Below are 57,671 nucleotides of genomic sequence, written 5' to 3'. Positions count from 1 at the left end.
TCTGCAGCACGGTCTTGAGCTTTCCGCCCTTAGAGGCCGGGACAACCTTTCCATTCCGCAGCATCCACATGCGCCAGAAGGTGATGCCGAGCTCGCGCACCACAATCACGGCGGTGACCCACACTGGCAGCGTGGAGGCAATGTTCAATGTGACAAGAGCCGTGATCATCAGCGCCTTGTCCGCAATCGGGTCGGCGATTTTACCGAAGTCCGTCACCAATCCCCTCGCGCGGGCGATGTCGCCGTCGAGCTTATCGGTGGCCATGAGCAGGGCGAACAGACCGAAGGCCCACCACCAGTGGTGGGCGAGGACGAGCCAGGCGAAGACAGGGACGAAAACAATGCGTAGCGACGTCAGAACATTAGGCAGGTTCCAGTTCGACGGCGGCGGTGGCGTCGGCTGCGTCGCGGCGGGATTGGGAGAGCTCACGACAACCACACTACCTGTGCCCCACGCGCGACCAGACACGCGGCGTGGGCCAGGTGGCAGGCGGTAACAACCGCCTGCGGCGCCACCTGCTGGGCTACTTCTGCTGGCCGTTTCCGCGCGATACCTCGAGGTGCTCCGTGTCGCGCGAGCCGGTGGCAGTGTGGTCTCCGCGGCCCGAGGTTGCTGGGTCGTCGATCCACTCGAGGTGGTTTCCGTGGTTGTCGACTTTGCGGCGGTTACCGTGGTCGTCGTAGTCGATGTGCCACTTCATCCCCTCGGGGTTTCGACGCCCTGCTGCGATGTCGATACGGTCCTTCACCAGCGAAGCTATGACAGTAACCGTGAGAACGCCCAGGATGACCAGCAGGGACGTAACGGTACCGACTTCGGGCACTGCCACGTTCTCGCCACCATTGATAAACGACAGGTTGTTCTCGTGCAGCGCGTGCAGCAGGAGCTTGACACCAATGAATCCGAGGATGATCGCGAGGCCGTAGGAAAGGTAGACGAGGCGGTCAAGCAGCCCGTCGAGGAGGAAGTACATCTGGCGCAGGCCGAGCAGTGCAAAGGCGTTAGTGGTGAACACGATGAACGGCTCGGTCGTAATGCCGTAGATCGCCGGAATCGAGTCGAGGGCGAACATGACGTCGACGAACCCGATGGCCAACAGAGCCACGAATAGCGGAGTCACTGCCTTCTTGCCAGCATGGGTCGCCGAGAACAGCTTGTCACCGTGGTAGGACTTCGTCACCGGGAAGACGCGGCGGAGGGTCTTGACAATGAGCATGTTGTTCGGGTCAGACTCCTCCTGGTCCGTCGCCTCATCGTAGGCGAGCTTGAGCGCGGTCCAGATAAGGAAGAGGGCGAAGAGGTAGAACACGTCCGACCACGCGGCGATGACGGCAGCGCCCATCAAGATGAAGATCAGACGCAAGATAAGCGCGATGGCGATTCCGAGCAGCAGCACTTTCTGCTGGTATTTCCGGGGGATCTTGAACGAGCCCATGATGAGAGCGAAGACGAAAAGGTTGTCCACGCTCAGCGCCTTCTCAGTGACGTAACCGGTGTAGTACTGAATCGCGTGCTCACTGTCCCAGAACCACCAGATCACACCGCCGAACAGCAGCGCGATAGCGACATAGAACGCGGTCCAGAACCCCGACTCTTTCAAGGTCGGCTCATGCGCGTCCTTGACATGGCCGAAGAAGTCGAAAACGAAGAAGCCGACGATAACCGCCGACGTAATGAGCCACACTGATGTGGGCACGCCCATATGTTCCATGACAAGAACCTCCGGTCAAATAAGCAACAATAACTGACCGGAGGTCTCCCCCACCCGGTGTCTCCCGGGCCGTCCCGACCGGGGCCCGCATTCCTGCGGGCGCCGTGCTGACGATCGTGGGCGATTGCGGGGTACTCCCCTCCAATGCGTCGACAACTCTACCCCATCGCTGCACTGTGGCCGAACCTTGGCTGAACCCTGGCCAAACCCGGTGGGATCCAGTGGGACTCGAGTGCAGGGTGTCTAGAATGCCCCGCCCGTCGCGTTGTAGCTCGCCTGTACAACGCGGGTCGAGTCGTCGCCACCGTCGTTGCCAGCATCGGTGTCTCCGCCATCGATGTCCGCATCCTTGGGCGCTTCTGCGGGGTCCGCGCCCTTGATCATCCAGATGATGGTCTCGAGCTCGTCCGGCTTGACCAGCACGTCGCGGGCCTTGGATCCCTCCGACGGCCCGACCACGCCGCGCGACTCCATGAGGTCCATGAGGCGACCGGCCTTGGCAAATCCGATGCGCAGCTTGCGCTGCAGCATCGATGTCGATCCCAGCTGCGAGGTCACCACGAGCTCGACAGCCTCGAGCAGGTCGTCCATGTCCTTTCCGATGTCGTCATCGATGACCTTGGCCTCGGCGGCCTTGTCTTCGGTCACTCCTTCGATGTAGTGCGGCTCGTCCTGGGACTTGGCGGCCTCGACAACGGCCTGGACCTCGTCGTCCGTCACGAACGCGCCCTGGAGGCGCTGCGGCTTTCCTGCACCCTGTGGGATGAACAAGCCGTCGCCCATACCGATGAGCTTCTCTGCACCACCCTGGTCGAGAATGACGCGGGAGTCTGTCAGCGAGGATGTCGCGAAGGCGAGACGGGAGGGCACGTTGGTCTTGATCAGACCGGTGACCACGTCGACAGACGGACGCTGCGTGGCCAAAACCAAGTGGATGCCTGCGGCACGCGCCTTCTGGGTGATGCGCACGATGGACTCCTCGATCTCCTTCGGAGCCGTCATCATGAGATCGGCGAGCTCGTCGACCACGCAGATGATGAACGGGTACGGGCGCATCTCTCGCTCGGAGCCGGGAGGCGCCTGGAGCTCACCGGAGCGGACCTTCTTGTTGAAGTCCTTGATGTGGCGCACGCGCGCGGACTTCATGTCCATATAGCGCTGCTCCATCTCCTCAACAAGCCACTGCAGCGCAGCCGTCGCCTTCTTCGGTTGGGTGATGATCGGCGTGATCAGGTGCGGGATGCCCTCGTACGGGGTCAGCTCCACCATCTTCGGGTCGATCAGGATCAGCCGCACGTCCTCCGGCGTCGCGCGCGTGAGCAGCGACACCAGCAAGGAATTCACGAATGCCGACTTACCGGAGCCGGTCGAACCCGCAACGAGCAGGTGCGGCATCTTCTGCACGCTCGAGGCGATGAAGTCACCCTCGATGTCCTTGCCCAAACCAATGAGCATGGGATCGCTTTCGGCGGCCACCTTCGGCGCGTCTAGCACGTCGCGCAGGCGAACCATCTCTCGGTCGAGGTTCGGTACTTCGATACCGACGGCAGACTTGCCCGGAATCGGGGTGAGCAGACGCACGTTGTCGGTCGCTGCCGCATACGCCAAGTTCGACTGCAGGTTGGTGATCTTGGAGACCTTGACACCGGGGCCAAGCTCAACCTCGTAGCGGGTCACTGTCGGCCCGCGCGAGAACCCGGTGACCCGGGCATCGACACGGAACTCCTCGAAGACATCCGTGATCGCCTCGATCATTCTGTCATTGGCTTCGGTCCGCGTCTTCGGCGCTGTGCCGGGGATGAGCAGATCGGTCGAGGGGATGTCGTAGTTCGCGGCCGAACTGCGCCGCGCCGGAACCGGTGCGGCCTGAGGTTCATCCTTTTCCAGCTCAGATTTCGGCGTCGAGGCTGGAATGGCCGCGGCGTCGATTCCGCTCCGGGCGACGATCGCCTGGCGCATCGACTCGCGCGACTGGGCGACGGCGTCTTCGGCGGGCTCGCGGCCAGCGACGGAATCTGGAGTGTCAACGCTGTCGTCCGTGTCCTCGGCAGCGGAATCGCGGCGAAGGACGCGGGTGGACTCCACACCCGGCACTCCGGCGGGAGTGGCGGGGGCAGCGTTGACACGCGACAGCACGCGCGTGCCGTGGTCGCTGACCGGTTCGTGCGGTGGCGTAGCCGCCTCAGCTTCGGAGTCGACATCGTCGATCTCGTCGGCCAAGTCGAACACCTCGTACACGGGGGGTGCAGGGCGCGCTTGTCGACGCCCCACCGACCGCGTCCGCTCCCCTTCCGCGGGTTCCTCAGCCGGGTAGTTGTCCAGCGGCGTCCTGCGCCGCAGCTGATCGGTGGCCTCGGTCCGCACGAGGGCGTCGTCGCGCTCGGCGGCGTCACGGGTCTCGCGCACGCGCGACACACTCGGGCGTCGCGAGCCCGGGCGGCGCTGCCTGCCCTGGGCGATGTCGTCCAGCTGGGCGGAGACGTCTGAGTAGGGGTCGTCGCTCTCGTCCGGATCCGTCGTATCCCTATTGGCGAGCATGGTTGACACCAAGCCCCGCAGGTAGTCGTAGGCTTCACGGACCGTGATTCCCGTGGTACGTAGTGCTCCGTAGATGATCACCAGCGTCAGCAGCGGCACCGCGACGTAGGAGGAAAAACCGGCGGCAAGGCTTCCGCCAAGGACGGCGCCGATGAAGCCGCCCGCGATCTTGCGCGCTTCCCAGCCTGCCGGGTTGCCAGCCAGAACGTGGACAAGCCCGAGCATGCCCACCGCGATGATCGCGATTCCGACGCTAACCCGCGTGCGCACCGCAGGATCGTGGCGCACGTCCAGCATGAGCGCAACAGCGACTGCGACGAGCATGACAGGAAGAATCAGTGCGCCGGCTCCGATGACCCAGTACGCTGCGTCGGCAATAACGCGTCCGATGGGCCCGGCGATGTCGAGCCACACGGACGCCCCGATGACGGCGGCGAGACCGATGATGGCCAGCCCCAGCAGATCGACGTGCGCCCCACGCCCGCGCTCCCCGCTGCGAGTTGCGCCCTCCTCCGAATCGTGCTCAGCTTCGTCGTCGGCGTGACGGGTACGGCCGCTCGCGCGCCGTGTCAAACTGTCGGTCCGTTCGTTCCAGGCGCGCCGGGTTCTTCCGGATCGGGAGCTGATGGTGTCTTCCTCCTCGAAGAAGTCGTCTATATTGCCGTCGCTGTCTAGGGCCTCATCGCGACGTCCCTCTCGGGTGCTGCCGAGACGAGCCGATACGTTGCGCACGGATCGAGCCGCGCCCCGAAAGACGGAGCCGACCGAACTACCAACAGCCTGGTACGCCGACCCCACACGCTCCCCGCTCGATTCCGCGGCCACCATCGATGAGGTGGGCGGATGCGTCATCGACGTCGGGCCACCGTGTCGTGCCGCAGTGGGCCGCGATGAGCGCGATCCACCACGCGGCCCAGATGCTGGGCGGCCCACGCTGCGGCGAGGGGAGTTTTTGACAGACATGGTTGTAACACTAGTACCTTGTGCCCCCTAGCCCCCATGTGCCACACCGTCTCCGGCGCGCTAGATGCCGAGCGCGTCCGAGACCTTCGCAACGTAGTCGTCGCGCCCCTCGACACGCACGTCGACGGCGTCACGGCCGCTCACCCACAACAGCAGCTCCCCCGGTTCCCCGAAGACGCGTACGACATCGTCGCCACGCGAGGCCACAGCGTGCTTCTCCCCCAGCGTCACGGGCGGCAATGCCGGCGGAGTGAGGATCACTGGAATCCCAACCCCACGCAGGGCGAGCCTGCCGAACATGCGGGCCGCACCGAGCAGTTGCTTATCGACGACCCCACTGAACCCACGCGGGCGAGCAACCCCATCGCCGCGGCGCACATCCTCGTGATGGATGAAGTTCTCCGCGGTATTCAACTGCTTGTCCACGACGCGCAGCGGCATGGGCGGCCCAGCAGCCCAAGCGCGGACGATGTCGTCGAACGGTCGCTGCTGCTGTGTCGTCTCTCTCTCCAACAGCCCACGGGCGGGGCCGAGGAACATACCGAGCGCCGCGTGTGGGCGGTGCTCCCGAATAAACAGGTGCGTGGCGAGATCGCGCGTTGTCCACCCCTCACACAGCGTGGGTGCATCGGGGCCGAGGTTGAGGAGCAGCTGCGCCAGGAGCTGGCGCTCAGTACGGGCAAAAGACATGGACCCCAGCATAGCGCTGGGGTCCATGTCCCTTGTGGCTGATAAACAGCCCGTCGTGGCTTAGAGGGATTCCCTGGAGGTCTCAACCTCGACGTCGTCAAGCGGGGCGTTATCCGCCGCCATCGGGATCACCGTCGGCAGGATGACCGGCTCGCGCTTGTACTTCTGGTTGATCGAGCGCGACAGCTTGCGGCGCAGCTGCTGAACCATGCGGAACGGATCGTTCTCGCCTTCGGCAGCCAAATCACCCATGACAGATTCCACGCCGGAGACGAGCTTCTTGTTGAAGTCTCGATCGTCGTCGGAGAAACCGGTCGTCGACACGCGCGGCACCTCGAGCAAACGGCCGGTGCGGTCATCGATCACGCAGGTAATCGAAACGACACCGCCGGACGCCAGGCTGGTGCGGTCCGCCAAGACGTCCGGATCGACCTCGCCCATGGTCTCGCCATCGACATAGAGTTGGCCCACCTGGTACTGGCCGACGACGTTGATCTTGCCGTTGACCATGTCAACCACAACACCGTTCTGCGCCAGAGCGACATTCGACGGGTGCACACCAGTCGAGATTGCGAGCTCCTTGTTGGCGCGCATGTGGCGCCACTCGCCGTGCACCGGCATTGCGTTCTTCGGACGTGCGGCGTTGTACAGAGACAACAGCTCACCGGCATAACCGTGGCCCGAGGCGTGAACGTGCGCGTCGGAGTTGGTGATGACCTCAGCGCCGATCTGTGCGAGGTTGTTGATGACAGCGAAGACTGCCTCCTCGTTGCCCGGGATGAGCGAGGAAGACAGGATGATCATGTCGCCGTCGCGAATCGTGATCTGGCGGTGCTCGCGTCGCGACATGCGCGACAGCGCCGCCATCGGCTCGCCCTGGGTACCGGTGGTGATAAGCACGACCTTGTGCGGGGCCATCTTCGCGGCTTCCTCGATGGGAACGATCGTGCCCTTGGGCGCCTTGAGCAGGCTCATCTTCTCCGCGATCTCCATGTTGCGGAGCATGGAGCGACCGTTGAAGGCCACCTTGCGTCCGCTGGCGACAGCGGCGTTGACCGCCATCTGCACGCGAGCGACGTTCGAGGCGAAAGAGGCGATGACGACGCGCTGCTTCGCGCGCGACACCAGGCGAGTCAAAGTCTCCTCAATTCCAGCCTCGGAGCTCGAAATGCCCGGAATTGTGGCGTTGGTGGAGTCACACATGAACAGGTCGATGCCCTCGTCGCCGAAGCGCGACAGCGCCGGCAAATCGGTCGGCTTGCCGTCGTACGGGGTTTGGTCGACCTTGACGTCGCCGGTCATCACAACGTGGCCGGCACCCGTCTTGATGGACACGCCGAGGCACTCTGGAATGGAGTGGTTAACATGCCAGAAGCGCAGGCGGAACGCACCGAGAGTGACCTCGGAATCCTTGTTAACCTCGTTGAGCTTCGGACGCTGGCGGTGCTCCTGCGTCTTCGCGGCGATAAGCGCGTTGGTGAAACGCGAGCCGTAGATCGGGATGTCCGGGCGCAGCTTGAGCAGCCACGGGATCGCACCGATGTGGTCCTCGTGACCGTGAGTGACGATCAAGGCCTCGACCTTGTCCAGGCGCTTCTCAATCGGGCCGAAGTCCGGCAGGACCAAGTCCACGCCCGGCTCGCCGGAGTTCGGGAACAACACACCACAGTCCACGATGAGCAGGCGTCCGTTGTACTCGAACACCGTCATGTTGCGGCCGACCTCGGAGATGCCGCCGAGGGCGTAGATGCGCAGGCCGTTGTTCGGCGCCTTGGGCGGCGCCGGCAGGCGCTTGGTCAGGTCAGCACCCTGCATAGACTTCATCGGGTTGCGGCGGTTGCCGCCCCCACCGTTGGAACCGTTGCCCCCACGGCCGCCTCCGCGGCCGCGGCGGGAGCGAGTCCGGTTCCCGCCGTTGTCGTTCGAGTCGTGGTCACGGCGGTTGCCACCGCTGCGGTTACCCGAGTTGCCCTCGCTGCGGTCGCTCTTGTTGCGGCCGCGAGAAGTGTCCTCACCGCCGTTGGCGGGCTCGTTCGCGGGAGCCTGGAAGACCGGCTGCTGGTCTGACGGCTCCGGCGGGCCCGCCTTGCGCGTCACCTTGCGTGTCCGGTTTCGGGGTTCATTCATACTTAAAGGACTCCAGCCTTTTCCATGTCACGGCGCAGATCCTCCATCTGCTCAGGCGTCGCGGGGGCGACGGGCAGACGCGGATCTCCGACCTCAATGCCCTGCAGGCGCAGGGCTGCCTTCGAAAATGTCGCACCACCAAGCAGTGCCTGCTGTCGAGCCAGCACGGCGATGGTGTTGGCGTTGATTTCCCGCGCACGGGCGAGGTCGCCTTCCTCGAAACTTGTAATCATTTCACGCATCAACTTCGGCGCGGCGTGGCCCACAACGGAGACGACTCCGGTGGCGCCGACGGAAAGCCACGGCAGGTTGAGCGGATCGTCACCAGAATACCAGGCCAGGCCTGTTTCCTGAATTAGGGGGGCTGCCTCAGCGAAATTACCCTTCGCGTCCTTCATCGCCTGAATGTTGGGAATGGTCGCGAGCTCACGGATAGTGTCGGCCTCGACAGGGATGGCGGAGCGGCCAGGGATGTCGTAGAGACAAATGGGAAGATCGGTTGCCTCGGCGACGGCGCGGTAGTGCGCGACGAGTCCAGCCTGGGACGGCTTGGAGTAGTAGGGGGTGACCACTAGAAGGGCGTCCGCACCCGCTTCGGTAGCTGCGACAGTCAACTCAATCGCGGTGCGCGTGTTATTCGTGCCGGTACCGGCGACGAGGGTCACGCCATCGCCTACCTCGTCGCGCACAGCCTTCAGCAGCGCGATCTTCTCCTCGGGCGAGGTGGTGGGAGACTCCCCTGTTGTACCAGCCAGGACTAGGGAGTCGACTCCGTTTTCCACCAGGTGGGCGGCCAGTTTTCGCCCGGCCTTCAGGTCGAGCTCCCCGTCAGTGTCGAACGGGGTGACCATGGCGACGGATACAGTGCCGAACACGTCGGCTCCTCGGTTCGCTTTCAATGAAGTGCCCATAGCCACATAGATTACCCCGAAGGCTACGCAGGTGTGCCACCAGCACGCCGCGCTGAGCCGCCCCTCTTTGTTCTCTCCCCAGTGTTAGAGCTCGGTGTTAGAGAATGTACGGGCTGGTCGCCATGGCGGTGCCGTCGGCGAGGTCGCTGATGAGGAAGTCGTCGAAAAGCGCGGGCGCCGTTGTACGCAGCAGCTTCAGACACTCAACGGCGAGCGTGCGGATCTCCACATCGGCGTGTTCGGAGGCGCGGGCGGCAACGAACTCGCGCCACGCGCGGTAGTTGCCGGTGACCACAAAGCGGGTCTCCGTCGCGTTCGGGAGGATGGCGCGGGCAGCCTGGCGGGCCTTCTTTTGGCGCAGCAGCGAATTCTGTTCCTCGCCGAGGTCGTCGTTGAGGGCGTCGAGAAGCTCGTTGTAGATGAAGCGCGATTCATCCACGGCGCGCAGGAACATCTCCTTGAGCTCCGCATCCCCCGCAATTGCGGGCGGGACCACGACCTCGCTCGCGTCCGAGTGGACGTAGCGCTGGCTGAGCTGAGAAAACGACAGATGACGGTGTCGCAAAAGCTCGTTGCCCGCCGCACGGGACAGCCCCCGGATATACAGCGTCGCACTCGCGTGCTCGAGCAACGCCTCGTGTCCGACGTCGATGATGTGGTGCAGATAGGCGTCGTTGGCCGCGGTGTGGGGGTTCGGGCGATCGAACGTCTCATAGCAGGCCCGGCCGGCGAACTCGACGAGCGACTCAGCGTCGCTCGCCTGCGGGTCGGGCTCCCAGTCGATGTCGGTCGGCGCAGTGAACTGCGTCGTAGCGACGAGTTCAACCTTGAGCTTGGATTCTACTGCCACGAAGCTACAGCCCCAGGTACTTGTCCAGGCCCACCGTCAGACCCTTGTGGTCTGCCACCTGGCGCACGCCCTGCAGCACTCCCGGAACGAAGGACTCGCGCCCGTACGAGTCCTGGCGGATGGTCAGGGTCTGGTCGGTCGTGCCGAAGATGACTTCTTCGTGGGCCACCATGCCGCTCATGCGGACCGCGTGGACCTTCACGCCGTCGACATCGGCGCCGCGTGCTCCGTCCTTGGACTGCTCGGTGGCATCCGGCATTGCACCCATTCCCGCCTCGCGGCGGGCCTGGGCGATGCCCTCGGCGGTCTTTAGCGCTGTGCCCGACGGTGCATCGAGCTTGTTCGGGTGGTGGTATTCCACGACCTCGGCGGAGTCGAAGTACTTGGCCGCCTGGCGAGCAAACGCCATGGTGAGCACAGCAGAGATAGCGAAGCTCGGGGCGATGAGCACGCCGACGTTTTCGTTGGCACGCAGCCACTCACGCACCTGCTCATAGCGCTGCTCATCGAAACCGGTGGTGCCCACCACGCAGTGGATGCCGTGGTTGATGCAGTACTCCAGGTTGCCCATCACCGCGTTAGGAGTGGTGAAGTCGACGATGACCTCAGCTCCGTTGGCCGTCAACTGGTCAAGTGAATCACCTTCGCCAATCGACGCCACGAGTTCCATGTCGTCCGCTGCGTTAACTCCCGCGACGACTGCCGATCCCACGCGACCACCTGCCCCGAGCACGCCTACCTTGATTGCCATTGTCGGACCCCTCTCTCCGCGCATTCCGCGGATCGTAACGTTTCTGTGGTTGTCTCGTCTTTCGGCTACTGTATCGCTTCCCCCGACAGCAGGTTGCATCACAATCGGCTCACGGATAGCTCACGGAACCATGTCTGGAACCACCAACCTGGCGATCAGCCCCGACACTGCAGTTATGGTTGAGACATGAGACTTTCCACCCGAGTCCTGCCCCTGATCGCCGCTGTCGCCGTCGGAACAACGGCTGTGGCCGGGTGCGCGGGCACGCCTGACAGGCAGGCCACCTCCACCACCACCATGACCAGCACCGCCGCGCCGACCACGGCGGCTTCTCCGACTGCCCCCACCAATTCTGCCGACGCGACCACCACGGTGCCCCGCGTGGCAGCCACCTCGGACGAGGTGCACGAGACCGCCCCCTACTCCATGGAGCGTGTCCAGAACTGGCCCGCCGAGGCGACGGAATTAGTCGTAAGCGATGTCCGCGTCGGCTCGCACGACGGGTTCGACCGGGTGGTTGTGGAGTACAGCGGCACAGGCACGCCGGGATTTACCGCCGGCTACGTGGATCAGGCCAGACAGCAAGCCTCTGGCTACCCTCTCGAGGTCGCAGGTCCCGCACATTTGGAAGTGATGATTCACGGCACCCCGATGGGCATGCTGAGCCCGCGAGAGGAGCTGATCCAGGTTGGCCCGATGAACCTTGCTTCCGGCGCGATTCAGGGCGTCACCCACGGCGGGGTCTTCGAGGCGGACACACAGTACGTCATCGGCTTGGACAAGAAGCGCCCCTTCCGCGTCTATACGTTGAGCAACCCGGCTCGCGTCGTCATCGATATCCAGCAGTAGTAACGAGCCGCGGCAGCAAACGCCCACCGCAGGTCGGAAGAACCTGCGGTGGGCGTTTGTGGTCGCTACGTGTGCCTGAGAGGCTGAGGGTAAGCGTCGCCTAGCTTTCGTCGTCCGTGGGGACCAGGGAGATCTTGCCGCGGTTGTCGATGTCGGCGATCTCAACCTCGATCTTGTCACCGACGTTGACGACATCCTCCACGCGCTCAATGCGCTTGTTGCCGCCGAGCTTGGAGATGTGAATCAGGCCGTCGGTGCCCGGCATGATCGACACGAACGCGCCGAATGCCACAGCCTTGACCACGGTGCCAAGGTAATGCTCGCCCACCTTCGGCATCTGCGGGTTGGCGATGCCGTTGATGCGCTCAATCGCCGCGTCGGCAGAGTCACCGCTGATTGCGGAGACGTAGATGGTGCCGTCGTCCTCGATGGAGATGTCGGCGCCAGTCTCATCCGTGATCTGGTTGATGGTCTTGCCCTTCGGGCCAATGACCTCGCCGATCTTGGACACGGGGACCTTGACCGTGGTGATCTTCGGCGCCAGCGGGCTCATCTCGTCCGGCCCGTCGATGACCTCGGCCATCGTGTCGAGGATCGCCTCGCGGGCGTCGCGCGCCTGTTCGAGCGCTTGCGTGAGCACCTTGGACGGGATGCCATCGAGCTTGGTGTCGAGCTGCAGGGCAGTGATGAACTCGCGTGTGCCGGCGACCTTGAAGTCCATGTCGCCGAAGGCGTCCTCTGCGCCGAGAATGTCGGTCAGCGCGACGTACTCGGTCTCACCGTCAACCTCGCCCGAGACGAGACCCATGGCGATGCCAGCCACGGGAGCGACCAGCGGGACGCCGGCGTTGTACAGGGACAGCGTGGAGGCACAGACCGAGCCCATCGACGTCGAGCCGTTGGAGCCGAGGGCCTCGGAGACCTGGCGGATCGTGTACGGGAAGTCTTCCTTGGACGGAATCACCGGCACGAGTGCGCGCTCAGCGAGGGCACCGTGACCGATCTCGCGGCGTTTCGGCGAGCCCACCCGGCCCGTCTCGCCCGTTGAGTACGGCGGGAAGTTGTAGTGGTGGATGTAGTGCTTCGACTTCTCCGGGGAGAGCGAATCGAGCGTCTGCTCCATCTTGAGCATGTCGAGCGTGGTCACACCGAGGATCTGGGTCTCGCCGCGCTCGAACAGCGCGGAACCGTGCGCACGCGGGATGAGTTCGACCTCGACCTCGAGATCGCGGATGTCGGTGGTGCCGCGGCCGTCGATACGGAAACCGTCGGTAAGAATCTTCTCACGCACGATCGACTTCATCAGGGCGTTGTATGCGGCGCGAATTTCCTTCGATGCGGCAGCGAGCTCAGCCTTGTCGTCGTCGTCGATGTCGAACGCATCGAGGAGGTCTTCTTCGATCTCCACCATGTACGCGTTGGTGGCATCGTCGCGTTCCTGCTTGGCCTTGATGGTCAACAGGTTCTTGAGCTTCTTCGCGGCCTTCTTCTCCACGGCCTTGTACACCTTGTCGGTGTAGGGCGGGAAGAGCTGGAACTCCTGGGTTTCCTTCGCGGCCTTCTCCGCCAGCGCAGCCTGCGCTTCGCACAGGGTGCGGATGTACGGCTTCGCGGCCTCGAGGCCCTCGGAAACGGTGGCCTCGGTCGGCGCCGGTGCGCCAGCCTCAATTTGCTTGACGACGTTCACGCCGGCGCCAGCCTCGACCATCATGATCGCGACATCGCTCTCGGTTGTGCGTCCACGCTTGCGCTCGACGATGCGGCCGGCGACGACCATCTCGAACACACAGTTGTTGTGCTGCTCCTGGTTCGGGAAAGCGACCCACTGGCCCTTCGGGTGGGCGTCGTCGACGATGAGCGCCATGCGCACACCACCGACGGGGCCGGACACCGGCAGGCCGGAAAGCTGAGTGGCGGCGGAGGCGCCGTTGATGGCGACAACGTCGTAGTACTCCTGCGGGTCCATCGACATGACGGTGATGACCACCTGGACCTCGTTGCGCAGGCCCTTGACAAAGGTCGGGCGCAGGGGGCGGTCGATCAGGCGGCAGGCGAGGATCGCCTGGGTGGACGGGCGGCCTTCGCGGCGGAAGAACGAACCCGGGATGCGCCCGGCGGCGTACATCCGCTCCTCGACGTCGACGGTGAGCGGGAAGAAGTCCAATCCTTCGCGCGGCTGGTTGCTGGCCGTGGTGGTGGCGAGCATCATCGTGTCGTCGTCGAGGAACGTGGTGACCGATCCGCCGGCCTGGCGGGCCAGCTGGCCTGTCTCGAACCGGATGGTGCGGGTGCCGAAGTCGCCGTTGTCCATGACAGCGACGGCCTCAGTGGTGCCGAAGTCGTTGTCGACGAAGACATCGTGGGAATTTTTGGGGGTGAAAGTGCTCAAAAGAAATGCGCTCCTTGCTGTGTGGCGATCATCGATGCCGCCTCTGTTTCTACGTTTCGCATGTGTGCACAAGCATCGTACCAGCTCTTCTTCGCGTTTGCCCATGTCGCGGGAGTCCTCGCTTTTCGACGCCTCCCCGTTGGCATCCCGGATCACGACCACATGCGCCTCGGGAGTTCACCGACCGCAGCACGCAAAAACGCCGCCCACCTGCGGTGGACGGCGATGAGTGCGGTGCTCGCGAGCGACTAGCGGCGCAGGCCGAGGCGTGCGATCAGGTCGCGGTAGCGCTCGACGTTGTTCTCGCGCAGGTACTTCAGCAGACCGCGGCGGCGACCAACGAGCAGCAGCAGGCCACGACGGGAGTGGTGGTCGTGCTTGTGCATCTTCAGGTGCTCGGTCAGGGTGTTGATGCGCTCGGTCAGCAGCGCAACCTGAGCCTCGGGGGAACCGGTGTCGGTCTCGTGGAGGCCAAAGCTCTTGAGGATCTCGGTCTTCTTCTCAGTGGTCAGTGCCATGAGTTTCTCCTTGTATTTCAGTCCGCATGTCATTGCGTCTCAACGAGGACCAAACTGCTGCGAACCACAGTCATCTTCACGGTCTCGAGACGAGGCACAACAGTACCCGACTGCGGGCGACTTCCAAAAACCGTGCGCGGATTCAGCGCTGGGTATCCCTCGCCGCTACCGCCGTGACTCGGCGCATGAACACACTATGGAAGTGGGTCGCGTCCACCGCCACCGCCGCTCGCGTCGTACGGGAGTCGTCGTTGAGTCTGGTTTCGTCACCGATGGTGCGCCCCCGCGTCGGCTCGTCCAGGTCGACTTTGAGAGCAACGTCCAGGAAGGTGCACAGCCCAGGATCGAGCGCAACCGCCACGGCAAGCGGGTCGTGGAGGCCGCAACCGCCGAGGTGGGGAGAAAGCTGCGCGTAGGCGTCGATGTAGTGATTCGTCGCGGCGGAGAGCGCGTCGCCGCCGCGGGTACCCAGCCGCTGCCACTGCGCGGTTTCGGCGCGGGTGAGCAGGGTCCGCAGCGTCACGTCGAGCCCAACCATGGTGACGTTGGCGGCCCGGCGCAGCACGAGGTTAGCCGCCTCCGGGTCTTGGTGGATATTCGCCTCCGACCACGGCGTGACATTGCCGGGCACCGTTAGCGCCCCGCCCATAAAGACGATCTGAGCGTTTGCGGCAAAGTCCGCTGATGCCTCGACCGCCGCAGCAATCGTGGTCAAGGGACCGGTGGGGACAATAACGAGTTCCGCGCCGTAACGCGCGTGCGAGTCGAGCAGAAACTCCACCGCGCCCAGTGGTTCCGTACCGCGGCGCGCCTCGAGGAGAGTGACCTCGCCGAGGCCGTTGCGCCCGTGAATCAGAGCGGAAACCTCGCTCACCGCGAAGCGGTCGGCGGCTCGCGCGTGGCCGGGCCCACAGTAAACGGGCACGTCAGTGCGGCCGAAGAGTTCCAGCAGAGCCAGCGTGTTGTGCGCGCTCGTGGCAACGTCAACGTTGCCGTACGTTGCCGTAACCCCGATCAGCTCAGCGTCTGGGCTGCCGAGCGCGAAAGCCAAGGCAAGGGCGTCGTCGATACCCGTGTCGAGGTCGAGAATGAGCTTGCGCGCCACCGCCGTCACCCCCTCGGGCGCTCGGCCGCGCTACGCATCGACGCCAAGGATGCGACGGGTGGTGGCGACGTCGCGCGACATGTGGTCAAGCAACTCGTCGACCGAGTCGAACTTCACCATGTCGCGGACCTTGCCCACGAATTCGACCCGGGCTTGCCTGCCATACAGGTTGGCCTCACGGTCAAGGACGAAGGATTCCACGCTACGGCGGTGGTCGCCGAACGTCGGGTTCGTGCCCACCGAAATCGCCGCCGGGTAACGCACGCCGGGCTCCATGTTTCCGTCGATCGCAGCTTCATCAACGACTGTGAACCACCCGGCGTACACGCCGTCCGCAGGCAGCGCATTGATGTCGGCAACGTACTGGTTCGCCGTGGGATAGCCCAGTTCACGGCCGCCGCGGCCCGCGCCGTGCTCAATCGGAGCGGTAACCGCGAAGTTGCGTCCCATGAACTCGCGCGCGGCGTCAATGTCTCCCTGGGAGAGCTGCTCGCGGATGGCGGTGGAGCAGATGCGCACCCCGCCGTCGTCAAGCAAGCCCACCACCGTGACCCCGATTCCGAGCTTGGCCCCGAGCTCCTGCATTGTCGCGGCAGTACCGGCGGCGTCGCGGCCGAAGGTGAAGTTCTCCCCCACGACGACGTGGCGCGCGCGCAAGCGGCCAACGAGCGTGTCCTCGACATAGGAAGCAGGGCTTACCCCCGCCAGCTCGTGGCGAAAATCCACCACGACAAGGTGGTCTACGCCGAGCGCCTCGATCTGCTGCGCCCGCTCCTCCAGACTGAGCAACGCGTCCGGGGCACGATCCGGGGCAAAGACAGCGACCGGGTGGGGATCAAAGGTGAGCACCACACTCGGAATGCCCGCCTGCCTCGCCTCATCGACCGCACGGCCGATGAGAAGCTGGTGGCCCCTGTGCACCCCGTCGAATACGCCGATGGTCACCACCGTTCCGTTCGGCTGCCCGAACGACGCTGGCACCGCGTCCAGACCACGCAAAATATCCACGACCGCCAGACTACGGCATAGTCTTGTCCTTATGACCGATCCCCTCTCCTCCTCCGGAATCGTCGTTGTGGACAAGCCCGCGGGCATGACTAGCCACGACGTCGTCGCGCGCCTGCGACGTATCTTCCGCACACGCAAGGTCGGGCACGCGGGCACACTCGACCCGATGGCCACCGGCGTGCTCGTCGCCGGCATCGAGCGCGGCACCAAGTTGCTGGCGCACCTCGTCGCGGAGGACAAAGTGTATTCCACGACGATCCGCTTAGGTGCTTCCACCTCCACTGACGACGCCGAGGGAGACGTCGTCGATACAGCCGGGGCCGATCAGGTCGCGGCGTTGACCGAGGAGCGGGTGCGGTTAGGCGTCGATAAGCTCACGGGCCCGATCATGCAGGTGCCGTCGAGCGTGTCCGCGATCAAGATCGACGGCAAGCGCGCGCACGAACGCGTCCGCGCCGGCGAGGACGTGGAGATCCCCGCGCGTCCTGTCACCATCCATTCCTTCGACATCCTGGAGATTCGCCAAGAACCTGAGTTTTGGGACATCGACGCGCGCGTGCATTGCTCGACCGGGACGTACATCCGCTCGCTCGCACGCGACCTCGGCGCGGACCTCGGCGTGGGCGGCCACCTCACCGCCCTGCGCCGCGAAACCGTCGGCGACTTCACGCTTGACGACGCCCACCCGCTCACAACACTGGAGGACTCCCCTGCGCTCAGCCTCACTCTCGACGAGGCGCTGAGCCGCGCATGGCCAGTGCTCGAGGTAACCGCCGAGGAATACGACGCGCTGTCGTTGGGCAAATGGCTCGAGCCGCGCGGCCTGAAAGGCGTCCACGCCGCAGTCGGACCAGACGGGCGCGCGGTCGCGCTGGTCAAAGAACAGGGCAAGCGCTTGGCGACGGTATTCGTCGCCCGCCCGTCGACCCTCTAGCGGCCCGACGCTTCACTCCTTAGCGCTTGAACCGTGCCGCCTGGGCCTGCGTCACGAAGGCCGAGGTGAGGATGTAGCCGCCGCGCTCCATCCAGCGCCCCTCGAAAAATGGGATCGGCGTTGGGCGGGCAAGAATGTAGACGATGAACGTCCCATCTTCGCGCAGGTCAACCTCCGCCTCGTGGAAGTCAATAAAACGCCTGGTCATCGGGAACCAGCACTTGTAGGTCGCCTCCTTCGCACAGAAGATCAGGCGGTTCGCCCAGTCCATGCCGCGCTCACGCATGCGCTCCACCGCAACGCGCTCGCGCTCCCTCATGATCTGGCCGATAACGTCGCCGGGCAATGGCTGTGCGGGCTCCGCATCGACCCCGATCGACACGACATGATCTGTCGAGACCGCAACGGCCGCCCGGAACCCCTCGGTGTGGGTTAGTGAGCCCGTGTACCCAGACGGCCACAGCGGCATCCCGCGATCGCCGCGCAAGATGGCCTCTTGGTCGCTGACTCCGAGTTCTTTAAGCGCCTGATGCGCGCACCACCGGGCATCACCGAACTCACCCTTACGCACGTCGAAAGCGCGGCTGACAATTTCTTGCTCCCGCGGGTCGAGGTCACGGTAGTTTGTCAGGTCCCTGTCGTCGTCAGTACGGACGTAGACGAACCGGGCTTGCGGTGGGAAGAGATCGTGGAAGTACCTCATTTTTCCACCTCCATGACCGGGTAGGGCCACGGTTGCGACCAGTTGGCTCCGTTCCACTCGCGCGGGTATCCGAGGGAGACCTCAATGTGCTCGATGCCGTCGACGACGGTGATCCCCGGCATGTGCAGGTGGCCGAAAATCACGGCCTGTGCGTTGTATCGCTGCGGCCATCCGCGGGTGTGCCGGGTACCGCACCACAACGCGACCTCCGACCAGCGCATCCGCATGATCGGTTCCTGTACCAGCGGCCAGTGGTTGATCAGGATCGTGGGGCCGTCGATACGCGAGAGGCGCTTCGTCGTGTACGCCAGCCGGTCCCAGCACCACGCTCTGACATCGACGAACGGGGCGATGGCGACCTCATCGGTCATCATGATGTTCTTCTCGCGCGCGGCGGCAATCGCCTCATCGACTGTCATCCCCGGGCCGCGGAACGAGTAGTCATACAGGGTAAACAGCGGGGCGACCGTCACTCCGCCAAACACCGGGTACGGATCCTCCGGCGTAACTACCCCCAACTCCCGCAAGCCCTGCACCAACGCGGCGTACTTCTCCCGGCCGCGGAAACGGTCCGCCGAGCGAGAGAACAACTCGTGGTTGCCGGGCACCCAAATCACGGTGTCGAACCGCTCCACTAGCTGCGCCATGACGCGCACGATGAGATCGTTTTTCTCTGCGACATCGCCAGCCACAATGAGCCAGTCCGAGGGGTCGGATGGCTGAATCGAGTCGATTCTTGGGCCGTTCGCCTTGACGGCAGCATGCAAGTCAGAGACGGCCCACAACGTGGTGGTCATGACCTCATTGCTACCACACCGCCGCGACACGGCACGCCTGCGGGGGTCGGCCCTGCTGGCAGCACTCACATGGGAGGCTACGAGCTGCCGACACGCGCCCACTTCTGCGAGCGGAACCTCGCGACAACTCCGACAAGGCGCATGAGGACGGACAGGAGGTGGCCTACCCACAAGCCCGCAAGCCCCCAGCCGAACAAAAGCGACGCGACAACCAGCGGCAAAAACCCAAGGACAATGGAGGCCGCAGTGAGGTTGCGCAAAAACGCCGCGTCTCCCGCCCCCAACAAAACACCGTCGAGGGCGAAGACCACTCCCCCCGCTACGATCATGGCGATCAGGAGCCACCACGGCACCGCCAGCGCGGCGAACACGGAGTCATCCGAGGTAAACAGGGCCGCGATACCGGTGCGGAAAACCGCGAAGATGATCGCGAGAACAAGCGAGAACGCGACCGAGAACTTCACCACCTGCAACCCAACGGCGCGGGCTTGCTCCGTCTGCACCCGTCCAAGAGCGGAACCGGTGAGCGTTTGCGCAGCGATCGCCAGCGAATCGAGCACCAACGACAGGAAGTTCCACAGCTGCAGCAGAATCTGGTGCGCGGCAAGAGCCGCCACGCCGAAGCGTCCGGCGGTCGCCGCGGCGGCCAGGAAGGAGATCTGGAAGGACAACGACCGCAGGATGAGGTCGCGGCCGAGCACCAGTTGCTTGGCGATAACGCGCGGTCGCGGCAGCCACGAACCAACGTGGGTGCGCGCCAGGACGAAGAGGAAAAGGCTGGCCGTAATCCCCATCCCGAAGACGTTGGACATGGCGGAACCCACCAACCCGTACCTGGCAACGAGAAACGGCAGCGCCACCGCGCCCGGGATGAGGCCGCACAGTGTGAGCACTAAGGGAAGTCGCGTGTTCTGGATCCCGCGCAGCCATCCGTTTCCCGCCATGATGAGAAGCGTCAGCGGGATGGCCAACGCGGCCACTCGCATCCACTCGGCGGCCGCGTGGGCCGTGGTGGCGTCGTTAGTTAATGCGTAAGCGACGCGAAACCCGAGCACCCACACCGCGGCTGCGAGCAGGAATCCGACGACCACCGCCACCCAGGACGCCTGCACGCCCTCTGCGACGGCCTCGTCGCGCCGTCCGGCGCCGAACAAGCGCGACGCACGCGCGGTTGTCCCGTACGACAGAAAGGTCAGCTGCGTGGTCACCGTGGACTGCACTGCCGTGCCCGCCGCCAACGCCGCGAGCTGTTCGGTGCCGAGCCGGCCAACAACCGCCGTATCGAGGAGAAGGTAGAGCGGGTTTGCGGCGAGCACCCCAAGTGCCGGCAGGGCAAGAGCCAGAATGCGCCGCGTTGATACGTCGGCAGCCATCAGATTGCGCGCAGCAGCCTGTCCACGACGTCGGCCCGCGTGCCAACAGCACTAAATCCCGCAGCCGGGACGTGGCCTCCTCCGCCGAGCCGCTCGGCGATACGCGAAACATCGACGGAGCTCGAGCGCAGGGAGACATTCCAGAACTCCGACTCCACCTGCTTCAGCACGACTCCGATGTCGCTGCCCTGCAGCGTGCGGGCGCGGTCGATCACGGCTTCCACCGTGGTCTGACCCATCGCGGCGAGGTTGTCGACCGTAATGGTCAGCACGCTCACGTTCAATCCTGCGACGTCGAAACACTGGAGGCCGCCGTAGACCTCTCCAAGCACTTGGAGGTCTGTGACACTCATCGAATCCATCAGGTTCATCGCGATGCCACGTGTGTCGAGGTCGTACTCAAGCAACTCGGCGGCCAGGTGGTGCATGCGAGAGGTGCCCCAACGGAAATTGCCGGTGTCAGTGACGAGGCCCGCGTACAGGCATCGCGCGATATCCGTGTCAAGGTCCACGTCCATGTAGCGAAGGACCTCACGGACCATCGTCGTCGTCGACTCCGATCCGAGGATGAGGTTGAAAACGCCGAAACCCGGGTTCGTCGCGTGGTGGTCGATGACGACAACCGAGTCGTGCCGGCGCTGCAACTCATCCTGGAACTCCCCAGTCCTGTCGAGGGACGCGCAGTCCACCGTGACGGTCAGGTCCGTCGCCGGAAGCTCACCGCCGTAGGTGACGTCCTCCACGCCAGGAATCGTGTCCAGGTTGTCCGGGTGAGTCTCTGTCTGGCCCACAAAAGCGTTGGCCGCGATCCCCGCCTTGCGCAGACCGAGCACGAGGCCGCATGCGGACCCAATCGCATCTGCATCGGGGCGCACGTGGGTAACGACGTTGACTGTTCGCGCTGCCCTTAGCCGACGCGCGACCTCGGTGAACTCGGCTACAGCGTCGGGGAACAACAGCGGAAGCGCTGCTGCGCCGCTATTTTCACGGGCGCTCACTACTCATCCATTCCCTTGTACGGATTACCCTCGCCCGCGGGAGTCGCATTCTCGCGCAGGCGCGCGAGCTCCGCGTCCCGCTCGCGAGCACGGTTGAGCAGCTCTTCCATGCGAGCGGACGCCTCGGGGACAGTGTCTTGCTCAAAGGCGAGCGTCGGAGTGAAGCGCACCCCCAGCTCGTCGCCGACGATCTTGCGCAGCTGACCGCGGGCGCGGTTGAGCGCCTCCGCCGCCTGCTCGTAGTCGGGCTCCTCGTCGATCTCTCGGCCCCGCGTCGTGTAATAGACGGTGGCGTCATGCAGGTCGCCGGTCACACGCACGTCGGTAATAGTGACAAGCTCCAGCCGGCGGTCCTTGACCTGGCGTTCGATTGCGCTGGCCACGATCTCCTGGATTCGCTTAGCCAGTCGTTGTGCGCGAGGGTTCTCAGACATCGGACGCTCCTTTCGGGGGCGGTACGGTACCCAGATATCCTACCGCGCTGTCTAGACCCTGCGCCTGCACGGGTCACACACGACGACGCCCCGCCTCCTCCGCCGAGCGTTGCGCTCGAAGCGGTGGGACGCGGGGCGTCGACCGGGAACTGCCGCTTAGGAGCGCGGCACCTCGACCATCTCGTAGACCTGGACGATGTCGTCGACCTGGATGTCCGGGTAAGACAGCACCATGCCGCACTCGTAGCCCTTGTCTACCTCGGTGACGTCGTCCTTCTCGCGGCGCAGCGACTGAATCGTCGCATCCGGGGTGACAACGTTGCCATCGCGCACCAGACGGCACTTCGCGTTGCGGCGAACCTTGCCCTCGGTGACCATGCAACCAGCGATGAGGCCGACAGCCGAAGCCTTGAAGATCTGGCGGATTTCGGCTGCGCCGACCTCCTTCTCCTCGTAGATCGGCTTGAGCATGCCCTTGAGCGCGTTCTCGACGTCATCGATGACCTGGTAGATCACCGAGTAGTAGCGAATCTCCACGCCTTCGCTGTTGGCTTCCTCAGTCGCCTTGCCCTCAGCGCGGACGTTGAACGCCACGATGACGGCGTCGGACGCTGCGGCCAGGCTGACGTTGGTCTGGGTCACCGCGCCGACACCGCGGTCGATGATGTTGACCTCGACCTCGTCGTCGACGTCCAGCTTGAGCAGCGCTTCCTCGAGGGCTTCCACCGAACCGGCGTTGTCGCCCTTGAGGATGAGGTTGAGCTGGCTCGTCTCCTTGAGTGCCTGGTCCAGGTTCTCCAGGGAGACGCGCTTCTTCTTGCGGGCCTGCATGGCAGAACGCATGCGGGCGTCGCGCTGCGCGGCAATCTGGCGTGCCACGCGGTCATCCTCGACCACGAGCAGGTTGTCACCCGGGCCCGGGACACCGTTGAGGCCCTGAACCTGGACCGGACGCGACGGGCCGGCTTCCTCGACGTCCTGGCCCCACTCGTCGACCATGCGGCGGACGCGACCGTAGTTGCCGCCCACAACGATGGAATCACCGACGCGGAGGGTACCGCGCTGGACGATAACGGTCGAGACAGGTCCGCGGCCACGGTCGAGGTGCGACTCAATCGCAACACCCTGAGCATCCATGTCCGGGTTAGCGCGCAGGTCGAGGGCTGCGTCGGCGGTCAACAGGACCGCCTCAAGCAAGTCGTCGATACCCGTGCCTTCCTTGGCGGAGATATTGATGAACATCGTGTCGCCGCCGTACTCCTCGGGCACGAGGCCGTACTCGGTCAGCTGGCCGCGGATCTTGTCCGGCTGCGCGTTCGGCTTATCCACCTTGTTCACCGCAACCACGATGGGCAGCTGCGCCGCCTTAGCGTGGTTGATGGCCTCGACCGTCTGCGGCATGACGCCGTCGTCGGCGGCGACAACCAGGATCGCAAGGTCCGTGGACTTCGCACCACGGGCACGCATGGCGGTGAACGCCTCGTGACCCGGGGTATCCAGGAACGTGATCTGGCGCGGCTCGTCCTCCAGGGTGACGGTGGTCTGGTACGCACCGATGCCCTGGGTGATGCCACCGGCCTCGCCGGAACCAACGTTGGCGCGGCGCACCGAGTCGAGCAGTCGGGTCTTACCGTGGTCGACGTGACCCATGACAGAGACCACCGGCGGGCGGTGCGCAAGGTCGTCATCGTCGCCCTCGTCCTCACCGAATTGCAGGTCGAAGGACTCAAGCAGCTCGCGGTCCTCGTCCTCCGGGGACACGATCTGTACCTCGTAGTTGATCTCGGCACCCAGCAGCTGCAGCGTTTCCTCGGAGACAGACTGCGTTGCGGTCACCATCTCGCCCAAGTTGAACAGCGCCTGAACGAGGTTGGAGGCGTCGGTGCCGATCTTCTCCGCAAAGTCGGTCAGAGTGGCACCCTGACGCAGGCGAACGGTCTTGCCGCCGCCGTCGGGCAGGCGAACGCCGCCGACGACGTTCGGTGCGTGCATCTCCTCGTACTCGTGGCGCTTCTGGCGCTTCGACTTACGTCCGCGACCCGGAGCTCCACCGGGGCGACCGAATGCACCTGCGGTACCGCCGCGACGTCCGCCGCGACCACGGAAGCCACCGCCACCGGGACCGCCAGCACCGGGACCACCCGGGCCGCGTCCGCGTCCGCCACCCTGGCCGCCACCGCGACCGCGGCTGCCTGCGGCAGCCTTTGCGGGCATCTGCGCCGGGTTCGGAGCCATGTCACCGGGGGTTGCACCCGGACGACGGCCGCCGCCGGGACGTGGGCCGGGCCGCTGGCCCTGACCGCCACGCTCGCCGCCCGGACGCGGTGCTCCCGCACCAGCACCGGCTCCACGACCGCGCCCCGGTGCACCACCGGGGGCGCCAGCGCCACCGCGTCCGCCACCCGGTCGGGGTGCCGGGCGCGCTCCGCCAGCGTTGGACGAGAACGGGTTGTTGGCCACGCGCGGGCGTCCGCCGGGTTTCGGCATCGGACGCGGCATGGCACCCGGGGTCGGGCCACCCTCGCTGCTGCCCTGCTTCGGAGCGGGCGCGGCGGGCTTCGCAGCCTGTGCAGGCTTCGGAGCGGCAGGCTTGTTCGGCTTCGGCGCGCCCGGCTTGGGCGACGCTACAGCCTTGTCAGCAGCCTTGTCAGCTGCCTTGTTGGCGTTGCCCGCAGGCGCTGCCTGCGCCGGGGTCGGCGCGGCAGGAGCAGGCTTGTCTGCGCCAGGCTTCCCAGCGCTAGCCGTGGCAGCTCCAGGCTTGGGTGCTCCCGGCTTCGCGGCAGCCTTCGGCTTCGCCGCCGGGCGGGCGGCCCCCGGCTTCGGTGCGCCACTCGGGGCGGCCGCGGCGTCCTTGGAGTCGCCGGCAGCGTCGCCGGAGTCCTCCCCGTAGAACGCCTTCATTTTCTTCACCACGGGGGGTTCGATGGTGGACGATGCGGTTTTGACGAACTCGCCTTGCTCCTTGAGCGTGGCGAGCAGTTCCTTACTTGTTACGCCGAGCTGTTTTGCCAGTTCGTGAACGCGTAGCTTTCCGGGCACGTGTCTCCTCTAGTTGGTTGCTAGGAGCCAGCGAGCCCGGTTAAGGCTACTGACCCCTAGACGTTGGCAGTGACTTTCATCGCTGATGCTGCTTCATGGTTGCGTACTCATCAGTGTTCGGTCTTCCTTCATTCTTTTGGGTCTCCCGCGTGTTCCGCGAGGTACGTCCGTACTTGACCTACATCCGCCGAAGCGGACATGCGGAGGGCGCGCGCGAATGCGCGTCGCTTTTCCGCCAGCTCGAACGCCTCCCACGTGGGGGTTATCCAGGCTCCCCTGCCAGGAAGCGACCGGTTCGGGTCCGGGACTATGCGTCCCGGCTGCTCCGGGTCCTGAACGAGGCGCAGCAGCTGCGAGTCATGGAAAACCGCGCGGGTGGCAATGCACGTGCGGAGTCGGATCTGCCGATCCCGCGTCGCGCACAGTTCCATCCAGGTCCTCTCTGGGCGAAGTGCAGATAGCACTTCTGCCTCGTTTATCACTCACGGCGACCGCACACCTAGGGGCCCGTTGAGACCCCTACGTGGTCAGCGTCAATTAAGCCGTGGTTAACCTTACGCCACTTCGGCGCATTTTTGTACTTCCCCTCAGCAGCGCAAGGACCTGGCTGCGGCAGTCTTACTCCGCCGCGTCCGAGTGGATGTCGATCTTCCAGCCGGTGAGGCGCGCTGCCAAGCGGGCGTTCTGGCCCTCCTTGCCGATGGCAAGGGAGAGCTGGTAGTCGGGCACTGTCACGCGTGCAGTCTGCTCTTCGGCGTCGAGCACCTCGACGCGAACGACCTTGGACGGCGCCAGGGAGTTGCCGACGTACTTGGCCGGATCGTCCGAGTAATCGATGATGTCGATCTTCTCGCCGCCGAGCTCCTCCATGACCGTGCTGACGCGAGCGCCGCGCGGGCCGATGCACGCGCCCTTCGCGTTGACGCCCTTGACCTTGCCCGTGACCGCAACCTTGGAGCGATGGCCTGCTTCGCGGGCGATGGAGACAATCTCCACGGTTCCGTCCGCGACCTCAGGCACCTCCAGCGCGAACAGACCGCGCACAAGTTCCGGGTGGGTACGCGACAGGTTGACCGAGACGTTGCGCTCGCCCTTGTTCACGCCGACGACATACGCCTTGATTCGATCGCCGTGGGAAAGGCGCTCACCCGGAATCTGCTCTGCAGGAAGCAGGATGCCGTCCTGCGGGTCCTGCTCGGTACCGAGCTGGACCACGATGATCCCGCGGGATTCCGCGGACGCGTCGCGCTGGACGATGCCGGAAACAACCGTGCCTTCCAGCTCGGAGTACTCGGTGAACACGCGGCCGGCGTCGCGCTCGCGCAGGCGACGCATGATGCCGTCGCGCACGGCGTGGGAGCCGATGCGGGAGAAGTTGACCGGAGTGACGTCCTTCTCAGCCACGACTTCGCCGTCCTCGTTGAAGGTGGCCAGCATGACCGAGACCTCGCCGGTATCGTCAATGTCAATCCGCGCCTTCTGGTCCGGCTGCACCGGGGTTTCGCGGTGTTCCTGGTACGCGAACAGCAGAGCACCTGCAATGGTGGTCAGCATGTCGTTGACGCTGATTCCGTGCTGCTTCTCGATCGCCTCGAGAGCTCCCAGATCGATATTCACTTGTCTTCCTCTCCATTAGAGGCCACCTCACGGGCCTCTTCAAACGTCATGTTCGCCAGCCGGGACTCAGTCTCCGGCGGGTTGTTGAATTCCACTTCTACCACCGCGTGGGGAAGATCGGAAACCACCTCGATCGTGACCCGAGGATCCTTGGCTCCGGCCTCGACGAGCACGACGTGAGTCTCGGTCTCATTCAAAGCGCCGACGCGCACCGTCCGCCCCCCCATCACGACGAGTCGACCGTGGTTGCGGCGCCAATGGCGCGGCTGAGTCAGCGGCAGGCCCACACCCGGGGTGGTGACCTCGAGGGTGTAGCCGGCCCCGAAGTTGAGTTCACCGGCGTCTTCTTTGGCGTCGAAAAGCTCGCCGATCTCCTGCGACATCACCTCGAGTTCATCCAGCGTCGGCCGCGAATCCGAGTCAAGGGCTACCACAACCTGTGATTTCTTCCCAGCCTTGGTCGTGGACACATTCTCTACGTCCATCCCCCGTGCTCCCGCAAGGGGCCGGATGAGTTCGGTCAGGGTCTCTACTGCGGGAAATGCCATGGTGACCAGCATATCGTGTACGGTTTTCGGCGTGAAGATCGTGCCCCTAGCGATGGTCCCGCTGTGTCTGTTTGTCTCGTCCTGCTCGGTCATGGACGTTCTCGGGCCACGGCCAAACGCCGAGATCGTGGGCCTCGCACGCCAGGCTGAGGCGGATGCACTGTCGCTCGGCGGGGCGTCCGAGGCCGCCGGGCTCCGCTCGAGGCAGGCGGCGGACTTGTGGGCCGAGGTTGCCCGCTTGTGCGGCGTCGACGCCGCGGGAGCCCCGCCGAGCTCCTGTGTTGTCGTGCGGGGGCCGGGTGACGCGATGGGAGCTTCGGAGCCCTCCGACATGTCCGTCGCGCTGCGCGACACCGTGGCCGCCGACATCTCGTCGGTACCCGAGGAGTCCACCGACCTTGTGGTTTCCCAAGCTGTCGATGCTGCGGCCCTTGTCCCCGTCGACCCGCCACAGGCTCGCGTCGACGACTCCGGCGACCTCACCGCCGCGCGTGCGATGCTCGAACAGGAGTACTCCTACGATTACGCCCTCGGCTTGGCTTTGTCGGTCGCGGGTCCGGAGCTTGCAGCGCGCATCGGGAACTTTCGGGAGGCGGGCGCCGACCGGCGGGAGTACCTCTCCCAGCTGCTCGCGCCATCCGGCCCTGTGCCCGTTCCCGCCGCCGGGTACGAATTCACCGATGCGGATCGGGAGGCCACGCCCGAAACCGCGCAGCAGCTTGTTGACGACCTCAACGGGCAGTTGGTGAGTGCGTGGAGACGAACAGCGGCAGACGCCCAGTCGACGAGATGGTCGAGCGCGTCGATATCACTCGCCGCTTCTGCCCAACGGGCGTCGTTGTCATCTATCTGACCTCCAGTTAGGGTGAGGGGAATCTCGCTCTACTGAAAGGTCCTGCTGTGAGCGCCGCTTTCGCCCGCGTCCTGCGCTGGTTTTCCCTCGCCTGTCTGGCCGTGGGAGTATTCCTCATCTCTCTCGGCCCAGTCGAGGCGGAGCAGACGTCCACGGCGATGCTGCCCGACGGGTTCGACTCCACCGACGTCGCCGCCGAACGCGTCCTGGAAGACGACACCTCGCCCGACGCGCTGGTCTTCTTCTCCGGTGTGAACCCTGAGTCGCTGGTCCCGCTGCGGGACAAGGCCACGGAGCTCGGCGGCCCGCTCATTCCGAACGGTGACGTGAGCGCCGCGATCGTTCCGGTTGACACGGACGCAGTGGACCTGGCCGGCAATGTCACAGCCATTCAAGACCTTCGCTCCACAGCGAGCGACGGTCTTCCCCCCGGGGTCACAGCACAGGTGACCGGTCCCGCGGCAATCAACGCCGACCTGTCACAGGTCTTTTCCGGGGCCAACACCACACTGCTCGCCGTGACAGCCCTCATTGTGGCCGTTCTGCTTGTGGTCACGTACCGGTCGCCGGTTCTTTGGGCGTTCCCGCTTCTCGTCATCGGTGTCGCGGACCGCCTCGTCGCCGTCGCCTACACGTGGTTTCTGGATGCCCTGGGCATGGCGTGGAACGAGTCCACCGGGGGCATTCTCTCGGTCCTCGTATTCGGCGCGGGGACCAATTACGCGTTCCTGCTCATCTCCCGCTACCGCGACGAGCTGACGCACCGGGAGGATCGCTTCGAGGCCATGGGTCGCGCCTGGGCGCCAACCGTCACAGCCATCGCCGCCTCTGCTCTCACTGTCGTCGTGGGCGTGCTCTATCTGCTCCTGTCACAGACGCCCACCACGCGCGCGCTCGGTGTTGCAGCTGCGTTCGGGGTGATCGTGGCGCTGTTTTTCGGCGCGGTGGTCCTGCCCGGCATCCTGGTCCTATTCGGGCGATGGGTATTCTGGCCCGCCATGCCGAAGCCCGGTGAGTCACGAAAGCATCGTGTCTTCGACCGCGTGGGCGCCGCCGTCAGGACGAAACCCGCGGCGATTCTCGCTGCCAGCTTGGTCGTCCTCGGGACGATGAGCCTGGGCTCCCTCCAGATTACGACGGGTCTGACCCAAGCTGACCAGTTTCTCGACACCCCCGAGTCCATTCGCGCCGCCGAAGAGCTTTCCGACGCCTTCCCGGAGACTTCCGCCACCCCGGCTATCATTCGCACGCCCGACCGCGTCGCGGCCACCGACGTACTGGAGGAAGCGGGCTTTTCGGTCACCGATTCCGCGGGGCACCTGCGCGTTTCGGGTGGAAGCACGGATGAGATCCGCACCGCCCTCTCAGGTGTGGAGGCGAAAGTCGGCGGGCCCGACGCCGAGCTCGTTGACACGGAAGAGGCCGCGCGGGAGGATCGCACGACAATTTTTCCGCTGGTTCTGCTGCTTGTCCTCCTCAGCCTGATCGTCATACTGCGATCCGTGGTCGCACCACTGGTCATGACCGCCTCCGTCCTTCTGACCAATGTGGCGGCTCTGGGCCTCGGGTGGTGGGTCTCCAGCCAGATTTTCGGCTTCGAGCGCTTCGATTCGGCGACCCCGCTCTACGCGTTTGTGTTCCTCGTTGCGCTCGGCATCGACTACACGATTTTCCTCGTGACGCGCGCCCGCGAAGAAGCGCACCTCCATGGCACGTCAGAGGCGATTCTTCGGTCACTGTCGTCGACAGGCGGCGTCATCACCTCGGCGGGCATTCTCCTGGCGGCGGTGTTCGCCGCTCTCGGCGTCCTGCCACTGGTGGTACTGGCGCAGGTGGGCATCGTCATCTGCCTCGGTGTGCTGCTCGACACCCTCGTCGTGCGCACATTTGTCGTTCCGGCCGCCGTCCAGCTGCTCGGCGAGAGGTTCTGGTGGCCGGCCCGGGGCCGCGACCTCAGCCGATGAGCTCGCGCAGCTTCTGCACAATCTCCCCTGCGGGGACCTCGAGGGTTTCCCCGCCGCGGATACGCAGCTCCACGATGCCGTCGGCGAACGAGCGGCCGAGGATGACCACATACGGCATACCGAGCAGCTCAGCATCCTTGAACTTCACTCCCGGGGAGACCTTGGGGCGGTCGTCGAAAAGCACTTCGAGGCCCGCCGCGTCGAGGTCGCTAACCAGCTGGACTCCGGCCTCCATCGCCGCGGCGTCCTTGTTCGCCACGGCGACGTGGACCTGGTACGGCGCGATCTCAACCGGCCAAACCAGGCCCTTGTCGTCGTGACGCTGCTCCGCCACGACCGCCATCATGCGGGAGACACCGATGCCGTAGGAACCCATCGTGGGCAGGGCGCGTTTGCCGTTCTCGTCGAGAATCTGCACGTCGAGGGCCTCAGTGTACTTGCGGCCGAGCTGGAAGATATGGCCGAGCTCGATGCCGCGGGCGAGCTCCAGGGTGCCGTTGCCGTTGGGGGCAGGGTCGCCGGGGCGGATCTCCGCTGCCTCGATGAAGCCGTCCACCTCGAAGTCCCGGCCGGCGACGAGGCCGAAGACGTGGACCTCGGGGGCGTCGGCCCCGGTGATCCAGGTCGTGCCTGCCACCACGCGCGGATCCGCGTAGACGGTCACGCCGTTGGCGTTGAGAGCGCGCGGGCCGATGTAGCCCTTGACTAGGAAGGGGTTCTTGGCAAAGTCTTCCTCGCTGGCCAGCTCGTACGTTGCGGGCTCGAGCGACGCCTCGAGACGCTTAGCGTCGAGTTCACGGTCGCCCGGGATCAACACAGCAGTCAGCTGCGGGCCGACCGGGTTTCCGTTGTCGTCGACCTGGCGCGGGTCGGTGACCTTGATCATCATGCACTTCAAGGTGTCGGCCGCAGTGACGGGCGACCCGTCGATCGTGATGCCGGCTTCGTTGGCGCGGTCGACGAGGGCCTCGATCGTCTCCGAGTTCGGGGTGGGGTGCTCCACTGCCTCGGGCAGGCCGTCGACGGGGCGCGCCTCGGGAACCGCGGTGGCAACGGCCTCGACGTTGGCTGCGAAGTCACCGGCGGTGGAGATGACGAAGGTGTCCTCACCGTTTTCGGAGTAGGCCAGGAACTCCTCGGAGGCCGAGCCGCCCATCGCACCGGAAGTCGCCTTACAGATCTCGTAGCGGATGCCCACGCGGTCAAAAATGCGCTGGTAGGCGGCGCGGTGGTTCGCGTAGGACTGGGCGAGGCCCTCGTCGGTCATGTCGAAGGAGTAGGAATCCTTCATGACGAACTCGCGCCCGCGCAGGATGCCGGCGCGAGGGCGCGCCTCGTCGCGGTACTTCGTCTGGATCTGGTACAGCGTGACCGGGAAGTCCTTGTACGAGGAGTACAGGTCCTTGACCGCCGCGGTGAACATCTCCTCGTGCGTCGGGCCGAGCAGCATGTCGGCGCCCTTGCGGTCCTTGAGGCGGAACAGGTCGTCGCCGTACTCGGTCCAGCGGTTGGTCACCTCGTAGGGCTCGCGGGGAAGCAGCGCCGGGAAGAGCAGCTCCTGGGCACCCATCCGGTCCATCTCTTCGCGCACGACGCCTTCGATCTTGCGCAGGGTGCGCAGGCCGAGCGGCAGCCAGGAGTACACACCCGGCGCGGCGCGGCGGACATAACCCGCGCGGACGAGGAGCTTGTGGCTCGGCACCTCCGCGTCGGCGGGATCTTCGCGCAACGTGCGCAGGAACAGCTCGGAAAGGCGTGTAATCATGCCGGATAGTCTAGCGCTAGGGTGTGTGCCATGCTCATCCTCCTCCCACCCTCCGAGACGAAGGCGCCAGGCGGCCAGCCCGGCGAGATGTCGGTGTCGTTTCCCGCCCTCGATCCGGTGCGCCGCACCATCACCGACGACCTCGCGGCACTGGGTGTGGACGAGATGATGGCCGCGCTCAAGCTCCCCGCGTCCAAACGCGCGGAGGCAGAGGAGAACCTCTCGCTTCGCGACGCCCCAGTCATGCCCGCCATCTCCCGCTACACGGGCGTGCTTTACGACGCCCTTCGTCCCGACACCCTGCCCTCGGTAGCCGTCGAGAAGCTCGCCATCGGCTCCGCGCTGTTCGGGGTCGTTCGCGCAGGAGACCTGGTCCCGCGCTACCGGCTCTCCGGCGGCTCCAAGCTTCCCGCCCGGGACGGGTCGGTGCCGACGATGCGGGCGCGCTGGGGGGCGTCGATAAGCGAGGTGCTCGCCGGCCAAGGCTTCATCGTCGACATGCGCTCCGGGGCGTACCACACCCTCGGGCCGGTGCCCGGCGCGGTGACGGTGCGGGTCGAGACCGAAGTCGACGGGGCGCGCAAGGTGGTCAGCCACTTCAACAAGCACTACAAGGGAGAGCTGGCGCGCGCCCTGGCGCTCGGACCCGAGTGCGCCTCGGTGGAGGAAGTCGCCGACGCGGCTTTGGCGGCCGGTTTCGTCGTGGAGGTGTCGGGGACTCAGCTGACCCTGGTGGTGTAGAGGGCGGCTGCGACTTCGTCGATGAACTTTGCCGGGTCGGCGAGCAGGTCTCTCGGGCGGTAGCGCATAATCTTGTAGCCCTGGTTCTCGATGCGTTTCTTCCTGTCGTTTTCACGCTTGATCACCTCGGCGGTGTCCGTCACGTACTTACTGTCGCCGTCGATCTCAATAAGCAGCCACCCCTCGATGGCCAGGTCCGCCCGGTAGGTGCCGACCCGCCACTGCGACTGCGGGTCGAAGCCCGCCTCGATAAGCAGCGCGCGGGCCAGGGACTCGAACGGCGACTCCGAGAGCTCAGTTGCGTGGCGGAGACACCGCCGGACCGTCCGCACACCTTTGAACCGGCCCATGCGGCGGACCTCTAGTTCGATGTCCCGAATGTCTTGGCCCGAGCGCAGCAGCCAGTCAAAGGCGATCAGTCCCTCTGCAAAACCGTGGAGGCGGGCGATATCGATGGCGGTCCGGGTCAGCCGGGTAGCCCGGTAGCCGTCCGCTTCGTACGTCTCGGTTGGGCATAAGTTGAGGTGGTACGTCCGGTACCCGGGGTTGTTGCGCACGCTCGGGCCGATTCCCGACCCTGGCATGGCCAGTTCCACCTTCTCGTCCGTCAGTGCCACCACCCACATTCCACCCACGCGCGCGGCCGACCTGCCAATTAGCGCCGTCTTTGTGTTATTCCTTCCAGCCGCGCAGGCGAGCAGGAACCGCCGGTCGTGGCGCGGCAGTGTCTCCCACTGGTGGGTCGGGTAGTACAGCTGCGGTGACAGCTGGGTGTGTGCCTGGGCTCCTATGTGCCGGGCGCGGTCGTAGGTGAGCTGGCGGGTGTCGATGATCCTGGCGAGAAGCTCGGCCCGTCTCGCCCGTTCGCGGGCCATTTCCACCTGGTTTCTCCGATCGATCCCCATGTCGGGTTAGACGGGCACCGGGGTGGTTCGGTTCCCGCGCGGTCGCTGGGGTTTCCGTTGCTTGTCGGGGTGGTTCGCGCAAACCCCGACTCTCAGACGCCGACTTATCGACGTCGGGCTTCACGGCGAGGACGGTGCTTGCGAAGTGTCGGGGTTTGGGAGTCGGGGTTTAGGCGTTGGAGGAGAATCAGCGAGCCCGCAGCACCGTATAGCGCCGGTCCCGGGCCACCTCCTCAACCGAGTGGAAGCGCTGCCCCACCTCGCCGCGGTAGCGCAGGTGCGAGTTGTGGACGAGGTAGAGGGTGCCGCCGGGGGCGAGGAGGCGGCGTGCGGCGTCGAGAAGCCCGGTGACCAGGGTGGCGTCGACAGTTGTGCCCTCGTGGAACGGGGGGTTGAGCGCGATGGTGTCAAAAGATCCGTCGGCGAAGCGTGACCCGGCGTCGTCCCACGTCGCAGTCAGGCCGATGGCACGGGCGGACAGCACCGCGTCGGCGGAGGAGTCCGTGGCGGTGACGGCGCCAGGCAGTCCGCGGGAGACCGACCCGTTGCCGCAGCCCAAGTCCAGGAACCTGCCCACGTCCTCCGGCAGAGCGGAGCGCAGCAGCTCCCCGCCGTGATCCGGCCGCGCCCCGGAGAACACCCCGCCAATGGCGACGAGCTCGGCGCCACGGACTGGCTCGTAGGCCACGTCCTTCGGCCCCTGCGCCACCAGGCAGCGGAACTTGCCCCGGCCCCGAGAGGCGGCGACGGAGGCGAAAGAAGCGCCAAGCACGGTGTTCATCGAGCGGGCCAGGTGCTTGTTGTTCGCACCGAGCACGAGGCGCGCCTCCGCAAATCCGGCACCCGCGATCGAGCGGGCGAGGTAGTCAAGCCGACCCAGGGACTTCGGCATCTCCCCCACCGCCACCGCACACCCGGTGGAACCGGCGAGGTAATCGTCCAGGCGCGTATCACCGGCGACGTCGGCGCCGAGCGCGGCAGCGCTTCGGCAGCGCGCGTAATCGGCATCGAGCACGACCACGCGGGTGCCGGTCTTCACGGCGGCGCGGGTCAGATCGCCGGTCGGGTCTTCACAGATCAGGATCGTGTCAGCACCTGCGGCAAGGTCCGCGGTGTCGAGAATCAACGCATCAAGCGAGCGCACAGCCAGCCACCTCTCCAATGACGTAGACCGCGGGTGCGGCAACGGAGTTGTCGTTCATGACGGCAGCGAGCGAGCCCAGGGTCGTGCGGAACTCGCGCTGGCGCGGGGTCTCGCCGTCCTGGATGACGGCTGCTGGGGTGGATGGGGGGAGGTGGGCGTCGAGAAGCGTTTGCGTGATGGCACCCACGTTGCGCACCCCCATGATCACCACGATCGTGCCGCCGACCCGGGCGAGCGCGCCCCAGTCTGTCAGCGACTTCGGGTGGCCGGGCGGCAGATGGCCGGAGACCACCGTAAATGAGTGGATCACACCCCGCTGCGTTACTGGGATCCCCGCCGCAGCCGGCACGGACACCGCACTTGTCACACCGGGAACGACCGTGCAGGTCAGGCCCGCGCGGGCGCACGCCTGCGCTTCCTCGAAGCCGCGCCCGAAGACGTACGGGTCTCCGCCTTTGAGCCGGACCACCTCGCTACCGGCGAGCGCGTGCTCCACGATGAGCTCGTTGATCCGCTCCTGTGCGACCTGCTTGCCGTAGGGCAGCTTGGAGACGTCGACGATCTCTTTTCCAGAGACATCAATGAACTCGTGCAGCTGCGCGGACGGGCCGAGGTGGTCGGTGAGGATCACGTCGGCTTTCTCAAGCGCACGCAAGCCCCGGATGGTGATGAGGTCCCAGTCCCCTGGTCCCCCGCCGACGAGCGTAACCGTGCCGTGAGTCATGACAATCAAGTCTAGGGTGGCGGCATGGATATGCGCGCACCAACCCTGGACCATACGTTCGCCGAAGCACTGCCGGAGATGACGGTGCCGGCCACCGCGGCCGAGTTTCCCGACCCCCAGGTGGTCGTGCTTAACGACGCCCTCGCGAGCGAACTCGGCCTCGACCCCGAGTGGCTGCGCAGCGCCGAGGGCACCGCGTGGCTCGCGGGATCCGCAGGCGGCCACGCCACGGCCTACGCCGGCCACCAGTTCGGGCAATTCGTGCCACTGCTTGGCGACGGCCGCGCCCTCCTCCTCGGAGACATCAACGGCACCGAGATTCAGCTCAAGGGCTCCGGACCGACCCCGTTCTCCCGGCCGGGCTCGGACGGCTTCGGGGCCGTCGGCCCCATGCTGCGCGAGTACCTGATCAGCGAATTCATGCACGCGGTGGGTGTGCCCACCACCCGCTCGCTGGCGGTGCTGACCACCGGCGCGACGGTGGTGCGCCGCGAGGGCGCTGTCCCGGGAGGCATCGTCGTGCGCGCGGCATCCTCCCACCTGCGCGTCGGATCCGTGCAGTATGCCGCGACGCAGTCGCCGGACCTGGTCCAGCGCGTTGTTACCGCCGCCGGCGCCGACAGCGCGACCGAGCTGCTGCACACCGTCCTCCAGCGCCAGATCTCCCTGGTGGCCTCGTGGATGCGCCTCGGCTTCGTCCACGGCGTCATGAACACGGACAACACCGCTCTTTCCGGCGAAACCATCGACTACGGGCCGTGCGCCTTCACCGAGAAATTCGACCCGCGCGCGAAATTCTCCTCCATCGACGCCTCCGGGCGCTACGCCTTCGGCAACCAGCCCTCCATCATCGCGTGGAACCTGGCCCGGCTGGCAGAGGCACTGATCCCGCTTATCACCGCCGAGACTGCGCAGGACATCCTCAACAGCGCCCAGGACATGTGGAACGAACAGTGGGCACGAGAGGTGCCGGACCCGCAGCGCCTAGCGCAGGCCGAGGACATCACGACCTTCAACGCCGAGCACCACGGCGGGCCCATCTTCATCCCCCGCAACCGTTTGCTCGCCAGCGCCATCACCTCCGCCGAGCGCGACGGCGACTACGCGCCGTATCGGGAATTGCTCGCGGCGGTGACCGACCCGTTCAACCCGGCGGCAGGACCGGCCAGGTTCGCTGCACCCGAAGGCGACGAACGCCCCTTCGTGACGTACTGCGGTACGTAGGTACGTAGGTACGCGGGCGAAGGGGCGTCGATAAGCGTGCAGTTTAAGCGTCGAGCTTGAGCACCTTCTGGGTCCACTCCCACTGCTTCTGGAAGGCAGCCGCGTCGTGCTTGAGCGAAACACCGTAGGTGGGGAACATCTCGTGGAGCTTGTCGCCCCACTCGATCATCCGCTCACCGAAACAGCGCTCGAGCAGCTCCAGCATGGCGGACGGAGTAATCGACGCGCCCGGGGAAGCGCCGAGGATTCCCGCGATGGTTCCGGCCTGGTCGTTGACAAGGGCCGTTCCGAATTCCAGAGAACCGAAGCTCGGAGCCGGGGCGGGCTTGATCACCTGAACGCGCTGGCCGGCGACGACGGTGTCCCAGTCCTTGCCCTCGGCGGCCGGGAAGTACTCGCGCAGCGCCTCGAGGCGGCCGTCGAAGTCCTTGAACACCTCGGAAACGAGGTACTTGACCAGACCGAAGTTCGTCGCGGCGACACCCAGGTAGGACGGGATGTTGTCCGGGCGGATCGACTTGAACAGGTCGAGGTAGGAACCCTTCTTCAAAAACTTCGGGCTCCAACCGCCGTACGGGCCGAACAAAAGCGACTCTTCGCCGTCGATTACGCGCAGGTCGAGGTGCGGCACGGACATCGGGGGCGCGCCCACCTTCGCCTTGCCGTAGACCTTCGCCTTGTGCTGAGCGACGAGCTCCTGGTTGGTGGTGCGCAGCCACATGCCCGAGATCGGGAACCCGGCGTAACCGCGTACCTCGGGAACACCCGCCATGCGCAGGATGTCGAGGGCGTAACCGCCGGCACCGACGAACACGAAGCGTGCGCGGACAACCTGCTTGTCGCCGGTGTGGACGTTGCGGACAGTGACCTTCCACAGCGCGCCGTCGCGCTTGAGGCCGACAACCTCGTGGCCATAACGGACCTGCGTGCCTTCGGCGACCGAGGAGTCGAGGAACTGGCGGGTGAGGGCGCCGTAATCAATGTCGGTGCCCTCATCGATCCAGGAGATGGCCACCGGCTCTTTGCCGAAGTCCCGGCCCTGGGCCATGAGCGGGAGTTTCTCGCTAAACTCCGCCTGATCCTGCGTGAACTTCATTTCCGGGAACATGTGGTTAGCGGAAAGGTTCTCGTAACGGCGGCGCAGGTAGTCGATCTGGTCCTCGCCCTGGGCAAAAGACACGTGAGGCACCGGATTAATAAAGGCGCTCGGATCCGGCAATGAACCCTTCTCAGTCTGGTGGGACCAGAACTGGCGGGACAGCTGGAACTTCTCATTAATCGTCATGGCCTTCGACACGTCGATGCGGCCATTCTTCTCTGGTGTGTAGTTCAGCTCGCACAGCGCGGAGTGGCCGGTGCCGGCATTGTTCAGCGGGAAGCTGGACTCCTGAGCCGGTCCGTCGAGACGCTCGAAAATGGTCTGTGACCAGTCCGGTTCGAGCTCGCGGAGCATCGCGCTCAGGGTGGCGCTCATGATGCCTGCGCCAATGAGCAGGACATCCACCTCGCCGCTTACGTTATTGCCGTGTTCTTCAGACATCCGTTCAACTCTTTCGCTAGCTAGTTAACGCGATTTCTTGCTCACATTTATGTATTTGGCCGACCAACCTCACACCGTCCCACGCCGTGGATCCGCTGCGCCGGAGATCGACTTGGTGTACAACCTTACGCGTCTACGGTTGGTCGCGGGCCAGTTCTCGGCTACTCCTTTTCGCTCCCCTGGCTCCGCCACGCCCACCTCAGCGTGCGCCTCCCACGACCGGAGTTGGATGACTTACCATCGGGAACTGTGTCCGATACCAGTCCCCCCACCGCACGTACCACTGCACGTAGCCTCGACGAGCTCCCCTGGAGCGACGACCTGTTGGGCGAGAGCTTTCACAGCGCCGCCTTCCATATCCCGGGCGGTGCAGACGCACCCGCGACCCTGATCCGCACCCTGCCCGACTCCCCTTCCACGCGGTCGGCCCTGCTGTGGATCCACGGCATGTCCGACTACTTCTTCCAGGACCACGTCGCCGAATACTTCGTGTCTCAGGGTTTTCCCTTCTACGCCATCGACCTCCACGGTTGCGGACGCTCATGGCGTGAAGGTCAGCGCTGGCACATGTCCACTGATCTCAGCGAGTATTTCCCGGAGCTCACCTACGCCCTCGAGCTCATCGCCGCCACACACGGGTCCGTAGTCCCGCTCGCGCATTCAACAGGAGGCCTCATCGCGGCGTTGTGGGTCGACCACCTCCGCCGCGAGGATCCGCAGCTCCACGCCCGCATTGAGGGGCTCATTCTCAACAGCCCCTGGCTCGACATGCAGTTTTCACCAGCCATGGTGAAGGTCATGCGCCCACTCGCAGCGGTCCTGGGCAGGATCGCGCCCTCGCTCACGGTGAAAAAGGGCGGGACAGGGACCTACGGCAAATCGATTGCCGCAAGCGAGAGCGGCAGCTGGAACTTCGACACCACCTTCAAGCCCATCGAGGGCCATAACATTGACATCGGCTGGCTGCGCGCCATCTTCACAGCTCAGAAGGTCATCCACTCGGGCATTGTCGACGCGGCAGTGCCCGTCCTAACCCTGTGTTCGTCGCATTCCTACCTGGCCAAGTCATACTCCGCCGCTGCGGACACCGCGGACACCGTTCTCGACGTCAGCCACATGCGCAAGTGGGCGCCGACACTCTCGCGCGAGTCACAGGTCACACCTATTAACGGCGCGCTTCACGACGTCTTCCTGTCCCAGCCTCATGCCAGAGAGGCAGCCTTGACCACCACGTTGGCATGGCTGGAGAGCCTTTCCGACCGCACGAAGTAGATACCCCTCCTATCCATCCCCCACCGAGGAGCTCGATACCCCCATGAACGCTCACTACGACCTGATCATCATCGGCGCCGGGTCCGGCAATTCCATCCTGACCCCCGAGTTCGACGACATGTCGGTCGCCATCATCGAGGAAAACAAGTTCGGCGGCACCTGCATGAACGTTGGCTGCATCCCGACGAAGATGTTTGTCAAGGCAGCTGATCTCGCGTTCGACGCCCTCAACGCCGAACGCCTGGGGCTCGACATCGAGTACAAGGCCGCGGATTGGCCCGCGATGGTCAAGCGCATCTTCCACAACCGCATCGACCTCATCGCAGCCGGCGGCGAGGAGTACCGCCGCGGCAACGGTTCCCCCAACGTGACGGTGTACGACCAGCACGCGACGTTTGTCGGTGAGAAGACCATCAAGACCGGCCAAGGCGGCGAAGAGGCGATCATCACGGCAGACACCATCGTTGTCGCCGCCGGAGCGCGCGCTGTCATCCCGGAGTGGGCGCAGGATGTGCCGCACCACACCAGCGACGACATCATGCGCCTCGAGCGCCAGCCGGAATCGCTCACCATTGTCGGTGGCGGGTTCATCGCGATGGAGTTCGCCCACATCTTCAACTCGCTCGGCACGACCGTGCGCGTGGTCAACCGCACGCCGCTGCTGCGCACACTCGACGCCACAATCACAGACAGGTTCGGCGATATCGCGGCTGACACGTACGAGACCCACCTCGGCCGCACCGTGGACACGGCGGAATCCGACGGAAACTCCGTCACGCTCACGCTTGACGACGGCACGACGGTCACCTCCGAAGCACTCCTCGTCGCCACCGGCCGGCGCCCCAACGGCGATCGCCTCAACGCACAGGAGGCCGGCATTGATCTCCGCGAGGACGGCAGGATCCTCGTCGATGAGTTCGGCCGTACCACCGCGGACGGCGTCTGGGCGCTTGGCGACGTCTCCTCCCCGTACCAGCTCAAGCACGTAGCCAACGCCGAGACCCGCGCGGTGCGCCACAATCTGCTGCACCCCGACGACCTCGTACCCATGCCGCACGAGCACGTCCCCTTCGCTGTGTTTACACACCCGCAAATCGCCACGGTGGGCCTCACGGAGGACCAGGCTCGTGACGCCGGTTTCGATGTCACCGTGAAGGTGCAAAACTACGGAGACGTCGCCTACGGCTGGGCTTTGGAAGACACCACCGGCATCTGCAAGCTCGTGGCCGACCGTACAACTGGCAAGCTCCTGGGAGCGCACTACATGGGCCCCGAAGCGTCTACATTGATCCAGCAGATGATCACCGTCATGGCTTTCGATCTCGATCTGCGGGATGTCCCCCGTAGCCAGTATTGGATCCACCCGGCACTTCCCGAGGTGACGGAGAACGCGATCCTCGGACTGGACCTGGAGTTCAGAGGGCCTCAGTAGAGAATCCTCGGGGCACCCCACCACAAGCAACACATCGTTACCCCCGTAAGGAGGTAGCTATCGAAAGCCCATTCCTCTCACGGGCCACAACGTTTCCGCAGGACAGTCCGTCGGTGTAACGCCTCGGTGTGTTAATGCGAATGACTCAAGATACTTGATTCACAGGAACCTCAGCCCATCCCAAATAACTATGCATTCCGCACAGCATTACGTTATCCTATTTTAATGACACTGGGCCTTCGTCAATTTTGTCTGAAGGGCGGATAGCGAATTCACTCCTGTGATGAGCTCCGTCGCCAGCCCGGAGGTCTCGTAAGCACCCATAGAGAAGGATTTCCTTTCATGCGTAATTTCCGTAAGGCTGCCCTTGCTGGCGCCACCGCCGTCGCCGTCACCTTCGGCACCGCTTCCATCGCTGCTGCTGCTGAAAGCGCCGAAGGGCTGGACATGAACTCCAGCGCCACCGCTCCGGCCACCACCAATGCTCAGGCTCCCGCCGAGACGAAGGACGAGAGCTCCAGCCCCAACACCGACGTCGCCCTTTCTTCCCAGATGGGCAAGCTCCTCGGCGCTTGGGAGGTCAAGGACGGCCAGGTCGTGACGAACCCCGCCGACGGCCAGGCACTCTTCGGTTCCTCTGAGGAGGGCGAGGGCTGGATGGCTCAGCCGCTGTGGGCTCAGCTGCTCTACGTCGGCTCCATCTTCGCCGGTGTCTCCGCCTTCATCGGCCTCATCGTTGGCCCGGCCTACAACTTCGTCGTCCACGGCCTCTAAATCGCGGAATTCCGCACCCTCCCGACACTCTTCTGAAAGAAGGATTTTCCATGCGTAACTTCCGCACCGCTGCCGTTGCCTCCGCAACCGCACTCACCGTCGCTTTCGGCGGCATCGCCACCGCTTCTGCTGAGGACGCTGCTCAGGACGCTGCAAAGAACGACAGCTCCTCTGTGCTCTTCGCCGGCAAGCAGAAGGACACCGACAAGGAAACCGCTGAGTGGATGGAAGACGGCTTCAACGGCCTCTCCTCCGGCCAGGGCTCTTCCCAGTTCTTCAACGACAACGACGTGAAGTTCGACGCCACCGACGCTTTCGGCGAAGAGACCGACGCTGCTGCCCTCCCGCAGTGGGCACGCGTTTGGCTCGACCTGACCGCCATCGCTGGCATCGGCTCCCTCATCGGCCTGATCATCGCTGGCTTCAACTGGGCTTCCTTCAACGGCATGATCCAGTTCTAAGCTGTTTCGCTTAGGCGAATAGCTTAAAATGCCCTTCCGCGTAACGCGGAAGGGCATTTTTGCGCGCCGCCACAGCCTGGACCGTACCCGATTGATCTAGGCACAGGTATGGCCGAGCAGTACGGCGCCGAGTTGCTAGACCCCGCGCATGAGCATCCCCTCGGAGAACGGCTCATCCGGGATAGTGAGAATCTCGTTGCCGGTTTCCGTGATCAAAATGGTGTGCTCAAACTGGGCCGTGTATTCCCCATCAAGGTTCTGGACGGTCCACCCGTCGTCCCACACTGTGTACGGCAGCTCGCCGAGGTTAATCATCGGCTCGATGGTCAGCGTCATGCCAGGTTCGAGGACGTCGCGGTAGGTGTCGGAGTCGTAGTGAAGGACAACCAATCCGTTGTGGAAGGTCGTCCCGATGCCGTGTCCTGTGAAGTCGGTGACCACGTTATACCCAAACCGCTTTGCGTAGGACTCGATGACACGGCCGATAACGTTAATCTCACGCCCTGGCTTTGCAGCCTTGATGCCGCGCATTGTTGCCTGGTAGGTGCGTTCCACCAGCTCGCGATGACGCTGTTCGACCTCACCGGCAAAAAACGTCGCGTTAGTATCCCCATGCACTCCGTTCTTGTAGGCGGTGACGTCGATATTGACGATGTCACCCTCCTCAATCACAGTCGTGTCCGGGATACCGTGGCAGACGATCTCGTTCAACGAGACGCAGCACGACTTGGGGTAGCCGCGGTAACCCAGCGTGGACGGGTACGCACCGTGGTCGAGCATGTACTCGTGGGCGACGCGGTCAATCTCGTCCGTTGTGACACCGGGCTGCACTGCGGCGCCAGCTACGGCAAGGGCGTTTGCAGCGATGCGGGAGGCCTCGCGCATGAGCTCGATTGTCTCGGCGGACTGCACGAACGGCTCGCCGACATTTTCTTGGACGTCGTCCTTCCACGCGTATTCGGGCCGGTCGATGCCCTCCGGCACCGTGCGGATGGGGGTGGGGCGGCCGGGAGTAAGTAATCCACGTTGACTCATGGAGTACATGCTAGCCCCCACCCGCCGCGGTGCCGCTACCCTCCTGCCCCGCGGGCCTCATCGAGGTTGACCAGCATCCGGTCCGTGATAGCCACGGCAGCCTCGGAACCGCCGCCGAGGACGACGAGCGTGGCAAAGGCGATGTCGTCGTCGGCGCGGTAACCGGTGAACCAGGCGTGGGAGCCCCCGTTAATTTCCGCCTCTCCGGTCTTGCCTCGGATGTCACCTCCCGCGCTCATGCCCGCCGCGGTACCACCCGGGCTGGTGACTGATTTCATGAGCTGTTGCAACTGGGCGATCGTCGCAGCATTTGGCGGCGTGGGGGACTCCGACAGCTGGGCGGTCTGTCCTTCGACGATGTAGGGCACCGGCAGGGAGCCGTGCGCGGCCGTCGCAGACACGAGCGCCATGCCGAACGGGCTCGCCAGGTCGTGGCCCTGGCCGTAGCCGGCCTCAGTGCGATCGAGCGGCTCCTCGCCCACCGGAATTGAACCGGTCACGGTATCCAGGCCTGGGATGACGACGTCGACTCCGAGGCCAAACTGCTTGCCCACCTCCCGCAGTTCTCCCGGATTGAGCTGGGTAGAAATGTCGGCGAATGTGGTGTTGCAGGAACGCGCAAACGCGGTTTCGAGAGGCACGCTGCCGAGCGCGAAGCCTTGGTAGTTGGTGACGACACGGCCGAAGGTGTTCATGGTTCGCGGGCACGGGACGATCGAGCCGGCGTCGAGGCCGCGCCGTTCAATTCCGGCGGCGCTGGTGATGATCTTGAACGTCGAGCCGGGCGGGTACTGACCCATCGTGGCGATGTTGCCGTCGCGGTCCGCCGCGGGGGTCTGCGCGACAGCGAGCACGCCGCCTGTCGACGGCCGGATGGCAACGATCATCGCCTGCTGCCCTGCCACCGGCTCTAGCGCCTGTTCCGCGGCACGCTGGACTGCGTGGTCGAGGCTGATGCGAATGGACGGGGCCGGCCGGGGTTCCTCGCCCGTGAGTTCCTCGAGTGCGGCCCCATTCGAGGTCACCACGTTCACGCTCCACCCGTTGGCACCCTCGAGGTCTGCGCGCACCAGCTCGCCCACGCGCGCCATGATATCTGGTGCGAAGGTCGGATCGGCGTTGACCATGGCCGCCTCCTCGTTGAGACGCACCGCAGGATCGCCGCCAAGAGCCTGTTCGAAGGCGGTCTTGGCAGCCACAGGAATCACAGCGACGGAGTAGCTTCCCGACGCCCTCTCCAACTGCCCCGCAAGGTCTGCGACGTCGCGGCGCGGCACCGCGGGGTCGTCGGCTCCTGCCACATCCAAGCCGGTTGAGATGCGGCGGGCAGTCTCGCCTGCGGAGCGCATCGCGTCGGTGTCCACCAGAACGCGGTAGACAACACCCGGCTTGATCAGCTCCGCGCCGTCAGCGGAGACAACGCTGGCCTTATCCGCGGGTTTCGCGCGCAGCTCCATGTGCTGGTGGGCACCCAACCGGGGGTTCATCACCGACGGTTGCCACCGCACCGTCCACGCCTCTCCGGACTGGGTCATGGTCATCGCGGACTCGTACGCGTACTCACGCTCCCCCGGCAGGTCCCAGCGCAGGGTGTAGTGCGCCGTCGCGATGTTGTCCTGTTGGTCCACCTCACCGAGGGCGACCTCGAGGCCCTCGGCCTGCAGGCCCTCCCAATTTGCTTCGATGGCGGAGGTTGCGGCTGAGGGGTCGTCAACAAGCGATGCGAGCGAATCGAACTCGCGCGACTGGACAGCAGCGAGGAAGTCGGCCGCGGCGGGCTCCGCATCCCGCGGCTTCGGCGTGCACCCGGTGATGAGTAAGGCGGTGAGCGCGCACGTGGTTCCCACTGCGGTCAGCGGGCGCACGGCAGCGCGATAGCGGGGCCTGGTCATGCGCTGAAAATACCAGTGGCCACACCCCGCAGGGTGCAGCCACTCCATAAGCTCGAGAAATCTAGCGGGTAACCTTGACCTCCGCCTTGGCGCCAGCGACCTCCTCAAGGCCCTCTTCCTCGGCGATACGCAGCGCGTGCGCGATGAGAGTCTCGACGATCTTGGCCTCAGGGACGGTCTCGACGACCTCGCCCTTGACAAAAATCTGGCCCTTGCCGTTGCCGGACGCCACGCCGAGATCCGCGTCGCGCGCCTCACCCGGGCCGTTGACGACGCAGCCCATGACCGCCACGCGCAGCGGGAACTCCATGCCCTCGAGGCCGGCGGTGACCTCCTCGGCAAGCTTGTACACGTCGACCTGCGCGCGCCCACAGGACGGACAGGAGACGATTTCCAGCTTGCGCGGACGCAAGTTGAGCGCCTGCAAGATCTGGTCGCCGACCTTGATCTCCTCCACCGGGTCGGCGGACAAGGAAACACGGATCGTGTCGCCAATGCCCTGCGACAGCAGGGAACCAAACGCCACAGAAGACTTGATGGTGCCCATGAACTTCGGACCAGCCTCGGTCACACCGAGGTGGAGCGGGTAATCGGTGACCTCGGCGAGCTGGCGGTAAGCCTCGACCATCAGAACAGGGTCGGAGTGCTTCACCGAGATTGCGATGTCGCCGTAGCCGTACTCCTCGAACAGTCCGGCCTCGTAGACGGCGGACTCGACGAGAGCCTCAGGCGTTGCCTTGCCGTACTTCTCAAGCAAACGCTTATCCAGGGATCCGCCATTGACGCCGATACGGATCGGAATACCCGCCTCGCCGGCGGCCTTGGCCACCTCTTTGACGCGTCCGTCGAACTCCTTGATGTTGCCCGGGTTGACGCGGACGGCGGCGCAACCGGCGTCGATAGCCGCGAAGATGTACTTGGGCTGGAAGTGGATATCGGCAATGACCGGGATTGGCGACTTCGCCGCGATCGCCGGTAGCGCCTCAGCATCGACCGTCTTCGGGCAAGCAACACGGACGATGTCGCAGCCTGCGGTGGCAAGCTGCGCGATCTGCTGCAGCGTTGAATTGATATCGTGCGTCTTTGTCGTCGTCATCGACTGCACGGAAATCGGGTGCTCAGAGCCCACCCCCACTCCGCCGACCATGAGCTGTCGGGTAGTGCGACGCGGTGCAAGGGTCGGAGGCGGACCATCAGGAATGCCGAGGGAAACAGGCTGATTCATAGCCCCCAACTCTAGCACCGTCACCCGAATATTCTGACTGGGTTGACCACGTCAGCCACCATCACCACAACACCAACCACGAGCAGGGCCGATGCCATCGCGTACGTCAACGGCATGAGGCGGGTGTAGTCGACAGGCTCGCCGGGCGGCAGACCACGAAGGCGGCGCGCCGCGTCGCGGAGCTTCTCGAAGAAGATGACGGCGATGTGCCCGCCGTCGAGAGGCGGAAGCGGCACGAGATTAAACAGGGCGAGGAAGAAGTTCAGCGAGGCGAGCAGCATCCAGAACACTTCCCACAGGCTGCGCTCGACGAGCTCTCCGCCCGCGCGCGAGGCGCCGATGACACTCACCGGCCCCGAGACGTCGCGCTGCGCGCCGAAGATGGAGGCGACAACCCCGGGGATCTTGCTGGGGAAGGCGATGAGCCCATCGACCGTGGCGCGCAGCATCTGCCCCGTCAGCGCCAGCGAGGCGGGAACAGCCTCGAAAGGCCCGAAGGACGCCGTCGGATTCTCCACGGGGCGGCTGGTGACACCGATTGCTCCAGACTCGAACGCCTGACCTGAACTCGGGTCGATGCGCGACACCGAGTCGACCACGACGGGGATGTCCTGCTCCGCGCCTTCGCGCTCAACGCGCAACACCACCGTCTGCCCCGGGCGGGCTGCCACGTAGTCGCGCAATTCGACGAACGTGGCCAACGGTATGCCGTCGACCTCGAGTAGCTTGTCGCCTGCTTCGATCCCGGCTTCACCCGCCGGCCCCACGCCGGCACAATCAGCGAGTTCGCCGGGGCCGACCTGATCAGCGGTGCATGACACCGACCCCACCGCGGGTGTGCGGTCCGCGTACGGGTTCGGGATACTCGCGAACACCGCGACGAGGTAGGTAATGACAAGGCCCAGCAACAGGTTCATGGCGATGCCGCCGCTCATCACGGCCACCCGCTGCCACCACGGCTTCTTGTACATCGCCAACGGCTCTTCCTCACGTGTGAGGGGGTCCTGGGCGGTCATGCCCGCGATGTCGCAGAACCCGCCGAACGGCAGCGCAGCCACGCCGTAGGTCGTGTGCCCCTTTGTTGTGGACCAGACGGGCGGGCCGAACCCGATGAAGTAGCGGCGCACGCGCATGCCGAAGGCGCGGGCTGTGATCATGTGTCCTGCTTCGTGCAACGCCACCGACAGTGCGATGCCCACGGCGAACAGGACAATTCCGGTTAATGAAAGCACGCGGTCACTCCCCTAGCCGCGCGCGAGCCGGTTGATGTGCTCGTTCGCCCGGGCGCGCGCTTCGGTCTCCACGGCGACAACGGCCTCGAAGCTCTCCGGGGCGGAGGCGAATGACGCAGCCTCGCCGACGATCTCGGCGACAACATCGACGATGTGAGGGAACGCGATCCTGCCCGCCAAAAAGGCGGCGGCCGCTTCCTCGTTGGCCGCGTTGTAGACCGCGGGCACAGTCGCGCCCTGCTGCGCCGCGTGGCGGGCGAGGTCGACGGCTGGGAAGGCGGCGTTGTCCACGGGTTCGAAGGTCCACTCCATCGCATTCGAGAAGTCGAGGGCGGGCTGGGCATCGGCAACGCGGTTTGGCCACGCCAAGGCGTGGGCGATGGGCATTTTCATCGACGGCGGGGAGGCCTGGGCGATCGTTGCGCCGTCGACGAAGGTCACCATGGAGTGGATGATGGACTGCGGGTGTACGGAGACGTCGATAAGCGCAGCGTCGACGTCGAAAAGCAGCGTCGCCTCGATCAACTCCAGGCCCTTGTTGACCAGCGTGGCCGAGTTAAGCGTGTTCATCTGCCCCATCGACCAGGTCGGGTGCGCCGCCGCCTGCTCCGGGGTCACCTCCATCATCTCGGCGCGAGTGCGCCCGCGGAACGGCCCGCCGGAGGCGGTCAGGACAAAGCGCGCAACCTCGCCGCGTTCGCCGGAGCGCAGGCACTGTGCCATCGCCGAGTGCTCCGAATCGACCGGAACGAGCTGGCCCTCAGCGGCCTTGTCCACCACGAGCTTTCCGCCGGCAACCAGAGATTCCTTGTTTGCCAGCGCGAGCGTCGCGCCCGTTTCTAGCACCGCAAGCGTGGAGGCGAGACCCAACGACCCGACAAGCGCGTTGAGGACCGTGTCCGCAGGTTGTGCGCGAACGAGCTCCGCGGGATCGTTGAGCACCGTGCCACCGAGCGCGTCTGCAACAACGCGGGCGGCCTCAGGGTCCGAGACCGAGACGGCCTCCGGGCCCAAGCCGAACGCGCGCGCCTGGGCAATCACATGCCCCGGATCGCGTCCGCCTGCCGCGATTCCCACGACCTCAAAGGCGTCGCGGTTGGACTCGATGACCTCGATCGCCTGGGTTCCAATAGACCCGGTCGACCCCAGAATGACAATCTTTTTCACCCGACCATTGTGGCACGGGCTTTGCGACGCACCCCAGTCAATGAAAAGTATGAAACTTTTAGGGGGTAACGACTCACCACGAGGGCTCTCAATATGGGAAGATGGCCCACAGGTATTAGATGTGTCTGCCCCGCGGGCGGACACGCGAGGATTAGCAAGGAGAAAGCTGTGGCCCACCACGCGCACGATCGAGTACACCAGGTGTACAGCGGTGTTTCCGAAGCAGACGTTCCCTCCGCAAAGTTCGGCTGGAGCGAGCTGCGCCCGGGCACGATTCAGCTCGCCGGCTGGATTTCCGTCGCATTCCTGGTCGCGTACAACTTCGGCAACCACCGTGGCCACGTCGAGACCATCTGGCTCGCTACTATTGCCATCCTCATCGCGCTCGGCCTGATCCTGCTCGCCGTGCGCCCGAAGCTCAGCCAGGTCCGCACGGTCACGTCGCACAACAAGCCGCTTGGCCACCAGGAGCCCGACTGGACCTATGACCAGCGCACGCTCTCCGGCGCCTACGCTGACCTCGACGACCGCTCCCTGCGCGCGCTCAACATCGACCCGTCCCGCGTCAGCCACCTGCGCGGAACCCAGGGCGTTGCGGCCCGTGAAGTCACCACTCAGGACGTCTCAACCCACAGCCTGGGTACCTCCCACGACATCGTGCGCTAGTTCCGCACACTCTGTTCGACGTTCAAATCGAGTACGGTCCCGCTCCACCACGACGGTGGAGCGGGACCGTTTTGATTTTGAATCAACGATGGATGTGAAAGGGGCTATTCGGACTTCTCGTCCGCCGCGAGCTGGCCGCACGCCGCAGCAATCTCTTGGCCCTTTGTGTCGCGCACGGTACACGGCACGCCCTGCGCGATGACGCGGCGGACAAACTCGTCCTGCCGGGCGCGCGGCGAGGCGTCCCACTTCGAACCCGGCGTCGGGTTGAGCGGGATGAGGTTGACGTGGACGAGAGAACCGAGGGCGTCGTGAAGCTTGCGGCCCAACATGTCCGCGCGGAAGTCGTGGTCGTTGATGTCGCGGATCAGCGCGTACTCGATGGACACTCGCCGGCCCGTCACATCTGCGTAGTAGCGGGCAGCGTCGAGAACGTCTGCGACCGAGAACCGGTTGTTCATCGGCACCAGCTCGTCGCGCAGCTCATCGTCCGGGGTGTGCAACGAGACTGCCAGTGTGCAGGAGAAGCCTTCGTCGGCAAGCTTGCGGATCTGCGGGGCAAGCCCCACCGTCGAGACCGTGACGTTGCGCTGGGAGATGCCGAAGCCATCCGGGCTGGGGCTGGTGATCTGGCGCACCGCGGAGACGACGCGGTTGTAGTTCGCCAGCGGCTCCCCCATGCCCATGAACACCACGTTGGTCAGGCGAGAGCCCTCGCGCTGCATCGCGGCGGCCGCCTCGCGCACCTGGTCGACGATCTCCGCCGTGGACAGGTTGCGGTCCAGCCCGCCCTGGCCGGTCGCGCAGAACGGACACGCCATGCCGCAGCCCGCCTGGGAGGAGATGCACAATGTTGCGCGCCCCGGGTAGCGCATGAGCACGGACTCCAGCAGGATCCCGTCGTGAAGGCGCCAGAGAGTCTTGGTTGTGTCGCCCTGGTCTGTCTCCACCTTGCGCACGGGGGTGAGCAGCTGCGGGAACAGCGCATCCTTGACTAGTTGGCGCTGCGCCTCCGGCAGATCCGTCATCGTCAATGGGTCGGCTTCGAACTTGCCGTAGTAATGGCGCGCGATTTGATTGGCGCGGAACTTGGGTAGGCCGAACTCGCTGAGCGCGTCGACGCGCTCCTGGGTGGACAGGTCGGCGAAGTGCTTCGGCGGCATGCCGTGCTTCGGGGCCAGAAGCTGGATCTTCGGGAAATCACTCATAACAGCCCCCATCTTTGCATGGCAGGGCGCTGTTGACGAATCTCCAACTCTTCTCCAACTCTGCCATTCGGCGGCGCGCGCCACCCGACACGTTCGCCGCGCGAGGTGCTCAGTTACAGGGCCGCAACGAGTTCGAGGACCAGCCACGTCGCCGCCGCGGCGGGAAGCATGCCGTCGAGGCGGTCCATGATGCCGCCGTGGCCCGGGAGCATCGTCGACATGTCCTTGATGCCGAGCTCGCGCTTGAACTGGCTTTCCACCAGATCACCCATCGTCGCGCAGATAACGAGAGCGACCCCGAGGAGAACACCGAGCCACCACGGCCCTGCCAAAAGCCACGTCACAACAACGATGCCGGTCACCACGCCGAAGACGATAGAGCCGGCGAAACCCTCCCAACTCTTGCTCGGGCTCACGGCCGGCGCCATCGGGTGGGAGCCGAACATCACGCCGGCACAGTAGCCACCGACGTCGGAGGCGACCACGCAGAGCATGAAGGTGAGGATGTAGAAGCCGCCGGGGCGACCGCTTTCGTCGACAAGCGAAATGAGCGCGGCGAACGAACCGAACAGCGGGATCCACGCGAGGACGAACACCCCGACCGCGATGTCGCGCAGGTAGTTGACCGGCTTGCGGTCGCGCCCGTTGTCGAACAGGCGGTAGTACATGAGAAACAGCACGCTGAACGCGAACCCGGACACCAAGCCCGTTGTGCCAAAGACGGCGGAGATCCACAGCATCGCCTGGCCGAGGACGATCAGAAAGGTGCGAGGCTGCTTGTAGCCTGCCTCGCGCAGACGAGTGAGCACCTCCCACATGGCCAGACCGACGGCCGTGGCAACGAGCGGGTACCACGCCCACGGGCCGATCCACGCCGCCAGCAACACAGCGGCGCCCAACCCCGCACCCGTCGCGGTGGCGAGGCGGAGATCGCGCCCGGCCGCGTTCTTCGGGCGCGGGGCGCGTAACACTCGGGTGGAACCGCTCGGGCGGCCTGGGGTACCGGATGTAGTCACAAGATCGGGCTTTCTAGCGCCAGGTCGCGCTGGTTGCGTGGGAGATCAGTGCACAGAGACAGAAGCGGGAGGAACTAGACCTCCATCAACTCCGCTTCCTTGCGGGCGACGATCTCATCGATCTGGGCCACGTACTGCTGCGTGGTCTTGTCCAGGCTCTTCTCGGCGGTGACGACCTCGTCCTCGCCGGCGTCGCCGTCCTTCTGGATCTTCTTCAACGCCTCCATGCCCTGGCGGCGGACGTTGCGGATGGCGATCTTGCCTTCCTCACCCTTCTGCTTAGCCTGCTTGACCATGTCGCGGCGGCGTTCCTCGGTCAGCTGCGGGATGGTCACGCGGATAACCTGGCCGTCATCAGTCGGGTTCACGCCGAGATCGGAGTTGCGGATCGCGTTCTCGATCTCCTTCAGCGTCGACATGTCGAAGGGCTTGACCAGGAGCATGCGCGGCTCCGGAACCGAGATGGTGGCCATCTGGTTGATCGGGGTCGGGGCACCGTAGAACTCGGCCATCACACCGTTGAACATCGCCGGGTTGGCGCGGCCAGTGCGGATGTTTCCCAACTCGTCGCGCGCGTGGTCAACGGAGCTGGTCATGCGCTCTTCGGCGTCAAGAAGTACGTCATCAATCATGGCTAATCCTCAATCTCGTTGGTCAGGTAAACGTTGGTAGACAATCTACCAGCGCAGGAAGGCTTATCGACGCAAGCTGCGCCTCGCCGGCCCGCTTGGTCCGGTCTAGGACTGAACGAGGGTGCCGATCCGCTCCCCCGCGACAGCGCGGGCGATGTTGCCCTCCTTGAGCAGGTTGAACACGAGGATCGGCATGTCGTTATCCATACACAGTGAGAACGCTGTGGCGTCAGCGACCTTTAGTTCCTTTTCCAGGACCTCGCGCGGGGTGACCTCGCTGTAAAGCTTCGCATCCGGGTTGGTGCGCGGGTCGTCATCGTAAACGCCGTCAACACCCTTGGCCATGAGGAGCACCTCGCAGCCGATCTCGAGGGCGCGCTGCGCAGCGGTGGTGTCGGTGGAAAAGTACGGCATACCCATACCCGCGCCAAAGATGACCACGCGCCCCTTTTCCAAGTGGCGTGCGGCACGCAGCGGCAGGTACGGCTCCGCGATCTGCGCCATGTTGATAGAAGTCTGCACGCGGCAGTCAACGCCCTTCTGCTGCAGGAAATCCTGCAGCGCGAGGCAGTTCATCACCGTGCCGAGCATTCCCATGTAGTCGGAGCGGGCGCGGTCCATTCCGCGCTGCTGCAGCTGTGCCCCACGGAAGAAGTTTCCGCCGCCGATCACCACGGCAACTTCGGTTCCGGCCTGTGCCACCTCGGCGATCTGGACTGCAACACTGTCCACAACATCGGGGTCGATTCCGACGGTGCCGCCGCCGAACATTTCACCTCCGAGCTTGAGCATCACGCGCTTGTATCCGCTGCGGTGGGGCGTTGTGTCAGTCACCTGGGCGACTCCTTCTGTCCGGGGGCGGTTTTCCATTTGTCGATCATAGCGATCTCACACCACGCACCACGATCCGAGGGCTGCAGCCCCGGCGCACTGGGACAAACATGCGGAAACCGCCGCCCCGCGCGGTGCGGGACGGCGGTTAGACCGAAACAGTGAGGGAAGCGGGCTTACGCCTGGCCGACCTCGAAGCGGACGAAGTCGGTGATCTCAATGCCGGCCTCGTCAGCGAACTGCTTGACGGTCTTCTTGGAGTCAGCCAGGGACGGCTGGTCGAGCAGGACGACGTCCTTGAAGAAGCCGCCCATGCGGCCCTCAACGATCTTGGAGATGGCAGCCTCGGGCTTGCCCTCGTTGCGGGTGATCTCTTCCTGGACCGCGCGCTCCTTCTCGACGACCTCAGCCGGAACGTTCTCCTGGGTGAGGTAGCGAGCCTTCATCGCAGCGATCTGCAGGGCAACCTGGTGTGCAGCCTGTGCATCGTCACCGGTGTAGGCGACGAGAACGCCGACGGCCGGCGGCAGGTCAGCGGAACGCTGGTGCATGTAGGTGGCGATGTTGTCGCCCTCGATGGTGGCGGCGCGGCGCAGCTCAAGCTTCTCGCCGATCTTGGCGGACAGGCGCTCGAGGACATCGTGGGCGGTCTCACCGTTGACGTCAGCGTTGGCGAGCTCCTCCTGGGAGTTGGCCTTCGCAGCGGCGGCGGCAACAGCGATGTCGTTGGCGATGTCCTTGAACTCCTGGTTCTTGGCCACGAAGTCGGTCTCGGAGTTGATCTCAACGATGGTGTTGCCGGATACAGCGACAAGACCCTCAAGGGCGTTGCGCTCTGCGCGCTTGCCCACGTCCTTGGCGCCCTTGATGCGCAGGATCTCGACGGCCTTCTCGAAGTCGCCAGCGGTCTCTTCCAGAGCCTTCTTGCAGTCGAGCATGCCAGAGCCGGTGGTCTCGCGGAGCTTCTTCACATCAGCAGCGGTGTAGTTCGCCATAGTGGGGCGATCCTCCTCGTAATTTAAGAACGTGTGTAAACGCTTCTAACCCGCACCGGGCGCACGCCCGATCGCGGTGTCATCATTCATGATCGGTTTTCCAGAGTAGCGGAGTTAGTACCCGACGGCACCCTGAAAAATCCCCCGAGTCCCCCATCACGCACAACCCCCGCGTCCTGTTCGCGTTTCGACTAAAACGAGGACGAAAACAGGCCGCGGGGGAAGGTCAGGAACGCAGTGACTTACTTCGCCTGCTCAGCCGCGCGCACGGCGTGCGGCTGCTCAACCGGAGCGACCTCCTGCGGAGCGGCAGCCTCGGCGGCTGCTGCAGCCTTGGCGGCGTCAGCTGCTGCGACATCATCGGACGCAGCGGCGTCGGCGGCAGCCTGTGCGGCCTCAGCCTGGCGCTTCGCGTCGGTGTCACCTGCGGCGTCGCGGGCAGCGGAGAGCTGACGCTCCTCGCGCTGCTGCTTGCCGGCGATGACGGCCTCGCCCACGATGTGGGTGAGAAGCTTGACGGAGCGGATGGCGTCATCGTTGCCCGGGATCGGGAAGTCGACGACGTCCGGGTCGCAGTTGGTGTCGAGGACGGCAACAACCGGGATGCGCAGCTTCTTCGCCTCAGCGACAGCGATGTGCTCCTTGTTGGTGTCCACGATCCACAGTGCGGAGGGAGCCTTGGTCATGTTGGCGATACCGCCGAGAACGCGCTCGAGCTTGATGCGCTCGCGGGTCAGCATGAGGACTTCCTTCTTGCCGCGGCCGGCGTAGCCGTCCTCGGCAGAGTCCATAGCCTGGAGCTCCTTCATGCGCGCGATGCGCTTGGAGACAGTCTGGAAGTTGGTGAGCATGCCACCGAGCCAGCGGTGCGTGACGTACGGCATGCCGACGCGCTCCGCCTCTTCCTGGATGGGCTCCTGCGCCTGCTTCTTGGTGCCGACGAACAGGATGGTGCCGCCGTGGGCGACGGTCTCCTTGACGAACTCGTAAGCCTCGTCGATGTAGGTCAGCGTCTGCTGCAGGTCAATGATGTAGATGCCGTTGCGGTCGGTGAAGATGAAGCGACGCATCTTCGGGTTCCAGCGACGCGTCTGGTGGCCAAAGTGCACACCAGCGTCGAGGAGTTCGCGCATGGTTACAACTGCCATGGGAATGTCTCCTTCGGAGAGAAGTAGTTCGGTTTACATGTACTGCCCGGGTTTTTATCCCGTGCCCTGGCACCGTGCCGGCTCTGCGCCCTCGTACTGTGGGACCGTTGCTGAGCAGGCATTTTTCGGCGCGCGTAGTCAGCCCAAAAAGACTGCCCGTCAAACTCTAGTGGCCGCGGGACGAAAACACCAATTGAGCTGCATCGTTGTCCCCAGGCCCTGTGAGCTGTCCACATGGACGGACACCGCGCGGCGTGCGCAGCATCCATCGGTGCTACATCTGCCCCCATGACCCGCCTTCCACCCAGACTCCGCCACCCGGCCTCATTCCCCGTCTTACGTTCCGCGGTCCTCGCCTTGATCTTCGCCCTCACCGCAGCCTGTCCTGCGTGGGCCTGGGTCGACCCAACGACGGGCCACCGCTCCGCGACCCACGTCACCCGGCGCGCCGACATCCCCGAGAAAAACTGGCTGCCGGGGCACCGCGGCGTCGATCTGGCCGCGCGTCCTGGCGATCCCATCCGCGCCGCTGAGGAAGGAACAGTCGCCTTCGTCGGCGTCGTTGCGGGGACCCCGGTTATCTCCATCGCGCACCCGGACGGGCTTCGCTCCACATATCAGCCCGTGCATTCCCGGGTCGCGGTAGGCGACGTCGTTGCCGAGGGTGATGTCGTGGGCCACCTCGGCCACTCCTCCGACCACGACGGGTTGCACTGGGGAGTGCTGACAGGGCCCGACACCTACATCAATCCGCTTTCGCTTCTCGACGCCCCCACGATCCGCCTCAAACCACCCGACGACGGTATCGGTGGCCGCTAACTGTCCCGGCGTAGGGTGTATGCAGCCTTACCTGGCCCACTTAGTTGGCCTACATAATCGGCCCACACCGCAAAGGAGAAGCGATGACCCAGGAATCGGCGCGCACGGCAATCGTTGTGGTGGCACTGAACTACCTGGTGTGGGGCATCCTGCCGCTGTTTTGGGCGCTACTCGACGACGTCAACGCACTCTACGTCCTCGCTCAGCGCATCCTGTGGGCCACGGTCATTGCTGGAGCATGGGTCTTTCTCTCCGCCACGCGTCGCGGCGGGGTACGCGGAGGCGGGCTCAAGGCCGCTTTCGCGGGAACGTCCCCGGCACTGGTGGCATCTGCGATGGCAATCTCGGTGAACTGGGGGCTCTACATTTGGGCCGTGAGCAACGGATTCGTCGCCTACACCGCGCTGGCGTATTTCGTCTGCCCCCTACTGAGCGTCTTGTTGGGGGCCGTCGTCTTTGCTGAGCGGCTCTCCCCTGCCCAACTCATTGCAATTCTTCTGGCATCCTTCGGGGCTGTCGTGTTCGGCTGGGGGCAGGCGGGCATGGGGCTGATCATCGTGTTCGGTGTCGCCGGTTCCTTCGCCATCTACGCTGCCATCAAGCGGACGGTGAAGGTCCAGACCGTCACTGGTCTCTTCGTGGAATCAGCGATACTGAGCCCTGCCGCCTTCCTGGTGATCTCCACCGGCATGATCACTCCGGATGTGCATGTCACACCGAAGACCTGGGTCTTGTTTGTTCTGGCTGGCTTTGTGACATTCCTGCCGTTGGTGGTCATGTCGCACTACGCGCGCATTGTGCCCTTCACCTTGCTGGGAGTGCTGCAGTACATCGCACCAATTACTCAGTTGGTGCTGGGTGTCACAGTCTTCGGCGAAGCGATTTCAGGCAGGCAGATTGCCGCGCTCGCAGTCATCATTGTCGGAGTCGGCATCTTTGTGGCCTCCACGAACGGGCGTCGGCGAGCGCGCCACACTTAGGCGCGAGGATGCGCTTGGTCGTACACCCGCTTGAGTCGCGCTGCGGAGACATGGGTGTAGATCTGCGTGGTCTGCAAACTGGAGTGCCCCAGCAGTTCTTGTACGACACGGAGGTCCGCGCCACCTTCCAACATGTGAGTTGCTGCGCTGTGTCGCAGGTCGTGGGGGCTGATCTCGCCGGCCCCGGTTCGGATCGCGGCGCGCTCCACCACTCGCCGTACCTGGCGCGGATCAATCCTTCTTCCCCGCGACCCGACAAACAGTGCAGTCTCGTCTGCGTGGGCGAGATGGATCCGGCCGCCAGCCATCCACGCGCTGAGTGCTTCTGCTGCCTTGGCACCGAACGGTACGACGCGCTGTTTGTTTCCCTTACCGGTCGCCTTCAACGTCTGGCGGTGTGCATCGACGTCGGCGCAGTCCGCGTTGGTGAGCTCAGAGACGCGGATGCCGGTGGCGTAGAGCAGCTCGAGCATGGCGGCGTCGCGCAGCGCTTCAGCCGGGTGGTTGTCGTCGTTGATCTCCGCCTCGACAAGCTCGCTGGCCCGCTCCGCGTTAACGACGGTGGGCAGGTGGCGGCCCACCGTCGGCGCGGCGAGACGCGCGGCGACATCGGCATCGATGTGGCCGTGGTCGAACGCCCACGTGGAGAAGGCGCGTACTGCGGCGGTGCGCCGCGCGAGTGTTGTGCGCGCGAGGCCGCGCTGGTGGGCGTCGGCAAGCCAGGCGCGCAGCGCGGGAAGGGTGAACTCTGCGAAGTAGGTGACCTGCTCAGGCAGCGAGGAAAGGTCGGAGGTGTACCCCCGGACCGTGGCGGGGCTGCGTCCGAGCACAAGGCGCGCGTGCTCAGCGAAGTCGTCGATGGCCTCTCGGATCTGGCTCGCCTCATTCCGCATGCCAGGCAATGCTACCCGCAGCCCAACCCGCCCCCCTGTTACATACTGCCTACCCCGGGAACGGCGCTGCGGCGCCACTGCGCGCCTTCGCGGGCCACCACCGCCCTTCTGCTCAGGTCGACCAGCAGGTGAACCGTCAGTGCAACCGACAGCCCCGCTCGTGCGGCGACATCGTCAGCCCCGAGTGTCCCGGCGACGGGGAGGGCGTCATAGACCCGCAGCTCGTTGCGCGACAGGCTTTGGATCGGGTCGGCCGGGAATGCGAGTTCGCGCTGCCCA

53 protein-coding genes (2 of these 53 cut by a window edge) are annotated in these 57,671 nt (G+C 64.9%); 14 read left to right on the top strand and 39 right to left on the bottom strand.

Annotated features, from left to right (window positions below; all coding sequences use genetic code 11):
* The 8 genes from pgsA to dapB form a co-directional block, all read right to left on the bottom strand.
* Positions 1–430, bottom strand: the 5' portion of a protein-coding gene (gene pgsA, locus VVR41_RS00515) for a CDP-diacylglycerol--glycerol-3-phosphate 3-phosphatidyltransferase (RefSeq protein WP_368523160.1). Its footprint begins 143 nt before the window's first position; only the first 430 of its 573 coding nucleotides appear in the window; the start codon lies at positions 428–430; its stop codon lies beyond the left edge, outside the window.
* Between the two features lie 94 nt (positions 431–524).
* Complete coding sequence (locus VVR41_RS00510) at positions 525–1,703, bottom strand: TerC family protein (protein ID WP_368523332.1); 1,179 nt, start codon at positions 1,701–1,703, stop codon at positions 525–527.
* A gap of 252 nt (positions 1,704–1,955) precedes the next feature.
* Positions 1,956–5,213 carry a DNA translocase FtsK 4TM domain-containing protein gene (locus VVR41_RS00505; protein ID WP_368523159.1) on the bottom strand — a complete coding sequence of 1,086 codons (3,258 nt, stop codon included), beginning with the start codon at positions 5,211–5,213 and terminating at the stop codon, positions 1,956–1,958.
* A 60-nt stretch (positions 5,214–5,273) separates the two neighbouring features.
* Positions 5,274–5,903 (bottom strand): TIGR03085 family metal-binding protein, encoded by a 630-nt coding sequence (locus VVR41_RS00500; RefSeq protein ID WP_368523158.1) that lies wholly within the window; start codon positions 5,901–5,903, stop codon positions 5,274–5,276.
* A 60-nt stretch (positions 5,904–5,963) separates the two neighbouring features.
* Positions 5,964–8,030 carry a ribonuclease J gene (locus VVR41_RS00495; protein WP_368523157.1) on the bottom strand — a complete coding sequence of 689 codons (2,067 nt, stop codon included), beginning with the start codon at positions 8,028–8,030 and terminating at the stop codon, positions 5,964–5,966.
* 2 nt (positions 8,031–8,032) lie between these two features.
* Positions 8,033–8,941 carry a 4-hydroxy-tetrahydrodipicolinate synthase gene (dapA, locus tag VVR41_RS00490; RefSeq protein ID WP_321101823.1) on the bottom strand — a complete coding sequence of 303 codons (909 nt, stop codon included), beginning with the start codon at positions 8,939–8,941 and terminating at the stop codon, positions 8,033–8,035.
* Between the two features lie 97 nt (positions 8,942–9,038).
* The gene (thyX, locus tag VVR41_RS00485; RefSeq protein WP_368523156.1) at positions 9,039–9,791 is read right to left on the bottom strand and encodes an FAD-dependent thymidylate synthase; all 753 of its coding nucleotides are present in this window, start codon (positions 9,789–9,791) and stop codon (positions 9,039–9,041) included.
* A gap of 4 nt (positions 9,792–9,795) precedes the next feature.
* Positions 9,796–10,542: a 4-hydroxy-tetrahydrodipicolinate reductase gene (gene dapB / locus VVR41_RS00480; RefSeq protein ID WP_368523155.1), complete on the bottom strand. Its 747-nt coding sequence runs from the start codon at positions 10,540–10,542 to the stop codon at positions 9,796–9,798.
* A 186-nt stretch (positions 10,543–10,728) separates the two neighbouring features.
* Between dapB and VVR41_RS00475 the strand changes: the two genes are divergently transcribed.
* Positions 10,729–11,391, top strand: a complete 663-nt coding sequence (locus VVR41_RS00475; RefSeq protein ID WP_368523154.1) for a hypothetical protein — start codon at positions 10,729–10,731, stop codon at positions 11,389–11,391.
* Positions 11,392–11,491: 100 nt separating this feature from the next.
* Here VVR41_RS00475 and VVR41_RS00470 read toward each other — a convergent pair whose 3' ends face one another.
* A complete protein-coding gene (locus VVR41_RS00470) occupies positions 11,492–13,780 on the bottom strand; it encodes a polyribonucleotide nucleotidyltransferase (RefSeq protein WP_368523153.1) in 2,289 nt (762 codons plus the stop codon).
* A gap of 60 nt (positions 13,781–13,840) precedes the next feature.
* Here VVR41_RS00470 and VVR41_RS00465 point away from each other — a divergent pair, with 60 nt between their 5' ends.
* Entirely contained in the window at positions 13,841–14,032 is a 192-nt protein-coding gene (locus VVR41_RS00465; RefSeq protein ID WP_368523152.1) for a hypothetical protein, read from the top strand.
* On the opposite strand, the gene rpsO is transcribed toward VVR41_RS00465, so the two are convergent.
* The 3 genes from rpsO to VVR41_RS00450 all read right to left on the bottom strand — a co-directional run bounded on the left by rpsO (position 14,029) and on the right by VVR41_RS00450 (position 16,411).
* Positions 14,029–14,298, bottom strand: a complete 270-nt coding sequence (gene rpsO, locus VVR41_RS00460) for a 30S ribosomal protein S15 (RefSeq protein ID WP_368523151.1) — start codon at positions 14,296–14,298, stop codon at positions 14,029–14,031. The two genes, VVR41_RS00465 and rpsO, sit on opposite strands and share 4 nt — an antisense overlap.
* Positions 14,299–14,440: 142 nt before the next feature.
* Positions 14,441–15,403 carry a nucleoside hydrolase gene (locus VVR41_RS00455; protein ID WP_368523150.1) on the bottom strand — a complete coding sequence of 321 codons (963 nt, stop codon included), beginning with the start codon at positions 15,401–15,403 and terminating at the stop codon, positions 14,441–14,443.
* Positions 15,404–15,433: 30 nt separating this feature from the next.
* Positions 15,434–16,411, bottom strand: a complete 978-nt coding sequence (locus tag VVR41_RS00450; protein WP_368523149.1) for a bifunctional riboflavin kinase/FAD synthetase — start codon at positions 16,409–16,411, stop codon at positions 15,434–15,436.
* 31 nt (positions 16,412–16,442) lie between these two features.
* On the opposite strand from VVR41_RS00450, the gene truB reads away from it, so the two are divergent.
* Positions 16,443–17,345, top strand: coding sequence for a tRNA pseudouridine(55) synthase TruB (gene truB, locus VVR41_RS00445; protein ID WP_368523148.1), 903 nt, complete (start codon positions 16,443–16,445; stop codon positions 17,343–17,345).
* Between the two features lie 19 nt (positions 17,346–17,364).
* On the opposite strand, the gene VVR41_RS00440 is transcribed toward truB, so the two are convergent.
* The 9 genes from VVR41_RS00440 to rimP all read right to left on the bottom strand — a co-directional run bounded on the left by VVR41_RS00440 (position 17,365) and on the right by rimP (position 26,854).
* On the bottom strand, positions 17,365–18,048 hold the full coding sequence (locus VVR41_RS00440) for a 4'-phosphopantetheinyl transferase (protein WP_368523147.1): 684 nt from the start codon (positions 18,046–18,048) through the stop codon (positions 17,365–17,367).
* Positions 18,045–18,845 carry a metallophosphoesterase gene (locus VVR41_RS00435; protein WP_321101843.1) on the bottom strand — a complete coding sequence of 267 codons (801 nt, stop codon included), beginning with the start codon at positions 18,843–18,845 and terminating at the stop codon, positions 18,045–18,047. Before VVR41_RS00435 ends, VVR41_RS00440 begins: the two co-directional genes overlap by 4 nt.
* 77 nt (positions 18,846–18,922) lie before the next feature.
* Positions 18,923–20,218, bottom strand: a complete 1,296-nt coding sequence (locus tag VVR41_RS00430) for an MATE family efflux transporter (RefSeq protein WP_321101845.1) — start codon at positions 20,216–20,218, stop codon at positions 18,923–18,925.
* Positions 20,218–21,216, bottom strand: coding sequence for a bifunctional oligoribonuclease/PAP phosphatase NrnA (locus VVR41_RS00425; protein WP_368523146.1), 999 nt, complete (start codon positions 21,214–21,216; stop codon positions 20,218–20,220). Before VVR41_RS00425 ends, VVR41_RS00430 begins: the two co-directional genes overlap by 1 nt.
* The gene (gene rbfA / locus VVR41_RS00420; protein ID WP_321101849.1) at positions 21,216–21,650 is read right to left on the bottom strand and encodes a 30S ribosome-binding factor RbfA; all 435 of its coding nucleotides are present in this window, start codon (positions 21,648–21,650) and stop codon (positions 21,216–21,218) included. The genes VVR41_RS00425 and rbfA overlap by 1 nt, the downstream gene beginning before the upstream one ends.
* 156 nt (positions 21,651–21,806) lie before the next feature.
* Positions 21,807–24,689 carry a translation initiation factor IF-2 gene (gene infB / locus VVR41_RS00415; protein ID WP_368523145.1) on the bottom strand — a complete coding sequence of 961 codons (2,883 nt, stop codon included), beginning with the start codon at positions 24,687–24,689 and terminating at the stop codon, positions 21,807–21,809.
* Positions 24,690–24,817: 128 nt separating this feature from the next.
* On the bottom strand, positions 24,818–25,120 hold the full coding sequence (locus VVR41_RS00410; RefSeq protein ID WP_321101853.1) for a YlxR family protein: 303 nt from the start codon (positions 25,118–25,120) through the stop codon (positions 24,818–24,820).
* 187 nt (positions 25,121–25,307) lie between these two features.
* Positions 25,308–26,306, bottom strand: coding sequence for a transcription termination factor NusA (gene nusA / locus VVR41_RS00405; RefSeq protein WP_321101855.1), 999 nt, complete (start codon positions 26,304–26,306; stop codon positions 25,308–25,310).
* Positions 26,303–26,854, bottom strand: a complete 552-nt coding sequence (gene rimP, locus VVR41_RS00400) for a ribosome maturation factor RimP (RefSeq protein WP_368523144.1) — start codon at positions 26,852–26,854, stop codon at positions 26,303–26,305. Before rimP ends, nusA begins: the two co-directional genes overlap by 4 nt.
* 31 nt (positions 26,855–26,885) lie before the next feature.
* Here rimP and VVR41_RS00395 point away from each other — a divergent pair, with 31 nt between their 5' ends.
* A complete protein-coding gene (locus VVR41_RS00395) occupies positions 26,886–27,707 on the top strand; it encodes a hypothetical protein (RefSeq protein ID WP_368523143.1) in 822 nt (273 codons plus the stop codon).
* Between the two features lie 47 nt (positions 27,708–27,754).
* Positions 27,755–29,671 (top strand): MMPL family transporter, encoded by a 1,917-nt coding sequence (locus VVR41_RS00390; protein ID WP_368523142.1) that lies wholly within the window; start codon positions 27,755–27,757, stop codon positions 29,669–29,671.
* Here VVR41_RS00390 and VVR41_RS00385 read toward each other — a convergent pair.
* Positions 29,661–31,436, bottom strand: coding sequence for a proline--tRNA ligase (locus tag VVR41_RS00385; protein ID WP_368523141.1), 1,776 nt, complete (start codon positions 31,434–31,436; stop codon positions 29,661–29,663). The genes VVR41_RS00390 and VVR41_RS00385 overlap by 11 nt on opposite strands.
* A gap of 30 nt (positions 31,437–31,466) precedes the next feature.
* On the opposite strand from VVR41_RS00385, the gene VVR41_RS00380 reads away from it, so the two are divergent.
* Positions 31,467–32,177 carry a peroxide stress protein YaaA gene (locus VVR41_RS00380; RefSeq protein ID WP_368523140.1) on the top strand — a complete coding sequence of 237 codons (711 nt, stop codon included), beginning with the start codon at positions 31,467–31,469 and terminating at the stop codon, positions 32,175–32,177.
* Here the strand turns inward: VVR41_RS00380 and VVR41_RS00375 are convergent.
* The 3 genes from VVR41_RS00375 to cobA all read right to left on the bottom strand — a co-directional run bounded on the left by VVR41_RS00375 (position 32,156) and on the right by cobA (position 34,950).
* The gene (locus VVR41_RS00375; RefSeq protein ID WP_368523139.1) at positions 32,156–33,052 is read right to left on the bottom strand and encodes a DUF559 domain-containing protein; all 897 of its coding nucleotides are present in this window, start codon (positions 33,050–33,052) and stop codon (positions 32,156–32,158) included. The genes VVR41_RS00380 and VVR41_RS00375 overlap by 22 nt on opposite strands.
* Before the next feature lie 217 nt (positions 33,053–33,269).
* Positions 33,270–34,226: a class I SAM-dependent methyltransferase gene (locus tag VVR41_RS00370; RefSeq protein ID WP_368523138.1), complete on the bottom strand. Its 957-nt coding sequence runs from the start codon at positions 34,224–34,226 to the stop codon at positions 33,270–33,272.
* Complete coding sequence (gene cobA / locus VVR41_RS00365) at positions 34,213–34,950, bottom strand: uroporphyrinogen-III C-methyltransferase (RefSeq protein WP_368523137.1); 738 nt, start codon at positions 34,948–34,950, stop codon at positions 34,213–34,215. Before cobA ends, VVR41_RS00370 begins: the two co-directional genes overlap by 14 nt.
* Positions 34,951–34,980: 30 nt before the next feature.
* Between cobA and VVR41_RS00360 the strand changes: the two genes are divergently transcribed.
* Positions 34,981–36,174 carry a protein adenylyltransferase SelO family protein gene (locus VVR41_RS00360; RefSeq protein WP_368523136.1) on the top strand — a complete coding sequence of 398 codons (1,194 nt, stop codon included), beginning with the start codon at positions 34,981–34,983 and terminating at the stop codon, positions 36,172–36,174.
* A 43-nt stretch (positions 36,175–36,217) separates the two neighbouring features.
* Here the strand turns inward: VVR41_RS00360 and mqo are convergent, their stop codons facing one another.
* Positions 36,218–37,714 carry a malate dehydrogenase (quinone) gene (gene mqo / locus VVR41_RS00355; protein WP_368523135.1) on the bottom strand — a complete coding sequence of 499 codons (1,497 nt, stop codon included), beginning with the start codon at positions 37,712–37,714 and terminating at the stop codon, positions 36,218–36,220.
* Between the two features lie 249 nt (positions 37,715–37,963).
* On the opposite strand from mqo, the gene VVR41_RS00350 reads away from it, so the two are divergent.
* From VVR41_RS00350 to VVR41_RS00335, 4 genes are all read left to right on the top strand, one after another.
* On the top strand, positions 37,964–38,986 hold the full coding sequence (locus VVR41_RS00350; protein WP_368523134.1) for an alpha/beta hydrolase: 1,023 nt from the start codon (positions 37,964–37,966) through the stop codon (positions 38,984–38,986).
* A gap of 43 nt (positions 38,987–39,029) precedes the next feature.
* On the top strand, positions 39,030–40,418 hold the full coding sequence (gene mtr, locus VVR41_RS00345; RefSeq protein ID WP_368523133.1) for a mycothione reductase: 1,389 nt from the start codon (positions 39,030–39,032) through the stop codon (positions 40,416–40,418).
* A 342-nt stretch (positions 40,419–40,760) separates the two neighbouring features.
* Positions 40,761–41,192 carry a hypothetical protein gene (locus VVR41_RS00340; RefSeq protein WP_368523132.1) on the top strand — a complete coding sequence of 144 codons (432 nt, stop codon included), beginning with the start codon at positions 40,761–40,763 and terminating at the stop codon, positions 41,190–41,192.
* 50 nt (positions 41,193–41,242) lie between these two features.
* Entirely contained in the window at positions 41,243–41,653 is a 411-nt protein-coding gene (locus VVR41_RS00335) for a hypothetical protein (protein ID WP_368523131.1), read from the top strand.
* Between the two features lie 135 nt (positions 41,654–41,788).
* On the opposite strand, the gene map is transcribed toward VVR41_RS00335, so the two are convergent.
* The 5 genes from map to dxr form a co-directional block, all read right to left on the bottom strand.
* Complete coding sequence (gene map, locus VVR41_RS00330) at positions 41,789–42,688, bottom strand: type I methionyl aminopeptidase (protein ID WP_368523130.1); 900 nt, start codon at positions 42,686–42,688, stop codon at positions 41,789–41,791.
* A gap of 35 nt (positions 42,689–42,723) precedes the next feature.
* Positions 42,724–44,580, bottom strand: coding sequence for a penicillin-binding transpeptidase domain-containing protein (locus tag VVR41_RS00325; RefSeq protein ID WP_368523129.1), 1,857 nt, complete (start codon positions 44,578–44,580; stop codon positions 42,724–42,726).
* A 61-nt stretch (positions 44,581–44,641) separates the two neighbouring features.
* Positions 44,642–45,805, bottom strand: a complete 1,164-nt coding sequence (ispG, locus tag VVR41_RS00320) for a flavodoxin-dependent (E)-4-hydroxy-3-methylbut-2-enyl-diphosphate synthase (RefSeq protein WP_368523128.1) — start codon at positions 45,803–45,805, stop codon at positions 44,642–44,644.
* A gap of 20 nt (positions 45,806–45,825) precedes the next feature.
* On the bottom strand, positions 45,826–47,037 hold the full coding sequence (locus VVR41_RS00315) for an RIP metalloprotease (protein WP_368523127.1): 1,212 nt from the start codon (positions 47,035–47,037) through the stop codon (positions 45,826–45,828).
* A 12-nt stretch (positions 47,038–47,049) separates the two neighbouring features.
* Complete coding sequence (gene dxr / locus VVR41_RS00310) at positions 47,050–48,204, bottom strand: 1-deoxy-D-xylulose-5-phosphate reductoisomerase (RefSeq protein ID WP_368523126.1); 1,155 nt, start codon at positions 48,202–48,204, stop codon at positions 47,050–47,052.
* 168 nt (positions 48,205–48,372) lie between these two features.
* On the opposite strand from dxr, the gene VVR41_RS00305 reads away from it, so the two are divergent.
* Entirely contained in the window at positions 48,373–48,870 is a 498-nt protein-coding gene (locus VVR41_RS00305) for a DUF2631 domain-containing protein (RefSeq protein ID WP_368523125.1), read from the top strand.
* 104 nt (positions 48,871–48,974) lie between these two features.
* Here the strand turns inward: VVR41_RS00305 and rlmN are convergent, their stop codons facing one another.
* From rlmN to rpsB, 6 genes are all read right to left on the bottom strand, one after another.
* The gene (gene rlmN / locus VVR41_RS00300; RefSeq protein ID WP_368523124.1) at positions 48,975–50,078 is read right to left on the bottom strand and encodes a 23S rRNA (adenine(2503)-C(2))-methyltransferase RlmN; all 1,104 of its coding nucleotides are present in this window, start codon (positions 50,076–50,078) and stop codon (positions 48,975–48,977) included.
* A 113-nt stretch (positions 50,079–50,191) separates the two neighbouring features.
* Complete coding sequence (locus VVR41_RS00295; protein WP_321103890.1) at positions 50,192–51,094, bottom strand: phosphatidate cytidylyltransferase; 903 nt, start codon at positions 51,092–51,094, stop codon at positions 50,192–50,194.
* Positions 51,095–51,168: 74 nt separating this feature from the next.
* A complete protein-coding gene (gene frr / locus VVR41_RS00290) occupies positions 51,169–51,726 on the bottom strand; it encodes a ribosome recycling factor (protein WP_321103891.1) in 558 nt (185 codons plus the stop codon).
* A gap of 105 nt (positions 51,727–51,831) precedes the next feature.
* On the bottom strand, positions 51,832–52,596 hold the full coding sequence (gene pyrH / locus VVR41_RS00285; RefSeq protein WP_409338248.1) for a UMP kinase: 765 nt from the start codon (positions 52,594–52,596) through the stop codon (positions 51,832–51,834).
* Positions 52,597–52,733: 137 nt separating this feature from the next.
* The gene (tsf, locus tag VVR41_RS00280) at positions 52,734–53,552 is read right to left on the bottom strand and encodes a translation elongation factor Ts (protein WP_368523123.1); all 819 of its coding nucleotides are present in this window, start codon (positions 53,550–53,552) and stop codon (positions 52,734–52,736) included.
* A gap of 242 nt (positions 53,553–53,794) precedes the next feature.
* Positions 53,795–54,700, bottom strand: coding sequence for a 30S ribosomal protein S2 (gene rpsB / locus VVR41_RS00275; protein ID WP_368523122.1), 906 nt, complete (start codon positions 54,698–54,700; stop codon positions 53,795–53,797).
* Positions 54,701–54,988: 288 nt separating this feature from the next.
* On the opposite strand from rpsB, the gene VVR41_RS00270 reads away from it, so the two are divergent.
* Together VVR41_RS00270 and VVR41_RS00265 are read left to right on the top strand one after the other, a co-directional pair.
* Positions 54,989–55,519 (top strand): M23 family metallopeptidase, encoded by a 531-nt coding sequence (locus VVR41_RS00270; protein ID WP_368523121.1) that lies wholly within the window; start codon positions 54,989–54,991, stop codon positions 55,517–55,519.
* A gap of 83 nt (positions 55,520–55,602) precedes the next feature.
* Positions 55,603–56,499, top strand: coding sequence for an EamA family transporter (locus tag VVR41_RS00265; RefSeq protein WP_368523120.1), 897 nt, complete (start codon positions 55,603–55,605; stop codon positions 56,497–56,499).
* Here VVR41_RS00265 and VVR41_RS00260 read toward each other — a convergent pair.
* Positions 56,496–57,392, bottom strand: a complete 897-nt coding sequence (locus VVR41_RS00260) for a tyrosine recombinase XerC (protein ID WP_368523119.1) — start codon at positions 57,390–57,392, stop codon at positions 56,496–56,498. The genes VVR41_RS00265 and VVR41_RS00260 overlap by 4 nt on opposite strands.
* A 38-nt stretch (positions 57,393–57,430) precedes the next feature.
* A protein-coding gene (gene dprA / locus VVR41_RS00255) for a DNA-processing protein DprA (RefSeq protein ID WP_368523118.1) crosses the window boundary here: on the bottom strand, positions 57,431–57,671 show its 3' portion. The gene runs 941 nt beyond the window's last position; the window shows 241 of its 1,182 coding nt (coding positions 942–1,182); its start codon lies off the right edge, out of view; the stop codon is at positions 57,431–57,433.

The organism is Corynebacterium sp. LK2510 (genome assembly GCF_040946405.1).
Taxonomy (GTDB): Bacteria; Actinomycetota; Actinomycetes; order Mycobacteriales; family Mycobacteriaceae; genus Corynebacterium.
Note: the sequence above shows the minus strand (reverse complement) of the source record. Positions and strands in the feature narration are given on the sequence as shown.

Bases quoted from the DNA above. Each gene is read 5' to 3' on its own strand.
- pyrH (WP_409338248.1), bottom strand. From the start codon at position 52,596: ATGGAAAACCGCCCCCGGACAGAAGGAGTCGCCCAGGTGACTGACACA.
- VVR41_RS00430 (WP_321101845.1), bottom strand. From the start codon at position 20,218: ATGGCTGCCGACGTATCAACGCGGCGCATTCTGGCTCTTGCCCTGCCG.
- cobA (WP_368523137.1), bottom strand. From the start codon at position 34,950: ATGACTCACGGCACGGTTACGCTCGTCGGCGGGGGACCAGGGGACTGG.
- ispG (WP_368523128.1), bottom strand. From the start codon at position 45,805: ATGAATCAGCCTGTTTCCCTCGGCATTCCTGATGGTCCGCCTCCGACC.
- tsf (WP_368523123.1), bottom strand. From the start codon at position 53,552: ATGGCGAACTACACCGCTGCTGATGTGAAGAAGCTCCGCGAGACCACC.
- VVR41_RS00435 (WP_321101843.1), bottom strand. From the start codon at position 18,845: ATGACCACCACGTTGTGGGCCGTCTCTGACTTGCATGCTGCCGTCAAG.
- VVR41_RS00495 (WP_368523157.1), bottom strand. From the start codon at position 8,030: ATGAATGAACCCCGAAACCGGACACGCAAGGTGACGCGCAAGGCGGGC.
- dapB (WP_368523155.1), bottom strand. From the start codon at position 10,542: ATGGCAATCAAGGTAGGCGTGCTCGGGGCAGGTGGTCGCGTGGGATCG.
- VVR41_RS00440 (WP_368523147.1), bottom strand. From the start codon at position 18,048: ATGAGGTACTTCCACGATCTCTTCCCACCGCAAGCCCGGTTCGTCTAC.
- mtr (WP_368523133.1), top strand. From the start codon at position 39,030: ATGAACGCTCACTACGACCTGATCATCATCGGCGCCGGGTCCGGCAAT.
- VVR41_RS00360 (WP_368523136.1), top strand. From the start codon at position 34,981: ATGCGCGCACCAACCCTGGACCATACGTTCGCCGAAGCACTGCCGGAG.
- dapA (WP_321101823.1), bottom strand. From the start codon at position 8,941: ATGGGCACTTCATTGAAAGCGAACCGAGGAGCCGACGTGTTCGGCACT.
- VVR41_RS00500 (WP_368523158.1), bottom strand. From the start codon at position 5,903: ATGTCTTTTGCCCGTACTGAGCGCCAGCTCCTGGCGCAGCTGCTCCTC.
- map (WP_368523130.1), bottom strand. From the start codon at position 42,688: ATGAGTCAACGTGGATTACTTACTCCCGGCCGCCCCACCCCCATCCGC.
- rbfA (WP_321101849.1), bottom strand. From the start codon at position 21,650: ATGTCTGAGAACCCTCGCGCACAACGACTGGCTAAGCGAATCCAGGAG.
- mqo (WP_368523135.1), bottom strand. From the start codon at position 37,714: ATGTCTGAAGAACACGGCAATAACGTAAGCGGCGAGGTGGATGTCCTG.
- VVR41_RS00410 (WP_321101853.1), bottom strand. From the start codon at position 25,120: ATGGAACTGTGCGCGACGCGGGATCGGCAGATCCGACTCCGCACGTGC.
- VVR41_RS00325 (WP_368523129.1), bottom strand. From the start codon at position 44,580: ATGACCAGGCCCCGCTATCGCGCTGCCGTGCGCCCGCTGACCGCAGTG.
- VVR41_RS00270 (WP_368523121.1), top strand. From the start codon at position 54,989: ATGACCCGCCTTCCACCCAGACTCCGCCACCCGGCCTCATTCCCCGTC.
- VVR41_RS00340 (WP_368523132.1), top strand. From the start codon at position 40,761: ATGCGTAATTTCCGTAAGGCTGCCCTTGCTGGCGCCACCGCCGTCGCC.
- VVR41_RS00505 (WP_368523159.1), bottom strand. From the start codon at position 5,213: ATGTCTGTCAAAAACTCCCCTCGCCGCAGCGTGGGCCGCCCAGCATCT.
- VVR41_RS00380 (WP_368523140.1), top strand. From the start codon at position 31,467: ATGCTCATCCTCCTCCCACCCTCCGAGACGAAGGCGCCAGGCGGCCAG.
- VVR41_RS00385 (WP_368523141.1), bottom strand. From the start codon at position 31,436: ATGATTACACGCCTTTCCGAGCTGTTCCTGCGCACGTTGCGCGAAGAT.
- VVR41_RS00375 (WP_368523139.1), bottom strand. From the start codon at position 33,052: ATGGCCCGCGAACGGGCGAGACGGGCCGAGCTTCTCGCCAGGATCATC.
- VVR41_RS00510 (WP_368523332.1), bottom strand. From the start codon at position 1,703: ATGGGCGTGCCCACATCAGTGTGGCTCATTACGTCGGCGGTTATCGTC.
- VVR41_RS00475 (WP_368523154.1), top strand. From the start codon at position 10,729: ATGAGACTTTCCACCCGAGTCCTGCCCCTGATCGCCGCTGTCGCCGTC.
- rpsO (WP_368523151.1), bottom strand. From the start codon at position 14,298: ATGGCACTGACCACTGAGAAGAAGACCGAGATCCTCAAGAGCTTTGGC.
- truB (WP_368523148.1), top strand. From the start codon at position 16,443: ATGACCGATCCCCTCTCCTCCTCCGGAATCGTCGTTGTGGACAAGCCC.
- VVR41_RS00265 (WP_368523120.1), top strand. From the start codon at position 55,603: ATGACCCAGGAATCGGCGCGCACGGCAATCGTTGTGGTGGCACTGAAC.
- frr (WP_321103891.1), bottom strand. From the start codon at position 51,726: ATGATTGATGACGTACTTCTTGACGCCGAAGAGCGCATGACCAGCTCC.
- VVR41_RS00335 (WP_368523131.1), top strand. From the start codon at position 41,243: ATGCGTAACTTCCGCACCGCTGCCGTTGCCTCCGCAACCGCACTCACC.
- rlmN (WP_368523124.1), bottom strand. From the start codon at position 50,078: ATGAGTGATTTCCCGAAGATCCAGCTTCTGGCCCCGAAGCACGGCATG.
- rimP (WP_368523144.1), bottom strand. From the start codon at position 26,854: ATGGCATTTCCCGCAGTAGAGACCCTGACCGAACTCATCCGGCCCCTT.
- VVR41_RS00465 (WP_368523152.1), top strand. From the start codon at position 13,841: ATGTGTGCACAAGCATCGTACCAGCTCTTCTTCGCGTTTGCCCATGTC.
- rpsB (WP_368523122.1), bottom strand. From the start codon at position 54,700: ATGGCAGTTGTAACCATGCGCGAACTCCTCGACGCTGGTGTGCACTTT.
- VVR41_RS00260 (WP_368523119.1), bottom strand. From the start codon at position 57,392: ATGCGGAATGAGGCGAGCCAGATCCGAGAGGCCATCGACGACTTCGCT.